This window comes from Streptomyces litmocidini (genome assembly GCF_014649755.1).
GTDB lineage: Bacteria > Actinomycetota > Actinomycetes > Streptomycetales > Streptomycetaceae > Streptomyces > Streptomyces litmocidini.
Window position 1 is genome coordinate 57672 of the sequence record NZ_BMTQ01000011.1, and the last position, 56449, is coordinate 114120.

Consider the following 56449-nt stretch of genomic DNA (forward strand, 5'->3'; position numbering starts at 1 on the left):
GAGAACCTGGCCCGCTGGAAGGGCATCAGCCGCCAGGAGATGGACGAGTTCGGCGTGCGGTCGCAGAACCTCGCCGAGCAGGCCATCAAGAACGGTTTCTGGGAGCGCGAGATCACCCCGGTGACGCTGCCGGACGGCACGGTCGTCTCCACGGACGACGGCCCGCGCGCGGGCGTCACGCTGGAGGGCGTGCAGGGCCTCAAGCCGGTCTTCCGCCCCGACGGCCTGGTCACCGCCGGCAACTGCTGCCCGCTGAACGACGGCGCCGCCGCGCTGGTGATCATGTCCGACACCAAGGCCCGCGAGCTCGGTCTGACCCCGCTGGCCCGGATCGTCTCCACCGGCGTCTCCGGCCTCTCCCCCGAGATCATGGGCCTCGGCCCGGTCGAGGCCTCGAAGCAGGCGCTCAAGCGCGCCGGCCTGACGATCGGCGACATCGACCTCGCCGAGATCAACGAGGCCTTCGCCGCCCAGGTCATCCCGTCCTACCAGGACCTGGGCCTGGATCTGGACAAGGTGAACGTCAACGGTGGCGCCATCGCCGTCGGCCACCCCTTCGGCATGACCGGCGCCCGGATCACCGGCACGCTGATCAACAGCCTCCAGTTCCACGACAAGCAGTTCGGCCTGGAGACCATGTGCGTCGGCGGCGGCCAGGGCATGGCCATGGTCATCGAGCGCCTGAGCTGACCCGGCGCCCGGATCGGCCCGGAGCCCGAACCGGCCCGGGCCGATCCGCGACCGCCCGGGCCGGAGCCCGGTCCGGTCCCCCGCTCTCCACGGCCCGAACCCGTCAACCGTGCCGCGTCCGAGCCGTGACCGAATCTCCCCCAGGATGTGACCTACATCCCGGGGGAGATTGTTTTCCCAGGTCAGAGCGGTTTCGGGACTAAACGCCTGGCAGAAATACCTGTCCAATTCGTGACGTAATGCACTGACAGCAGGCACCACCTCGGGACAAGCTGATGTAGAAGTCGGGGGATCGACTCGGAATCGGGAGTACGTCAGTGAGCGCCATGTCTCTTGCCCTGCTGCTGACCACGGCCGCCGCCACGGCCGTGGGCGCTGCTGCCCTGCACGCCGTCCACGGTCTCCGCAAGGAGGTCACCGCCCTCCGGGGCGAGCTGGCCGCCGGTCACGGCGGGACGGTCCCGGCCGCCCGCACCTCGCCCGCCGCCGAGATACGGGCCGCGGTCACCGAGGCGCTGGCCGAGGAGCGCGAGCGCGAGCTGGCGGAGGCGCGTGCCTTCTGGGCCGCGCAGGAGGCCCGTGACGCGGCCGACGCCCCGTCCCTGCTGGGCGGTCTGGGCGGCCCGGCCGACGACGGCACCTTCTTCGTGCCGCGCCAGTCCGACTTCGTGGGCCTGGAGGCGATGGCCCTGGAGGCCATGGAGGCGGAGGCCGCCGCGCTGGACGGCCCGGAGGCCCTGGACTCCTTCGACGAGTACCCCGAGGACTCGGCGGAGCTGGCCGCGGCCCGCCGCCGGCACCCCTCGCACCCGGACTTCGTGCCGGTGCAGACGCCCGTGGTGACCGACCACGAGCGGACGGTGGCCCGCCTGGAGGAGCTCGCGGACACCCGCACCGCGCTCACCGACGTCCGCCCGGGTCCGCTCGGCACCCTCGACGTGTACGTCTTCGCGGACGGCACCACGCTCTGCATGACCCCCGGCCACCGCGAGACCGCGGAGCGCCTCGCCGAGGCCCTGCGCGCGGGCCGCACCCCGGTCCTGCTCGGCGGGTCGGGCGTCTCGGGCGCCTTCGCCCTGACCTTCTCGTACGGCGACACGGACGAGGAGAACGTCTACATCCTCGCGGACCGCGTGATCGCCTCCCTGTAGGCCCGCGACCGCCCCGGGCCCTCGTACGTACGGGGCGGGCCCCTGGCCCGCGGCCGCCCCGCGGGCCCGCGACGGGGCCCTACAGCCCCGCGCGCTCCGCGGCCTCCCGCACCAGCCTCACGGCCTCGTCCAGCTCTCCCTCGTGGGAGCCGGCCGGGGCCGTTCGCAGGACCTCGGCCAGATCGTTCCCGGCGACGGCGAGTTGGTCGCCCACCGCGAACAGGCCCGCGTCCGGCATGGTCCTCGGCTCCCGGTCGGGGTTCTCGGCGCGCTGGGCGCGCACCGCCAGCTCCCGGGCGAGGGCCAGTCCTTCGGCCGCCGCGGACTGCCGGAGGCGGCTCTGCGGGGCGGCCCGCAGCCGGTCGGCGAACCGCTCGACGGCGGCGGTCAGTTCACTCGTATCGTGCACCCCGCGACCCTACGCGCCCGCCCGGGCCCCCTGCCAACGGGTCACTTCGCGTGCCGGCCGAGGAAGTCGCGGACGGGTCCGGCGATCTCCTCGCCGTGCGTCTCCAGGGCGAGGTGTCCGGCGTCCAGGAGGTGGATCTCGGCGTCGGGCAGGTCCCGGGCGAAGGCCTCCGCCCCGGCCGGCCCGAAGACCTCGTCGCCGCGTCCCCGGGCCGCGAGCAGCGGCGGCCGGTGGGTGCGGAAGCACTCGTGGGAGGCGCGACCACGAGGAGGCCCTGCGGACGTACTCCGCCGAGCGGACGGACGCCCTCGGCGCCCCGTCCGCCCTCGCCGACCAGCCGGTCCTGCTCGCCGACGGCGCCATGGCCGTCGCGGGCACCACCGGCTCCCCGGAGCCGGCCGTCCGGGCGGAGCGGCGGCCCGCGTCCTCCTCGACGCGGCCCGTTCCTGACCCCGGGGACGCGGAAGGGCCCGCCCGGCGCGAAGCCGGACGGGCCCTTCCCCCGAGTCGGGGGTGCGTCAGTCGTCGCCCTGGAGGATCGACAGCAGACGCAGCATCTCCAGGTAGATCCACACCAGGGTCATGGTGAGACCGAAGGCGGCCAGCCAGGCCTCCTCGCGCGGCGCGCCGTAGGCCACGCCGTCCTCGACCTGCTTGAAGTCGAGGGCGAGGAAGCAGGCGCCGAGGATGATGCCCACGATGCCGAAGACGATGCCGAGGCCACCGCTGCGGAAGCCGAGGCCGTCACCGCCGCCGAAGACCGAGAACAGCAGGTTGACCGCCATGAGCAGCACGAAGCCCATCGCGGCGGCCATCACGAAGCCGTAGAAGCGGCGGGTGACGCGGATCCAGCCCATCTTGTAGGCGAGGAGCACGCCGGCGAAGACCGACATCGTGCCCAGGACCGCCTGGACGACCACGCCGTCGGCGATGTACGTCGAGACGGCGGCGGAGATCACCCCGAGGAAGACGCCCTCGAAGGCGGCGTAGCCCAGGATCAGCGCGGGCGACGGCTTGCGCTTGAAGGACTGCACCAGCGACAGGACCAGCGCGACCAGGCCGGCGCCGATGGCGATGCCGTAGGACTTCCCGAGGTTCGCCGGGTCGACCGGCAGCAGCAGCCAGGACAGGACGGCGGTGACCACGACCGTGCCGAGCGTCATGGCCGTACGGCTCACGACGTCGTCGATCGTCATCACGTTGCCGCGGGCCTGCTGCGGGGCGCCGAGCTGGGTGTCCTGCGGGGCGTACGGGTTGGTCGCGTACGGGTTCGCGGCGCCCTGGGCGTAGGGGTTGCCCGTGGCGTACGGGCTGGTTCCCACGGCGGGGCCCCCGGCCTGCGGCTGCTGCGCGTTGAAGCCCGCGTAGCCCGCGTCGCGGCTGAACCCCCGTCGCGAGAAGACCGGGTTGCTGCTCCTCATCTCACTCCTCCATGGCAGGCCGCGCGGCGCGGCCTTGCGTCAAGGGTAATGCGTAGGCAAAAGAAAGACCCTAGTGCTCGGGGAGGATCTTTTCCCGTAAGTTTTCGATCTTCGTCGGCGGCGGACCTCCCCGTCCGGCCAGGCTCTTCCCGTCGAAGAAACCCCTACCCCGGGAGAGCCCCCTTGACCGCCGAGCCCCACGAGACCTGGACCCTGCGCCACGCGACCGCCTGGGTCTTCACCGCGAACGGCTCCCTCACCAGGCCCGTGGTCCTGGTCGGCGACGCCGGCGTCGAGCTCGCCGACCTCGCCGCGCGCGCGGACCACCCCGCGTACTCGCTCCTCTCGGAGCTGAAGGCGCGCGGCCACGACCTGGTCCTGCTCGGTCTCCCCGCCGACGGCTCCATGACCGGCGACGGCGGGACCGTGCAGAACGCCGTCGCGCGGGCGGTCGCGGAGCAACTGGGCTCCCACCCCCTGACCGTCGGCGGCACCGGACAGGGCGCCCTCGCCGCCCGCTACGCCCTCGCGGGCATGGAGTACCAGCGGATCGACCACCGGACGGGGGTCCTCTTCTCCCACAACGGCGCCGCCCCGGAACTGGAGGACGAGGCCGAGCTGAGCCGCATGGGCGAACGGCCCCGGGTCCCCCGCTTCCTGCGGCTCGTCGACGAGGGGGTGACCGACGGCCTGACCGGGGAGATCACCGAGGACGCGGTCACCGGCGCGGCAGCGCCCTCCACGGGCCCGCTCCTCCCGGAGGAGTACGGCTCCTGGCTGCTGGACCGGCTGCCGTAGGGGCGAACCGTGGTGCCCGGAACCGGACTCGAACCGGTACGGCCCGAAGGCCAGCGAGGTTTAAGCTCGCCGTGTCTGCGTTCCACCATCCGGGCGTCGCCGCGAAGCTCCGCGTCGGCACATGAGCCTATCGGGACGATTTCCCCCGATCAGCGGAACGGGAGCCCGATGTTGTCTTATTTTATTGACGTCTGAGGGTGCGTCAGCGCAGGTGAGGGCCCTTTCGTCAAACTGTGACAGGGGTCGCAGGCGCAAAGCCGCACCCCCTGGAATGACGAAAAGTCGTCGCACTTCTGTCACGTCGACGCGACGGCGTCCCTCAGGGGCGCCGTCATACCAAAGGAGGACGGGACACCCTCCCGGTCAGACTCCAGACTGCCCCCCGAACCGGCACAGGGACGGACGTCCGGCGCCGGAACGCCCGACACGATGGAGGGGTTCCCGAATCGCAGTCGCAGTGACAGGAGTCCTCCCGTGACCACCACCCCCACCGTGTCCCGCGCCACCGCGGTGGCCGCCCGCGCCGCGGAGCTCACGAAGGTCTACGGACACGGCGAGACCCAGGTGGTCGCGCTCGACCACGTCACCGTCGACTTCCGGCAGGGCGAGTTCACCGCGATCATGGGCCCCTCGGGCTCCGGCAAGTCGACGCTCATGCACTGCGTCGCCGGCCTGGACTCCTTCTCCTCCGGCTCGGTCCGGATCGGCGAGACGGAGCTCTCCACCCTGAAGGACAAGCAGCTCACCCAGCTGCGCCGGGACAAGATCGGCTTCATCTTCCAGGCCTTCAACCTGCTGCCGACGCTGACGGCCCTGGAGAACATCACGCTGCCGATGGACATCGCGGGCCGCAAGGCCGACCAGCAGTGGGTCCAGCAGGTCATCGACATGCTCGGCCTCTCCGGCCGCCTCAAGCACCGCCCCGCCGAGCTCTCCGGCGGCCAGCAGCAGCGCGTGGCCGTGGCCCGCGCCCTCGCCTCCCGCCCCGAGATCATCTTCGGCGACGAGCCCACCGGAAACCTGGACTCCCGCTCGGGCGCCGAGGTCCTCGGCTTCCTGCGCAACTCGGTGCGGGAGCTGGGCCAGACCGTCGTCATGGTCACCCACGACGCGGTGGCCGCCTCCTACGCGGACCGCGTGATCTTCCTCGCGGACGGCCGGATCGTCGACGAGATGCTGCGCCCGACGGCGGACGGCGTCCTCGACCGCATGAAGGCCTTCGACGCCAAGGGCCGTACGAGCTGACGCGGACCCGAACCGCCCCGCCCGTCGCCCCCTCGAACTCCAGGACCCGCCCATGTTCCGCACCGCCCTGCGCAACGTCCTCGCGCACAAGGCGAGACTGCTGATGACCGTCCTCGCCGTGATGCTCGGCGTGGCCTTCGTCTCCGGCACCCTCGTCTTCACCGACACCCTCTCCCAGGCCTTCCGCAACCAGTCGGCGAAGAGCTACGACGACGTGGCCGTCGCCGTCGAGATGTACCCGAACCCCGAGGAGGCCCGGAAGACCCCCGGCCTCTCCCAGAAGGTCGTCGACGAGCTCGCGAAGCTCGACGGGGTCACCTCCGTCGCCCCGCGCGTCGACGGCTTCGCCGGCGTGCCCGACAGGAACGGCAGGCTGATCGGCCTCGGCTGGGCCAACAAGGGCGCCAACTTCACCCCCGGCAAGGACGGCAAGGACCGCGCGTACGCCTTCACCGCCGGCTCCGGCCCGGTGGAGGACACGCAGATCGCGCTCGACAGGGACACCGCCGACAAGGGCGGCTACCGGGTCGGCGACACCGTCCGCGTCGCCACCAACGGCCCGGTGAAGGAGTACACCCTCTCCGGCGTCTTCACCACCGAGGACGGCGCCGTCAACGCCGGCGGCAGCCTGGTCGTCTTCGACACCGCCGTCGCGCAGAAGCTCTACCTGAAGCCCAGTTACTTCCAGAACCTGACCGTCAGCGCCACCCCCGGCACCGACGCCGACCGGCTCGTCGACGAGGTCCTGAAGGTCGTCCCGAAGACGGCCACCGCGCGGACCGGCACGGCCCTCGCCGACCAGCAGGCCAAGGACATCGAGGCCGGCATGGGCACGCTCAACCAGATCCTCCTGGGATTCGCGGGCATCGCGCTCTTCGTCGGGATCTTCCTGATCTCCAACACCTTCACCATGCTGGTCGCCCAGCGCACCAAGGAACTCGCCCTGATGCGCGCCGTCGGCGCCTCGCGCCGGCAGATCACCCGCTCCGTCCTCGCCGAGGCCGGTCTGGTCGGCCTGGTCGCCTCCGCCGTCGGCTACGTCCTCGGCATCGGCCTCGCGGTCGGACTCCGCTCGGCCATGAGCGCCTTCGAGATGAAGGTCCCGGACGGCGACCTGGTCCTCGGCACCACCCCGGCCGTCGCCGCCCTCGCCGTCGGCGTCCTCATCACCATGCTCGCCGCCTGGCTGCCCGGCCGCCGCGCCGCGAAGATCCCGCCGGTCGCCGCCATGAGCAGTGTCCACGCCACCGCGAGCACCAAGTCGCTCGTCGTGCGGAACTCCCTCGGCGCCGCGCTCACCGCGATCGGCGTCGTCCTGATCTTCCTCGGCGCCGGCCAGGGCGGCGACGAGGGCCGCATGTTCATCGCGGGCGGCGCCTTCCTCACCCTCATCGGCGTCATCGTCCTGATCCCGATGCTGTCCCGGCCCGTGATCGCCGTGATCCGCCCGTTCTTCGTGAAGGCCTTCGGGGTGTCCGGCAAGCTCGCCGGCCTGAACGCGGTCCGCAACCCGCGCCGCACCGGCGCCACCGCCTCCGCGCTCGCCATCGGCCTGACCCTCGTCACCGGCCTCTCGGTGCTCGGCGCGACCGTCGGCACGGCCCTGGACAAGGTGACGACCGACCAGATCAAGGCCGACTACATGGTCTCCATGGCCAGCGGCGGCAGCCTCAGCCCGGAGGCCCTGGCCGCCCTGGAGAAGGCGCCGGGCGTCACGGCCGTCTCCCCCCAGCAGGCGGCCGCCCTGGAGATCGGGGGCGACTACGTCTCGGCCTCCGGCGTCACCCCCGGCGCCGTCGAGAAGGTCCTCAAGCTCACCGTCGTGAACGGCTCCCTGTCCTCCCTCGGCGAGGGCCGGATCGCCGTCGAGGAGAAGGTCGCCGCGAAGCGCGGCCTGAAGGTCGGCGACACCGTCCCGGTCGAGTACCTCGACAAGCAGAAGGGGAAGCTGACCGTCGGCGCGGTCTACGAGGGCAGCGAGTTCGTCTCGCCGGTCCTGATCGACCGCAAGCTGATCGACGCGCACGAGGACCCCGCCGAGATCCGCGAGATCTTCGTCTCGACGGAGGGCGGCGCGAGCGCGGCGAACGAGCGGGCCCTGTCGAAGGCCATGGGCGACAACCCGGCGATCACCGTCATGGACCACAAGGACATCCGCGACTCCTTCGGCGGCCCGATCAACATGATGCTGAACATCATGTACGGCCTGCTCGGCATGGCCCTGATCATCGCGATCCTCGGCGTCGTCAACACCCTCGCGATGTCCGTCTTCGAACGCCAGCAGGAGATCGGCATGCTGCGGGCGATCGGTCTCGACCGGCGCCGCGTGAAGCGGATGGTCCGTCTGGAGGCCGTGGTCATCTCGGTGTTCGGCGCGGTCGTCGGCATCGGCCTCGGCTCGTTCCTCGGCTGGGCGATCGGCGAGACCTTCAAGAACAGCCTGCCGGGCTACGCCCTGGTCCTGCCCTGGGACCGGATCGGCCTCTTCCTGCTCCTGGCGGCCCTGGTCGGCGTCCTCGCCTCCCTGTGGCCGGCCCGCAGCGCGGCGAAGCTGAACATGCTCTCCGCGATCAAGGCCGAGTAGTCCCCGCACGCGGGGCCCCGCACGACGGCGAAGGGCCGGCCCCCCGAGGGGGGCCGGCCCTTCGCGCGCGTGCGTCAGGCCTTCTCGTTCCACACGCGCGGCCGCAGCGCCGTGCCGCTCGCGCCCGACACCGGGGTCTTCACGGCGAGGAACTGGTTCACGCCGATCCGGTTGCGCTCGAAGGAGACCGCCGAGGCCGCCATGTAGAGCCGCCAGATGCGGGCCCGGCCGGGCGAGGCGAGCCGGACCGCCCGGTCCCAGCCGGCCTCCAGGTTGGCCACCCAGCGGCGCAGGGTCAGCGCGTAGTGCTCGCGGATCGCCTCCACGTCCCGGACCTCGAAGCCGGCGTCCTCCAGGGTCGTCAGAGTGCTGCCCATGGGCGAGAGTTCGCCGTCGGGGAAGACGTACGCGTCGATGAAGGCGTCGATCTCGTAGGCCTCCTCGTCGGGCTCGGGGCGCCGGGAGATCTGGTGGTTCAGGAGCCGTCCGCCGGGCTTGAGGAGGCCGTACAGGGTGTCGGCGTACTCCCGGTACTTCACGGCGCCGACGTGCTCGGCCATGCCGATCGAGGAGATCGCGTCGTACGGCCCGTCGGTGACGTCCCGGTAGTCCTGGACGCGGATCTCGATCAGGTCGGTGAGGCCCTCGTCGGCGATCCGCTTGCGGGCGTAGGCGGCCTGTTCCCGGGAGAGGGTGACGCCGACGACCCGGGCGCCGTACTCGCGGGCGGCGTGGATGGCCATGGAGCCCCAGCCGCAGCCCACGTCGAGGAGCCGGTCGCCCTCCTGGAGGTTCAGCTTGCGGGCGATGAGGTCCAGCTTGTCGCGCTGGGCGTCCTCCAGGGTCCCGCCCTCGGTCCAGTAGGCGCACGAGTAGACCATCGAGGGGCCGAGGACCAGTTCGTAGAAGTCGTTGCCCACGTCGTAGTGGTGACTGATCGCCTGCTTGTCGCGGCGCTTGCTGTGCCGGCTGCCGCTGCGGCCGCGCATCTCCTCGGCCGGGGGCTTCGGCGGCGGGAAGGGGCCGGCGATCCGCAGCAGGGAGCGGGCGGCGGCGCGCAGCTTGGGGTCGCGTACGGAGTCCAGCAGGCTCCTGGTCTCCTCGCCGCGCTCCCACAGGAGGCCGGAGAGGCCGTCCAGGAGCGCGTAGAGGTCACCCTCGACGTCGAGCTCGCCGGCCACCCAGGCGCGGGCCAGGCCCAGTTCGCCCGGTTTCCAGATCATCCTCCGCAGGGCCCTGCGGTCGCGGACGATCAGGACGGGGCCGCCGGCCGGCCCGGCCTCGCTGCCGTCCCAGGCTCGCAGACGGACCGGGAGCGGCCCGCCGAGGAGTTCCTCGGCGAGAGTCGCCAGCCGCGGCGCGGCGTCGGCCATGGTGCACACCTCCGTGATCTTCGTGCCCCAGAAATGTTCGTCACCAAGGGAACACCGTCCGTAGGCGTCGCAGTCCCGACTCGGCGCAACGAGTCGGCAAAACACGCGAAGGGCCGTCCGCACCACGGATGGCGGACGGCCCTTTTACGGCCTTGCGTGTACTGCCTGTACTGCTTTGTACTGCTCGTCTGCTGCGGGGACTTACGAGGCCTTGGCCTTCTCCTGCGCCGGGGCGGCCGGCGCCGGGGCGGGCTTGGCCGCCTCGTAGAACTCCTCGCGCGGCGTCTCCATGGCGCCGAGCGACACGACCTCGCGCTTGAGGAACATGCCGAGCGTCCAGTCGGCGAAGACGCGGATCTTGCGGTTGAAGGTCGGCATCGCCATGCCGTGGTAGCCACGGTGCATGTACCAGGCGAGACGGCCCTTGAGCTTGATCTTCATCTTGCCCATGACGATCATGGCGACGCCCTTGTGCAGACCGAGTCCGGCCACCGCGCCCTTGTTGGCGTGGCTGTACTCCTTCTGCGGGAAGCCGCGCATGCCGGCCACCACGTTGTCGCCGAGGACCTTGGCCTGGCGCAGGGCGTGCTGGGCGTTCGGCGGGCACCAGGCGCGCTCGCGCGGGACGCCGGCCTTGATCGCGGCCATGTCCGGGACCTGGGCGTTGTCGCCCGCGGCCCAGACGTAGTCCATGCCGTTGACCTGGAGCTTCTCGTTGCAGTCCACGTGGCCGCGGGGGCCGAGCGGCAGACCGAAGCGGGCGAGCGCCGGGTTCGGCTTCACACCGGCGGTCCAGACGATGGTGCTGGAGTCGACCTCGAGGCCGTTCTTCAGCACGACGTGGCCGTCGACGCAGGAGTCCATGGAGGTCTCGAGGTAGATCTCGATCCCGCGGGACTCCAGGTGCTCCTTGCCGTACTGGCCGAGCTTGGGGCCGACCTCGGGAAGGATCTTGTCGGCCGCGTCGACCAGGATGAAGCGCATGTCCTCGCGCGACACGTTCTGGTAGTACTTCGCGGCGTCGCGGGCCATGTCCTCGACCTCGCCGATCGTCTCGGCGCCGGCGAAGCCGCCACCGACGAAGACGAAGGTCAGGGCCTTGCGGCGGACGTCCTCGTCGGTGGTCGAGTCGGCCTTGTCGAGCTGCTCGAGGACGTGGTTGCGCAGGCCGATGGCCTCCTCGATGCCCTTCATTCCGATGCCCTGCTCGGCGAGGCCGGGGATCGGGAAGGTGCGCGAGACCGCGCCCATCGAGATGACCAGGTAGTCGAACGGCAGCTCGTACGCCTCGCCGACGAGCGGCGCGATCGTGGCGACCTTGCGGTCCTGGTCGATGGTGGTGACCCGGCCGGTGAGCACCTCGGCTCCGCGGACGACGCGTCGCAGCGGGACGACGACGTGACGCGGGGAGATGCTGCCGGCGGCGGCTTCGGGGAGGAAGGGCTGGTAGGTCATGTACGACCGCGGGTCGACGACCGTGACGGTCGCCTCCGCGTAGCGCATCTTCTTGAGGATGCGCCGAGCTGCGTACAGGCCTACGTACCCGCCGCCTACTACGAGGATCCTGGGACGCTCCGTGGTGCTCATGGGATCGAGTATCCACCCCTCCGGAGGGGGGTGCTCGTGCGCCCCTTCACAAGGTTCGAGGGGACCTCTGCTACACTCCGCCGCCCACGTGATCCACGTCATGGTCCTGCAAAGGAACCGGGGTGCACTGGCGAACGTTGTTCACCCCCCGTGAACTGGTCTGGAGAGCCTCCGTTAACGCTGAACCGGAGCCCCGCTTCACACGATGGAAACATCGAGCGAATCGGCCCCCGAACCTGCGAAAGGGCCCCGGTGCACCCCTCGGAGGGCCTAAAGGCCTTCCTCGGGCGCACTCGGGGCCCTTTTCCTTGTGAAGAACTTCACGAACCTTTTCCGACAGGGTGTCGCCGGGGGGCTCGATAGGCGCCCGCTATGCCACGGATAGGGCGATCCCATCGAGAATGTCGTGCTCGCTGACGACGACCTCGCGGGCTCCGACGCGCTCCACGATCTCCCGCAGGACGAGCGCCCCGGCGATGATCACGTCGACCCGGCCGGGGTGGATGACGGGGATCGCGGCCCGTTCGTCGTGGGTGGAGGCGAGGAGCCGCTCGGTCACCTCGGCGACCTGGGCGGCGGAGATCCGGGAGTGGTGGACCTTCTCGGAGTCGTACTCGGGGAGCCCGAGGGCGATCGCGGCGACCGTGGTGACGGAGCCGGCGAGTCCGACGAGGGTCTCCGCCGTGTCGATCGGCACGGCCTCGGCGGCCAGGTCGAGCGCGGCGCGGACGTCGGCGCGGATCGCGGCGACCTCCCCGGCGGTCGGCGGGTCGTGGCGGACGTGCCGCTCGGTGAGCCGGACGCAGCCGATGTCGACGGAGCGGGCGGCCTCGACGTGCTGGTTGCCGACCACGAACTCGGTGGAGCCGCCGCCGATGTCGACGACGAGGCGCCGGTCGTCCCCGCGCAGTTCGCCGGTGGCGCCGGTGAAGGAGAACTCGGCCTCCTGGTCGCCGGTGATGACCTCGGGCTCGACGCCCAGGATCTCCACGACCCCGTTCACGAAGTCCGCGCGGTTCTCGGCGTCGCGGGAGGCGGAGGTGGCGACGAAGCGGACCCGCTCCGCGCCCAGTTCCCCGATGACCTCCGCGTACTCGCGGCAGGCCGCGAAGGTCCGCTCCAGGGCCTCGGGGGCGAGCCGGCCCGTCTTGTCGACGCCCTGGCCGAGCCGGACGATCGTCATCCGCCGGTCCAGCTCGATCAGCTCGCCCGTCTCGGGGTGGACGTCGGCGACGAGGAGGCGGATGGAGTTCGTACCGCAGTCGATTCCGGCGACCCGGGTCACGCGGTCCCCTCCTCGTCCACCGGCTTGAAGGCGAAGTGGCCGCCCTCGGACGCCTCGACCGTCCGGCCGTCCTCCTCCTTCGGCGTCGCGCACGGGGTGACGCAGGGGCCCTTCGCCCACCACTCCGGCAGCATCGCGAGCGCCTCGTCGCCGAACGGGTTCACGCCCGGCCCGGCGACCAGCGAGTGGCCGACGAGGACGTGCAGGCACTTGACCCGGTCCGGCATGCCGCCGGCGCTCGGGAAGCCCTCCAGGACCTCGATGGCGTCGCGGCGGGCGATGTAGTCCTCGTGCGCGGCCCGGTAGGCGGCGGCGAGTTCCGGGTCGGTGGCGAGCCGGGCCTGCATCTCCTTCATGACCCCGTTGGCCTCCAGGGTGCCGATGGCCGAGGCCGCCCGGGGGCAGGTCAGGTAGTACGTGGTGGGGAACGGCGTGCCGTCGGGGAGCCGGGGCGCGGTCTCGACGACGTCCGGGTTGCCGCACGGGCAGCGGTGCGCGATGGCGCGCAGGCCGCGGGGCGGGCGGCCGAGCTGGAGCTCGAAGGCGGCGACGTCCGTGTCGGTGGGCTCGGTGCGTTCGGTCTGCGGAGGGGGCGTTTCCATGTCTGCCTTGCTCGTCAGGTCGTTACGGGCGGTCGGCGCGGTCGACGCCGTCCCAGAGGTTGTCGTACCAGGGGCGGTCGGCCGCGCCCTGGTCGGCGCGGGGCCGTCGCTCCGCGTCGGGGTCGTTCACGGTGAAGCCGGTCTCGCCGGGCATCACGTAGTGCAGGTGCTCGCGGGCGAGGCGGCGGACGTAGGCCGGGTCCTGGAGGCGGGCCTTCTCGTCCCTCAGCTCCTCGACCCGCCGGGCGGCCTCGGCGGCCTTGCGCTCCTGCTCGGCGATCTCGCCCTGCTGGGAGACGTAGCTCCGCATCGGGTAGGCGAGCGCCACGACGAGGGAGCAGACCACGAGGGCGAGGAAGGCCGCGCGGCCGGTGAGCCGGGAGCGGCGGGCCTGACGACGGGTCTGGGAGCGGTAGACACGGGCGGCGGTCTGCTCGCCGAGCAGTCTGATCCGGGTCGCGGTCGAGAACCGGTCCCGGTCCTTCGCGGCCATGTCGTGTCGCCTCCCCTGTTCACGCGTACGTCCCCGCACACGGTACGGGACCGAGTACGGGGACGGACGTATCTACAGCGTCAGGCGAGGTCAGCCCTTGAAGCGCGGGAAGGCGCTGCGGCCGGCGTACACCGCGGCGTCGTCGAGGATCTCCTCGATGCGCAGCAGCTGGTTGTACTTGGCGACGCGGTCCGAGCGGGCCGGGGCGCCGGTCTTGATCTGACCGCAGTTCACGGCGACGGCGAGGTCGGCGATGGTGACGTCCTCGGTCTCGCCGGAGCGGTGGGACATCATGCACTTGAAGCCGTTGCGCTGGGCCAGCTCGACGGCGTCGAGGGTCTCGGTCAGCGAGCCGATCTGGTTGACCTTGACCAGGAGGGCGTTCGCGGTGCCCTCCTCGATGCCGCGGGCCAGGCGCTCCGGGTTGGTGACGAAGAGGTCGTCGCCGACGATCTGGACCTTGTCGCCCAGCTTCTCGGTGATGACCTTCCAGCCGGCCCAGTCGTCCTCGAACAGCGGGTCCTCGATGGAGACCAGCGGGTACGCGGCGACCAGCTCGGCGTAGTAGTCGGTCATCTCGGCGGCCGAGCGGGACTTGCCCTCGAACTCGTAGACGCCGTCCTTGTAGAACTCGGACGCGGCGACGTCGAGGGCGAGCGCGACGTCGCTGCCCGGGGTGTAGCCGGCCTCCTTGATGGCCTCGACGATGAGGTCGAGGGCGGCGCGGTTCGACTCCAGGTTGGGGGCGAAGCCGCCCTCGTCGCCGAGGCCGGTGGAGAGGCCCTTGCGCTTCAGGACGCCCTTGAGGGTGTGGTAGATCTCCGCACCCCAGCGGAGGGCCTCGGAGAAGGACTCCGCGCCGATCGGGGCGATCATGAACTCCTGGATGTCCACGTTGGAGTCCGCGTGCGAACCGCCGTTGAGGATGTTCATCATCGGAACGGGCAGCAGGTGCGCGTTCGGGCCGCCCAGGTAGCGGAAGAGCGGGAGGTCGCTGGCCTCGGAGGCGGCGTGCGCGACGGCGAGGGAGACGCCGAGGATGGCGTTGGCGCCGAGCGAGCCCTTGTTCTCGGTCGCGTCCAGGTCGAACATGGCCTGGTCGATCAGGCGCTGCTCGGTGGCGTCGTAGCCGACGAGCTCCGGGCCGATCTGCTCGATGACGGCGAGGACGGCCTTCTCGACACCCTTGCCCTGGTAGCGGTTGGGGTCACCGTCGCGGAGCTCGATGGCCTCGAAGGCACCGGTGGAGGCACCGGACGGAACGGCAGCACGGCCGGTGCTGCCGTCGTCGAGGCCGACCTCGACCTCGACCGTGGGGTTGCCTCGGGAGTCCAGGATTTCCCGGGCTACGACGACGTCGATGGACGGCACGAGCATCTCCTTCTGGGATGTGACGCTGGATGTGACGCAAGGTCGGTGCAGGGTCGCGTGGCCTTGCGACAAGAGCCTAACCGGCTCGGGGGCTCCGACCGGCCGGGCGCCCGCCCGCTGGGACGAAAAAGGACCCAAGGGCACGCATCCCGGGACGAAGGACCCCAGATCTACTGGACAGTAACCGCCGGGGCCCGGGCCTCGTCGAGGGCTCCCGGCCCTCCGCGGAGGCTCCTGGCCCCGTCGAGGACCCCCGGCCCTCCATGAACGGGGGAACCCCGGTCCGGCGCGCACGGGGGAGAGGCGCGCCGGACCGGGGTGGTCACCGCGGGAGGGTCGTCGGGGCCGCGTGAGCCGCCGGACTCACGCGAGCCGCCGGGCTCACTTCAGGTGGAGCTGCTGACCCGGGTAGATGAGGTCGGCGTTCTGGACGACGCCCTTGTTCAGCTCGAAGAGCTTGGCCCAGCCACCCTTGACGCCGTGCGCCTGGGCGATCTTGCTGAGGGTGTCGCCGGTGACGACCTTGTACTCGCCGTCGCCCTTCCGGACCTTCTCGCCGGTCGGGGTGGTGACGGTCTTGGGGGCCTTGCGCTGCTCGCTGCGGGTCGTCGGCTGCTCGGTGCGGCGCTCCTGCTGCTTCGGCGCGGCCTGCTCGGGAGCGGCCTGCTGGGGGGCGGCCTGCTGGGGGGCGGCCTGCTGGGGCTCGCTCTGCTGCGGGGCGCTCTCGGCGGAGCCGCCGTCGTAGGAGGCACCGGAGAGGCCGACGCCGCAGCTCGGCCACGCGCCCTTGCCCTGGCCCGCGAGGACCTTCTCGGCGACGGCGATCTGCTGGGACTTCGAGGCCAGGTCGGCGCGCGGGGCGTAGGCGGTGCCGCCGAAGGCGGCCCAGGTGGAGTTGGTGAACTGCAGGCCGCCGTAGAAGCCGTTGCCGGTGTTGATGGCCCAGTTGCCGCCGGACTCGCACTGGGCGACGGCGTCCCACTCGGCGGAGGTGGCGGCCGAGGCGGTGCCCGCGGTCATCAGCGGGGCGGCGACGGCGATGCCGGTGACGCCGACGAGCGCGGCGACCTGGGAGGCCTTGGAGGGACGGCGGTGTTTGCCCTTGACGGAAAACAGCATGGGAATTCTCCTCACCGACGCCTGTGAGGTGAGCTGTCGGGTTCGGGCCGGAAAGTTGCCCGGCCGCGTGTCCTTGCACGCGGCTTCACCCCAAGCCGGTCGTCGGCCGTCTGTCTCAACGGCCGGGACCGGCGCTTACCTTGGGTCCCCCACTCCTGCCTTCGGCGCTTGCGCGACGACTGTTCCCATCGACCGACGGCAGGATTCGGCGTTTCGGTCGACGGGGCCCGCGGTGGCGAGCGGTGACGACCGTAGACACAGACCCGCCGGAAGTTCAAAGAGGCACATCGAGGAAAAATCGCCCTTGTCCACCCTCCGGCGGGTGATGTTTGCCCAGGTGAGAGGTGACGGAAGCAAAGTTTGCGGACGCGATACGCCAGTTGGGGCGAAGAGACCCATGTCTCACTTGCCCAGAACCGGACATAAGCCCGCGAACTAACCGGCCGTCGTCGTCGAACCCGCCGTCAGGTCAAGGCTCTGACCAGGCAGGATGAGGTTCGGATCGGTGCCCACCGTCTGCCGGTTGGCGTCGTAGAGGGCGGTCCAGCCCCCGGGAAGTTCGTTCTCCTGCGCAATGCCGGACAGGCTGTCCCCCGGCCGTACGGTGTAATCTCCCGAAGTGTTCTGACTGTCCGTTGTGTCCGAATCCTTCGCCTCGTCGGTGACGGGCGTGACGCCGACCTTTTCCCCCGCCTTGTCCGCACTCGAAGCATGTCGGCCCGATTCGGGCGAGCTGTCCGCCTTGCCGGATTCCTCCGGAGCGGCTTCGCCCCGGTGCTTGCCGGTGCCGGGCGCGGCCGACGGCGCGTCAGCCCCCGGCGTGTCGGACGAATCCGGCGTACCGGGCGTAACGGACGCGTCGGGGGTGCCCGGGGCCGTCGGCGTGGCGGGCGCGGTGGACGTGGCCGGCGCGGTCGGCGTGGCGGAGGTCGCCGGAGCGCTCGGCGCGGAGGGGGCGGCGGACGCGGCGGACCGGTCCGCCGTCCCGGCGGACCCCGAGGGGGCCGCGGGCGTGCCGGCGGTGCGGTCGGACTCGGGCAGGGGGCCGGTGGGCGTCGCCGGGACCACGGCGGGGCCGGGGTTCACCCCGGTGGCCTTGCCGTCGTTGGTCAGGCCGGCGATCGGCGCGCAGGTGGCCCATTCGGTGCTGCCCTTGGCGAGCGCCTTCTCGGCCACCGCGATCTGCTGGGCGCGGCTGGCCAGGTCGGGGCTGGGCGCGTACGCGAGGCCGCCGTGGCGCTCCCAGCTGTCCTGGGTGAACTGGAGGCCGCCGTACATCCCGTTGCCGAAGTTGGCGCTCCACTGGCCGCCGGACTCGCACTCGGCGACCCGGTCCCAGGTGGTGGCGTCGGCGGCGGAGGCGGATCCGGTGGCGAGCAACGGCAGTGCCATGGCGGATCCGGTCACGCCCGCGGCGACGACGAGGGCGGGGGCCTGACGGGGGCGACGGTGTCGTCCGTTCCCGGAACGCATAGGAGCGCCTTTCGCGTGACGGCTGAGACTGCCGGGAAACGTAGCCGCATTCGAACGTCCGTCACAAGTCGATGGCGCCACGATCACACGAAGATCACATTTCTGATGCCGCATCAGCGGGCGGGACCGGCACGGAAGGGGAGAACTCCACCGGAAGCGTGCGCAAACCGCGCATGATGAGCCCACCGCGCCACCGCAGTTCGGCCGGATCGGCGGCGAGCCGCAGGTCCGGCAGCCGGGTCAGCAGGGTCGCGAGCGCCGTCTGTCCTTCGAGGCGGGCGAGCGGCGCGCCCAGGCAGTAGTGGATGCCGTGCCCGTAGCCGAGGTGCTGGTTGTCGCGCCGGGCGAGGTCGAGCACGTCCGGCCCGTCGAACCGCTCCGGGTCCCGGTCGGCGGCGGCGAGCACCACGAGCACCGGGTCGCCCGCCGGGATCTCCTGCCCGCCGATGGTCAGCGCCCGCGTCGCGTACCGCCAGGTCGCCATCTCCACGGGCCCGTCGTACCGCAACAGCTCCTCGACGCCGGTCTCCAGGAGGCCGGTCTCCCCGGCGGCGAGCGAGGCCTGGAGCCGCGCGCGCTGCCCGGGGTGGCGCAGCAGCTGGTACACGCCGTTGCCGATGAGGTTGACGGTCGTCTCGAAGCCGGCGAACAGCAGGATGAAGGCCATGGCGGCGGCCTCGTTCTCGGTGAGGTGCTCGCCGTGGTCGGAGGCCTTGATGAGCCCCGAGATCAGGTCGTCGCCCGGCTCCTCGCGCTTGCGGTGGATCAACTCGGCGAGATAGCCGCGCATCTTCTTCACCGACCGGGCGACCCCGCCGCGCGGGCCCCCGCCGTGCCGGATCATCATCCCGGCCCAGTCCCGGAAGTCGTCCTGGTCCTCCGGCGGCACGCCGAGCAGGTCGCAGATCGCGTAGATGGGGAGCGGGAAGGCGAACTCGTGGATGAGGTCGGCGCTCCCCCTCTCGGCGAAGGCGTCGATGAGCCGGTCCGTGAGCTCCTGCACGCGCGGGGCGAACTCGGCGACCCGGCGCGGGGTGAAGGCCTTCGAGACGAGCCGCCGCAGCCGGGTGTGGTCCGGCGGGTCGATGTTGAGCAGATGCGTCATCAGCTCGGCCTTGCGCTCGCCGGGGATGCCGGTCTTCCCCTTCGCGTGCGGGGACTCGTCGTGGTGCGCGGGGTTCTTGGAGAGCCGCTGGTCGGCGAGGGCCTGCCGGGCGTCCGCGTACCGGGTCACGAGCCAGGCCTCGACCCCGCTGGGCAGCGTCGTCCGGTGGACGGGGGCGTGCTCCCGCAGCCAGGCGTAGGCGGGGTACGGATCGCTCGCGAACTCCCAGGTGAAGAGCTCGGGCGCGGGGGCGGGACCGGGGGGCGTACTCACGCCACGACCGTACAGGGCCGCCCCGGAGGGCACGTTCCGTGGAGAACCCGTGATCGACCGGTGCGGGTCGTGCCCTAGATTCCTGTCGGTGGATCATCAACTGATCAGGAGCACGTTCGCGGTCGTCGAGAGACGGGCCGAGCACGCCGTCACGTTCTTCTACGCGCACCTCTTCCGGCACAACCCCGGGGTGCGCGAGCTCTTCCCCGAGGACATGCTCCCCCAGCGGGACCGGCTCCTCGCCGCGCTCGCGCACGTGGTCGCCCGCCTGGAGGACCCCGGGCTCGCGGCCCACCTCGGGCAGCTGGGCCGCGACCACCGCAAGTTCCTCGCCTCCCCCGCGCTGTACGCGGCCGTCGGGCAGAGCCTGCTCGCCGCGTTCGCGCACGCGGCCGGCACCGCCTGGACGATCGAGGCGGAGAAGGCCTGGACCGAGGCGTACGGGCACGTCGCCGGTCTGATGCTGGCGGGCGCGGACGCGGCGGCCGGGGCCGGGGAGCCCGCCTGGTGGGACGCGGACGTCGTGCGGCACGAGCGGTACGGCGACGACCTGGCCGTCCTCACCCTCCGCCCCCGGCAGCCCCTCCCCTACCTGCCCGGCCAGTACGTCAGCGTCAGCTCGCTGCGGGTGCCGCGCGTCTGGCGCACCTACTCCCTGGCCGACGCGCCCCGCCCCGACGGCACGGTGGAGCTGCACGTGAGCCGGATCGCGGGCGGCGCGATGAGCACGGCGCTGGTCGAGGAGACGGGCCCGGGCGAGGTGCTGCGGCTCAGCGCCCCGGGCGGCGGGCTCGTCGCGCGGACGCCGCCGGGCGGACTGCGCACCTACGTGTGCGGGGGCACGGGCTGGGCCCCGGTGCGGGCGCTCCTCGCGCAGGCCGTCGGGGCCGAGCCGGGGCTGGAGGGCAGGCTGTTCGTGGTGGCCCGCTCCAAGGAGTACCTGTATGCGCGCGAGGACGCCGAGTCCCTGAAGGAGCGCCTCCCCGGCCTGAACGTCACCTACATCACGGCCGCGCCCCGGCAGCGCAAGGACCGGGCGACCGAGCGGCTGCTCCAGGCGCTGCGGGCGTGCGTCCACTGGTCCGCGCACGACGTGTACCTCGCCGGGCCGCCGGCGTTCGTGGCGGAGGTCGCCGAGGTCCTGGAGGAGCTGGGCACGGACCCGGCGCGGATCCACCACGACGTCCTGCCGTCCGTGGGCCGCTTCACCACCCGCCCGAACACGGCGGCCGAACGCCTCCTGGACCCCCCGGTCCCCCTCTGGCACAACCCGGAGGCCCGGGCGCCGCGCGACGCCCCCTAGCCCTCCGGCCCTCCGCACGCCAGGCCCCGGACCTCCGGCCCTCCGCGCGCCCGGGTCCCGGTCCTTCAGGCCCTCCGCGCGCCCGGGTCCCGGTCCTTCAGGCCCTCCGCCGCGCGGATCGTGTCGCGGTACGTCCGGGCCGCCGCCCGCAGGGCCGCCTCCGGGTCGACGCCGGCCGCGTCGGCGCGGGCGGCGAGGGCGAGCAGTTCGTAGCCGACGCCCTCGCCCGCCGGGAGCCCGACGTCGAGGCCCGCCGCGCGGACCCGGCCCGCGAGCTTCGCCGCGAGCGCGAGCCCCGGCTGGCCGAGCGGCACCCCGTCGGTGACGGACTCCCGCTGCTTCTCGACGGCCTTGGTGCGCAGCCAGTGCGCGTGGACGTCCTCGGGGGTCTCGGCGGTGGCGTCCCCGAAGACGTGCGGGTGCCGGTGGATCAGCTTCTCGACGAGCGTCCCGGCGACGTCGTCCACGGAGAACGGTTCCTCCGCGTCCTCCTCGGCGATCCGGGCGTGGAAGACGACCTGGAGCAGCACGTCCCCGAGCTCCTCGCGCAGTTCCCTCCGGTCGCCCTCCTCGATCGCCTCGACGAGCTCGTACGCCTCCTCGATGGCGTACTTGGCGAGCCCCCGGTGGGTCTGGCGCGAGGTCCAGGGGCACTCGCGGCGGATGCGGTCCATGATCTGCACGAGGTCGAGGAGGCGGGCGCCGGGCAGGTCGTACGAGCCGGGCAGCAGCTCCAGGTCGGGCATGGACACGCGGCCGGAGCCGGCGAGCCGGGCGAGGCCGTCGGTCAGCGCCCTGTCCCCCTCGCCGGAGGGCAGCAGCAGGACCGTACGGCCTCCGGCGCAGGCCTCGACGAGCTCCTCGGCGGTGGGCCGGACGTGCTCGACGGCGACGCCGGCCTCCCGCAGGTACGGCAGCTGGGGGTGGTCCTCGTCGGGGCAGAGCACCCGGTCGGCCCCGTGCAGCGCCTGCCAGGCGGGCCAGGACAGCAGTCCGGGCGCCACGCGGTGGCTGGCGGTGAGCAGGACGATGCGGCCGGGGCTCTCAGAAGTCACCCCTCGAACCTACCCCGACCCGCCGGGCGCCCCCTACGCTCCGGACGCGGCGGCAGCGGGGTCCTGGCTGATCTGGCGGAGCCAGGGGACCGTGGTGTCGGAGAGCCTGACCTGGGCGTCGTCCCAGTGGCCGTAGCGCGGGTTCACGTCGATGCCGAGCTCCTCGGAGGCGGCGGAGAAGACGTCCGTCAGCTTCTTCTGGCCCTCGGGGCCCTCGGTGACGCCCAGCTTCTGGGCGATCTTGTTCATGAGGACGTTGCGGCGGACGAACGCGTCGATCTGGTCGGGCGCCACGCCCTGCTCCTGGAGGAGGACGGCCGCGAGCCGGTCCTCGCCGCCGGCCTGGCGGACGAAGGAGGTCCGGGCCTCCTGGAGTTCGGCGCGGGTGGCGGTGACGCCGTTGTCGCGGGCGACCTCGTCGACGACCCGGTCGAAGATCATGACGTTGAGTTTGCGGCGGCTGAGGTCACCGGTGGCCGCGACGAGCTGCGCCGACTGCGGCGAGGCCGCCTGCGCGTGCCGTACGTCCTCGACCTGCGCCTGCAGGCTGGCGACCTCGATCCGCCGGCCGCCGACGACGGCCGCCGCTCCTGGATGGGCGTCACTGCCGCAGGCGGTGAGCAGCGGGGCCGCGGTGAGGAGGGCGGCGGAGACGGCGAGTGCGGTGCGGCGGTGCAAAGGAGCCTCCCGGGCTGGTCGTGCGTCAGTTGAACGACCTTGCGGTGATCGATGGTAGGGAGTCGCCGGGGCCGGAGCCACTACTTCGGAGCGACTGTTTCCCACAACGACTCACCCGTCACCCGGGTGTCGGCCGCGCGTGGAGCGCCGCTCGTCTCCTTCAGCAGATAGTGCGGCCTCCGCTTCACCTCGTAGTAGATGCGTCCGACGTACTCGCCGATCAGCCCGGCCATCACCATCTGCACGCCGGCGAGGGCGGTGACGGCGACGAGGAGGGTGACGTAGCCGGGGGTGTCGACGCCGTTGACGAGGGCGTCGCCGACGATCCAGGCCGCGTAGCCGAGGGCGACGACGGTGAGGAGGAGGCCGAGGTGGACGGCGGCCCGCAGGGGCTTGTTGTTGAAGGAGAGGAGGCCGTCGAGGCCGTAGTTGAGGAGCTTGCCGAAGGTCCACTTGGAGCGGCCCTGCTCGCGGACGGCGTTCTCGTAGGAGAAGGTCGTGGTGCGGAAGCCGACCCAGGAGAAGAGGCCCTTGGAGAAGCGGTTGTACTCGCCGAGTTCGAGGACGGCGTCGACGGTGCGCCGCGACAGGAGCCGGAAGTCTCCGACGCCGTCGACGAGCTCGACGTCGACGAGCCGGTTGATCGCCCGGTAGTAGAGGCGTGCGGTGAGGGTACGGGTGACCCGGTCGCCCTCGCGGGTGCGGCGGGCGACGACCTGGTCGTACCCCTCGGCGTGCAGGGCGACCATGCGGTGCACGAGTTCCGGCGGGTGCTGGAGGTCGGCGTCCATGATCACGACGGCGTCTCCGGCGGCGTGCCGGAGGCCGGCGAGCATCGCGGCCTCCTTGCCGAAGTTGCGGCTGAAGGAGAGGTAGCGGACCCGGTCCGGGTCGCGACCGGCGAGCTCCTGGAGCAGGGGGAGGGTCCCGTCCCGGCTGCCGTCGTCCACGTAGACGACCTCGAAATCCCCGTCGAGACGGGAGAGTTCGGCGGTCACGTGGTCGTGGAAGCGGGCGAGGACGTCCTCCTCGTTGAAGCACGGGACGACGATCGAGAGCAGCACGCGGACCACGACAACGGAGCCCGGTGTCCCGGCCGGTCCGGATGGATGACCTTCAGGCGACCATCGTGTGAACTGGCCTGCCGGGCCCGCCCCTTCCCGCGGGGACGCTGACATATTCGAACGGTCATGCCGAACGTCACGCGCGCCCAGCCGCCCTCCGCCCGCCCCGCCGGCCCGCTCTCGCCGACGCCCTCCCCGGTGTCGGCTCCGGCGCTCGCCGCGCTGCTCTCCGTCGTCGCCGTCTGCGGCGGGGACGCCGTCGCCCGGGTGTTCCCGTTCGGGCCGCGCCACCGGGCCGTCAACGACCTCGCCAACCAGTTCGTGCCGTTCCACGCGCACCTGTGGGACCTGCTGCGCGGCCGGGCGGACGGCGGGCTGCTGCTGGACTGGCAGGGCGGCTGGGGCACGAGCTTCCTGCCCGACTACGGCACCTACCTGTCGAGCCCCTTCGCCCCGCTGGTCGCGCTCCTCCCGCGCGGCGACGTCGAGTACGCGGTGTACGGGATCACCGTCCTGAAGACGGCGGTCGCGGCGGCGGCGATGACGTTCCTGCTGCGGCGGACCGGCCCGTCCGGAACGTGGTGGTGGGCGGCGGTGCTCGGCGCCTCGTACGCGCTGTGCGGCTGGTCGCTCGCGGAGGGCGCGTACAACCCGATGTGGCTGGACGGCCTGATCGCCTTCCCGCTGCTCTGCCTGGTGGGCGAGTGGGTGCGGGAACGCCGGCGGCCGCTCCTGGGCCCCCTGGTGGTGGCGGTCTGCTGGTTCGCGAACTTCTACACGGCGTACATGGCGACCCTGGGCGCCGCCCTGGTGCTCCTGGTCCGGCTGGCGGTCACGGACTCCTTCCGCCGGCGGACGCTCCTGCGGGCGGCGGTGACGACGGCCCTCGGGGTGGGCCTCGCGGCTCCCGTCCTCGTCCCCGTCCTCCTCGGCTCCCGGCACGCCTACCCGGGCGTCGTCCGGGACTTCGCCCCGGCGGCCGGCACGGACGTGCTGGCCCGGCTGCTTCCGGTGACGTACAGCTTCGCGACCCCGGCGGCCTTCGTCTGCACGGCGGTGCCGTTGCTGGCGGGGTCGCTGCTCTTCCGCCGGGACGCGCCGGGCCGGGAGCGGTGGCTGTGGGGCGGTCTGTGCGCGGCGGTCGCGCTGTCGATGCAGTGGGGCCCGACGCACCTCGTCTGGCACGTCTTCGCCACCCCGAACGGCAGCCCGTACCGCCAGACCTTCGTCCTGTCCGGCGTCCTCGTGCTCGCCGCCTGGACGGGCCTGGCCCACGGCCTCCCGGACCGCAGGTCGCTGCTCGGCGGAACGGCGGTCGTCCTGGCCCTGACCGCCGGGGCCCTGCCCAGCCCGCTCCTGAACTCCTGGTCGCTGCTCCTCGCGGGCGCGGGCCTGGCGGCGGTGGCGGGCGCGCTGCTGCTGCCGGGGCGCGGGCGGTACGGGGTGCTCGCGGCGCTCCTCGTCACGGGCACCCTGCTCGGCCAGGCGGCGGCGACCACGGCGTACGCGGACCGGGAGCGGCCGGCCCGGCTCGACGACTACCCGCCGTGGGGCGCGGAGCACGAGCGGCGGGCGGCGGCGCTCGCGGCGGCCGACGGCTGGCCCGCGTACCGCACGGACTCCGGGCTGCCCCGGGTCGCGGGCAACGATCCGCTGCTCCTGGGCGGCCAGGGTGCCGCGTACTACAGCAGCCACACCCCGGCGGTCCTGACGGAGACCCTGGCCGCGCTGGGCGGCGGCTGGACCTCGCGCGGCCGGAACCTGCTGAGCCTGGACAACCCGGTGACGGACGCGCTGTTCGGGGTCGGGGCGCGGTGGCGGGACGGCGGGGTGGTCCGTACGGACGCGTACCTGCCCCTGGTGACGGTACGGCCCCCGGGCCCGCCCCCGGTCTACGGCCCGTCGCCGTTCCGCAACCAGGAACTCCTGCTCGGCGCCCGGGTGTACGGGGCTCCGCACGCGGGCGCGTGCTGGGTCGGTACGGAGGTCTTCCTCTGGGCCCCGGACGCGACGGGCACGGCCCGGCTCGGCGGGAACGCCCCGGTCCGCCTCCTCGGCGGCACCCCGAAGCGCCGCGCGGCCCTGACCTCGCTGGGCGTCCAGCGGGTCCCCGGCCTGAGGCCGGACCTCCCGGGGCGTGGCGAGCTGGGCTGCCTGGACCACGACCGCCTGCGGACGGCGGTGACGGCCCTGCGCACCCGCGCGGCGACCTCGGTACGCGTCACCCCGGACGGCATCCGGGCCACCCTCCCGCCGGGCTCCACGGGCACGGCGGTCGTGGCGGCCCCGCACATCGCGGGCTGGCACTGCGAGGACGCCGCCCCGGCCTCGTACGGCGGCCTGCTGGCCGTCCCGGCCGGAAGCGGCACCCTCTCCTGCACGTTCCGCCCCCCGGGCCTGCGGGCGGGCCTGGCGGCGGGGGCGCTGGCGGCGCTGGGGCTGGCGGGCGTGGTCGTGGCCGGACGCCGGACCCGTCAGGGCCGGGCGATCACCCCGCCGACGGCCGCGCCCGCCGGTCGGGCGACGAGCGCCGTCTCGCGGAGCGCCGGCGGCAGGTGACGGCGCCGGTCCTCGGGGAGGAGGACGTGGACGGCGTGGCTCACCCGCCCGCCCCGTCGAACACGGCCTCCCAGCGGACCTCGCCGTCCCGCGTCTCCTCCGTCGGTGCGAGGCCGGCCGCGCGGGCGACGGCGGCGGAGGCCGCGTGGGCGGGGTGGACGTGGGCGACGACGGTCCGGACGCCCCGCTCCACGAGCAGTCCGACGAGTCCCGCGGCGGCCTCTCGGGCGATCCCCCGCCCCTGCCACCCGGTCCCGATCACCCAGGCGACCTCGGCGGTCCGCCCGCCGTCGGTGACCGTCGCCTGCACGGTCCCGGTGAGCCGGCCCTCCGCACGGAGCCGCACCACCCAGTTGCACCAGGCGACCGCCGGGTCGGGCGATCCGGCGACCAGCCGTTCGTACCGGGCGCGCAGTTCGGGCGGGGCGAGCGGGGCGCCGCCGATGAAGGCGTGGAGGGCGGGGTCGGCGAGGACCCCGGCCATCTCGCCGGCGTGCGCGACGGCGAGCGGCACGAGGTCGAGCCGCCCCGTCCGTACCTCCGGAAGGCCGTCCTGTTCGGTGTTCACGCGTCGAAGTCCCAGATCCCCTGGTCGTTGCCGCTGCTCATGGTGGTCCCTCCCCCGTCCTCCCGAAACCTGTCGAACGGTTCCGAGCCTAGGCACGCGCGGCCCCTCCCGCTGTGCACCCGGCGCGGGTCTCCTTGACGCTCAGCGCGCGGAACTCGGTGGGGCTCAGTCCGTACGCCGTCCGGAAGGCGCGGCTGAAGACGGCGGGACCGCTGAACCCCCAGCGTACGGCGATGGCCTGCACGGGGTGCCCGAGGAGGTCGGGGCGGGCGAGGTCGTCGCGGCAGCGCTCCAGGCGGCGGCGCCGGATGCGGGCGTGGACGGTCTCCCCGTCACCGTGCGTCCGGAACAGCTGGTGGAGGGTCCGCACGGAGATGTGGTGGCCGGCGGCGACGGCGGCCGGGGTGAGGTCGGGGTCGCCGAGGTGGGTGTCCACGAAGGTGTGGATCCGCTGGACCAGGGCCCGTGCCCGGGCCTCGGCCGGGAGCTGCTCCTCCGCGTCGAGGTTCTGTGCGAGGCAGGCGGCGGCGAGGTCGACGACGACGGAGCCGAGGCGCGGCAGGTCCTCGGGCGCGCACTGGCCGGCGTGGCCCTCCAGGGAGCCGAGGAAGGAGGCGAGGACCGCCCCGAGCCCGTGTCCGCCGGGGATCCGGCTGGCGAGCAGCCGGTCGATCCGGCGGGTGCGCAACGGCAGGACGTCGCGCGGGACCTGGAGCATCGTCAGCTGCACGGGGCCCGAGTCGCGGGGCATGGCGGCGTCGGAGGGCCGCGAGGTGTCCCAGAAGACCAGGTCGCCCGCGCCGACGTTGCAGTCGTTCCGGTGCTGGGAGAGGAAGGTGGCGCCCCGCCGCATCAGTCCCAGCTGGTACTGCTCCGGGTCGCCGCGCCGGATCAGGGCGGGGGTGCGGCGGGACCGCAGGGGCGAGAAGGAGAACCGCGCGACGCGGACGGTCCTGAGGTCCAGGACGGCCGCCTCCGCCTCGAAGTCGGCGGGCCGCTCGACGCTGAGCGCGGTCGGCATCACCTCCCGCGTGATCAGGTCCGCGAACCAGTCGAACCGCTCCCGCGCGGGCAGCTCCCCTGCCGAGACCTTTGACCACATCGCGCTCTCCCCCGGTCGATCTTGCCGTCAGTGGCCAGGGTGCAGCGGCGCGAAGGCGTTTGTCGCAGGGTTTCCGCCCGGCGTGGCGCACCGGGAACGCCCCTGGACCGCGACCGCGTCCCGACGGCCCCTCCCGGGGGCGCCGGCCCGGCGCCGGGGGCCCGGGGCCCGGGGGCCCGGGGGCCGGTGTCCGGGGCCCGGGGCCCGGGGGCCCGGTGTCCGGTCCTACACGTCCTCGCCGAGGAAGCCGGGGTCGGTGCCGTCGAGCTGCAGGGCCGTGTCGCGCGCGAAGCCGAGCAGCTGCCCCAGGGGGACGACCGCGCGGCTGGTCGCGGCCAGGTCCCGGTGCGCCTCGGCGGACCACAGGGGCGGGTAGAGGCTGAGGCCCTCTCCGCCGGTGAGGCTCGGCACCTCGTCGCGCCAGCCGGGCCAGCGCAGGCCCTCGTAGAACTCCTCGGTCCCGCCGGCGAGCATCCACGACAGCCACGCCCCGTAGCCGGCGCCGGTCGCGTCCCAGCGCAGCGAGTCGGGCGCGAAGTAGACCATCTCGCCGGGGCTGCCCGGGAGTCCGGTCTCCTCCTCCGTGCCGCCCTGGATCGCGAAGGCCCCGCCGAGCACGTCGTGCGCGACGACGAGTCCGGCGGCGGGGCGCCAGGCGGGGTCGGGCTCGTCGGGGTAGCCGTTGACCCGGGCGAGGCCGGGCAGGCGCCGGTCGTTGTGGGCGGCCGGGCTGCCGTACACCCGCAGCCAGCCGTCGTCGACGAGGGCGCCGCCGGTGCGGAAGAGGAACGCGCCCAGGTACGAGCGGACGGTGACCTGCGTCTGGAGGAGCGTCGCCGCCGCCCGCTCCGGGTCGGCGGCCGTCACGTCGACGGGCACCTTCGCCGTCCGCAGCTCCTCTTCGAGCAGCGGCCACGCCGGGTCCTCGACCTCGGTCAGTTCGCTCAGTCCACGCAGTTCTCGCACTCCGGCATCGTCGCACGCGCCGTTCCGTTGATCAGCGGCGCTCCCGGGGGTATCTTGCATTGCATGGTTCCTGGCGAAGCAAGATCAGAGGCGTCCGGAAGGGTCGCCAGTCAGCTGCGCAAGGGCGTGCTGGAGTACTGCGTCCTGGCCCTGCTGCGCGACGGCCCGCGCTACGGCGTCGAGATCCTCGACGAGCTGGCCGCCGTCAGCGTCATGACCACCAGCCAGGGCACGATCTACCCCCTGCTGTCCCGGCTTCGCCGTGACGGACTCGTCGACACCGAGCTGCGCGAGTCGGCCACCGGCCCCGCCCGCCGCTACTACACGCTCACCGCGCCCGGCAGGACCGCGCTCGCCGAGTTCGCCGAGAGCTGGCCGCGCTTCCGCGACGGCGTCGACCACTTCCTGACCGCACCCCACGGAGGTTCCGCATGACCGGCACCGAACACCCCCTCGTGACCGACTACCTGGCCACGATCGAGCGGGAGGCGTCCTTCCTGCCCGCCGGGCGCCGCGAGGAACTCCTCGCCGACCTGCGCGAACACCTCGCGGTCGCCGTCGGGGAGGAGCAGGACCCGGAGGCCGTCCGCACGGCGCTCGAACGGCTCGGCAGCCCCTCCGCCATCGTCGCGGCCGCCCGCGAGGAGGAGCCGGAGACCGCCGCCGCTCCCGTCGCGCCTCCGGAGGCCCCCCAGTCCCGGTCACGGAGCGTCCTCACCGCCGTCCTGCTCGGCGTGAGCGGCATCGCCGCGCTCTCCTCCCCCTTCGCCGGCCTGGCCGCCCTCGTCCTGGGGCTCGGACTGCTGTGGACGTCCGCCGCGTGGCAGCGGCGGACGAAGGCGGTCGCGACCGCCCTGACCCTCGCGGCGCCGGTCACGGTCGGTCTCAGCATGCTCCTCCTGGCCGCCCGCCTCGGCATAGTGGAGCTGCTCGTCCTTCTCGCCGTGAGCATCGCCCTGCCCGCGACGGCGGCGGTCCGTCTGCTCCGGGCCCCGGCACGGGCCGCCTGACCAGGCCCGGAAGGGGCAGGGCCCACCCCCTGTCCGACCAAGATCATCACGGGTGCAGAATGACCCGCATGACCCTGGCGAACACACCGAAAACGGCCACGATCGACGACGCCCGCATGGTCGGCCGCACCCTGGCCTCCGCCTTCGGCGACGACCCGATGATGCAGTGGTTCTTCCCCGACGCCGCCACCCGCGAGCCGGGCCTCGACCGCTACTTCACGACCCTCTTCACCCGGCAGTACGGCCTCCACGGCGTCTGCGAACGGACCGGCTCGGCCGCCGCCTTCTGGGTGTCGCCCGAGGGCGCGGACAAGGCCGTCCCGGACGCGGAGACCGTCCAGGAGCTCGTCGAGATCCTCGGCGACCGCGCCCCGGCCTTCCAGGAGGCCGTCACGGCGGCCGCCGAGCACGGGCCGACCGAACCCCACTGGTACCTCGCCGTCATCGGTGCCGACCCCGCCGCCCGGGGCCTGGGCCACGGCTCCGCCCTGCTCCGCTCCGGCCTCGCCAAGGCCGACGCGGCGGGCCTGCCGGTCTACCTGGAGTCCTCCAAGCCGGACAACCTGCCGGTGTACGAGCACTTCGGCTTCGAGGTCGTCGACGAGTTCCCGCTGCCGGGCGGCGGCCCGGTCCTGTGGGCCATGAAGCGGGAGCCCCGGGCCTGACACTCCAGCCGCAGATCGTGGTCTTGCTGGTGGGGCCTGCACGGAAACGGGCACGGATCCCGCACGTTCACACGGTCGGCCGGCATGCCGCCGGGCACTGGCAAGCGGTCCGGGCCTGCCCTCGGACCGGACCGCTCACCGCGTGCTGCTCCTCGCCAGGGCCTGTCCGACCCTGATCCGCCGGACAGGCCTAGGCCGCTTGGCCCGCCGGGTGGAAGTTGATGCGTTCACGGATGACGGGGAAACCGGCCTTGGCGAAGTTCGCGGCCATGGGGAAGTTGCCCTGGTCCGTCGCTCCGCTGATGAACTCCGCGCCCTGCTCGGCGAGGAGGTGGGTGCACTCCGCGAGGAGGTCGTAGGCGTAGCCACGACCGCGGTGTTCCGGGACGACTCCGATGAAGCCGATGGTCGGGCCGGAGGGGTTGTGGGCCGGGATGTGGATGCCGGCCAGGTCGCCCTCCGGCGTGTGTGCGGTCTGCCACCATTCGCGCGGGGAGGGGCACCAGTGGAAGAAGTCGAGTTCCTCCTGGGCGGCCTGGTCGAGGCCGCCCTCCTCGATGGCCCTGAGGGCGTGGACGTCCAGGGTGGCGGAGTGGATGCGGCGCAACGCGTCGAAGAACACGGTGTCGTCGGGTTCGGCACTGAAGCGCAGGCGTCCGGGCCGCTCGGGCAGACCTCGCTCCGGGGTCCAGCGGTACAGGAAGCGTTCCACCAGGAGTTCGTACCCTGCGGCCCGTGCGGCGGCGAAGCGCGCCTCGGCACCGGCGCGCAGATCGGGCTTCTCCCGCCAGCCGCCGGGCAGGTTGATCTCGAGTTCGACCTGCCAGGGAGCGGAGCGCAGGAGTTCGGCCCCAGCCTCCTCCTCGCCCTCGGCCACGTCGAACCAGTTGATGTTGACGGGCTCCGAGTCGTCGGGGCCGCCCCACCACGCGCCGCGTGCGACGACCTCGCCGTCGCGCAGGGCGACGCGCTTCCAGTCGGGGCGGAACCGGGTACGCCGATGGCCTTCACGGGCGCCCAGGGGGTCGGGGAGTGCGTCGAAGAGATGGGCGTCGCTCGCGGAGAGCGCGCGGATGACCGGATCGGTCATGGATTCCTCCGGGATACAGGCTGCTCGGAGCGCTCCCGGTCAGAACTGACGAACCACGCCGGGACAGCGGAAGAGGGAGCGCTGGAAAGGTGTGAACTGCACGGCACTCGTCTCCTTCCGTCCGTCTCAGGGCGTGAAGCCACACCGTACGTGATCTCCTGTGGGCCCGTCCACGGATTTCCGCGCCCTGTGAAGGGGGGCGCGGGACGATGCAGAGCGCCCTCAAGGGCCACGGGGCGCCTCGCGGCTCGGTGTACCACCGCTTCGCCGGGCGCACGGCGCTGCTCGCGGAGGTGTGGCTGCGTACCGTGGAGCGTTTCCAGGCCGGCTACCTCGCCGTCCTGACCGGCGGGCCCGACGCGCACCGGGCGGCCCGCGCGGCGTCCCGGCACGTGGTGGCCTGGTGCCGCGAGAACCCGGCCGAGGCGGCCCTCCTCCTCTACGGCGCCGCCGACTTGGCCGCGCCGACTGGACGAAGGAGCACGCCGAACGCGCCGACTCCGGTAACCGCCGCGTGTTCGCCGCCCCGGGCCGCCTCGCCGAAGCCCTGGGCTCCCGGGACGAACAGGACCGGGACCGCGTCGCCCTGGCACTGGTCGACCTGCCGCTGACCGTGGTCCGCCGTCACCTGCGGAGCGGCACCCCGCTGCCACCGCACGCCGAGGACCTCACCGAACAGTGCACGTCGGCGCTCCTGGCCCGACCCTGACCTCAGACGTGGTCTTCTGGAGGCCGTCGGGCCGCAGCGAAGGAATCGCAGCGGTCACGCGAACGACGGCCACCGGTCGGCGGCCCGCTCCCGCCAGCCCACCCGGCCGGGCGGCAGGTCGACGACCCCGCGGCCCTCCAGTTCCGCCGCGTCGGACGACCACCGCTTTGTCTGCCCACCCGATCATGGGCTGAGCCACGGGCGGACGGAGGCCACGGTGACAGTGCCGTGGAAGACGCAGGCGCGCTTGCCGTAGCGCGTGGCCACGGCGCGGAAGCGCTGGAGCCCGTTGATCGTGCGCTCGACCTCGTTCCGGCGCTTGCGTTTCTCCTTGTCGAAGCCCGCGGGCCGGCCTCCCCCGTGGATCTTGCGGGTCAGGCCGCGTCGGCGGCCATCCAGGCCTCCGCCGCCTTCTTCGCCGCCGCAGCGTCCGCGTCCGCCTCGCAGTCGGGGCACCGGCCCGGTTCCCAGGCGCGGAAGGCGACCTCCTCGCAGGTGACGCAGGTCTGGATCGGCGGCGGGCCCTGGACCGGGATCACGGCGGGGAGCGGCGGCGGGAGGAGGACCTTCAGGCGGTGGGAGAGGAGGCCCGCCGGGTGCCTGAGGGGTTCCGGGAGGTCGGCGAGCAGGGTGCGGCGGACGGCGTCGGAGGTGGCACCCCGGGCGAACCAGGCGTCGACGGCCGGGGCCAGGTGCCGGATGTCCCGTACGGAGAGCAGGAAGCGGGCGTCGTGGCGGCGCAGGTCGAGCAGCAGCTCGGTGGCCGGGGTCGGGGGGAGGGCGGGGGTCTCGCCCCGTACCGACTCCGGACCTGGGGCCGGCTCCGAGCCCGGGGCCGACTCCGGGCCCGGGGCCGACTCCGGGCCCGAGCCCGACACCGGGCCCGGGGCCGACTCCGGGCCCGGCTTCGGGTCCGGGCCCGGGTCCGGATCGGGGTCCGAGTCCGGGTCCGGCTCCGGGGGCTCGACCGCGCCCGGATTGTTGTACGAGACCGTACGGGTCGCGATCCGGCCGCCGGGGAGGCGCTCGCGGGTGCGGGAGAGGTAACCGTGGGCCTCCAGTTCGCGCAGGGCGGCGGCGATGCGGATCTCGCCCTCGGGGAAGCGCCTGGCGAGGCGCTTGATGCCGATGCGGGTACCGGCGGGCAGCGACTGGATGTGGACGGCGAGGCCGATCGCGGTGAGCGAGAGGTGCTCGTGCTGCGTGAGGTGGTTGCCGACGACGATGTAGCGCGTCGTGTGGGTGACGTTGGCGTGGATGACGCCCGCGCCGGAGACGGACGCGTTAAGGTGCTTGCTATCCATGGGGGAAGTTGCGCTTCCTCGATGGCCAGGCCCCCGTCGTGGATTGCGAGTCCCGTCGGGGGCCGAGCATTTTCTGTTCGGGTCGCCGCGAGCACATGCCAGGCAACCACCCGGAAATCCACCCGAGTTGGCACAGTTCCCTCGTGTGGGTGACGTCCTCGCGCGGCACGCGTCCTCAGCCGTGACCACTCAGAACAGGTGGGGTGGGGTGGGTACTTGCCCCCGGTACTTAAAGGGACGTCGGCGCAGGCCGGGACGCGGGTCCGGACGACCCGGCCTGCGGATCGGTCAGGCCCGGCCCCCGTGGAGCTGACCCACGTCATGCGGCTCCCCCGGGAGATCCCGCCCGGCGACTTCCGGCCCGAGCCCTGAGAACCCGGGACCCGGCACGCCGAAGCGGCCTCCGCCCAGCAGGGGCGTAGGCCGCTTCGTACCGTCAGGCGTTCATGAGGGCCTGCTCGGTCGAGGCTCAGTCGAGGCAGAACTCGTTGCCCTCGATGTCCTGCATGGTGATGCAGGACTCGTTCTCCTCGTCCGCGTACAGCGTCTTCAGGTGCGTCGCGCCGAGCTCGACCAGGCGCGCGCACTCGGCCTCCAGGACCGCGAGGCGCTCCTCGCCCACCAGGCCGGTGCCGGCCCGGACGTCGAGGTGCACCCGGTTCTTGACGACCTTGCCCTCGGGGACGCGCTGGAAGAGCACGCGCGGGCCCTTGCCCGACGGGTCGGTGCACGCGAAGTAGCGGTCCTGCTCCTCGGGCGGCGTCGAACGGTCGTACTCCTCCCAGGTGGCGAACCCCTCCGGGGCCGGCGGCAGGACGTACCCCAGGACCTCGCACCAGAAGGCGGCGAGGCGCACGGGCCGCGCGCAGTCGATGGTGACCTGGAATTCCTTGATCGATGCCATCCGATCACCGTAGCAAAGGCCCCCTCCCCCGCTCATTTCCTTTTCGGGGGCCGCTTCGCACGGTCAGTCGCTCGTCAGGATCACCAGCTGCCGGGTCGCGCGGGTCATCGCCACGTAACGGTCGACCGCGCCCTCGACGCCCTCTCCGAAGGAGTCCGGGTCGACGAGGACGACCAGGTCGAACTCCAGGCCCTTCGAGAGCGACGGGGTGAGCGAGCGGACGCGGGGGCGCTCGCGGAAGGCGGGGGCGCCGATGACGCAGGCGACGCCTTCGGCGTTCTCCGCGAGCCAGGCGTCGAGGATCTCCTCCAGTTCGGCGACGGGGGCGTGGGTGACCGGGATGCCGTTGCTGCGGATGGACGTCGGCACGTTGGCGTCCGGGAGCACGGCGCGGATGACCGGCTCGGCCTGCGCCATGACCTCTTCCGGCGTGCGGTAGTTGATGCTCAGGGACGTCGTCCCGGCGCGGTCGAAGCCGACCCGCTCCAGGCGCTCCCGCCACGACTCGGCGAAGCCGTGCCGGGCCTGGGCGCGGTCGCCGACGATCGTGAAGCTCTTCGACGGGCAGCGCAGGAGCAGCATCTGCCATTCCGCGTCGGTCAGTTCCTGTGCCTCGTCCACCACGATGTGCGCGAACGGGCCGTCGAGCGGCTCCAGTTCGGCGGCCGGCAGGGCGTCCTCGTCGATCAGGCTGTTCTGGAGGTCCTTGCCCCGCAGCATCGTGACCGCGCCCTCGCCGTCGGCGTCGGCCGCGACGATGCTGTCGATGACGCCGGCCATGCGCTCGCGTTCGGCGGCGACGGTGGCCTTGCGCCGGAGGTTGAGCCGGGCGGTCGCCGGGTCGCCGAGCCGCTGCCGGGCCGCGTCCAGGAGCGGCAGGTCGGAGACCGTCCACGCCCGGGCGTCCGCGCGCCGCAGCCGCTTCACCTCGTCGGGGGTCAGCCAGGGCGCGCACATCCGCAGGTACGCGGGGACCGTCCACAGGTCGCCGACGACATCGGCCGCCTCCAGCATCGGCCAGGCACCGTGGAGGGCACCGGTCAGCTCCCGGTCCTGGCGCAGCGACTTCCGGAACTGCTCCTCCGGGATCTCCTCGCCGTCGTACTTGTCGTACAGGAGGGAGGCCAGGTGCTCCCAGATCTGCTCGCGGGCCTCGTTGTGAGGGGTCCCGGGCTCGACCGCGTCGAAGGCCTCCGCCCAGTCGGCGGCGGTCAGCGGGATGTCCGACCAGTGGGTGGAGACGGTCATGCCCTCGGTGGGCGGCTCCTCGTAGAACGCGACGGCCTTCTCGATGGCCGCGACCATGTCCCGGGAGGACTTCAGGCGGGCCGCCTCCGGGTCGGTCTCGGCCGTCGCCCCCGCGCCCTCGGCGACCAGGTCGCGCACGGTGCAGGTCCGTACGCCCTCCTCGCCGAGGCTGGGCAGGACGTCGGCGACGTAGTTCAGGTAGGGCTGGTGCGGGCCGACGAAGAGCACGCCGCCCCTCCGGTGCCCGAGGCGCGGGTCGGAGTAGAGGAGGTGGGCGGTGCGGTGCAGGGCGACGACCGTCTTTCCCGTACCCGGACCGCCGTCGACGACGAGGGCGCCGCGCGATCCGGCCCGGATGATGGCGTCCTGGTCGGACTGGATGGTCGCGAGCACGTCCCTCATGCGGGACGAGCGGTTGCCGCCCAGGCTGGCGATGAAGGCGGACTGGTCGTCCAGCGCGGCGTGCCCCTCGAGGCCCTCGGCGGTGAAGACCTCGTCCCAGTAGTCCGTGATCCGGCCGCCGGACCAGCGGTAGCGGCGACGGCTCGCCAGGCCCATGGGGGTGGCGTGCGTGGCCCCGAAGAACGGTTCCGCCGCGGGGGAACGCCAGTCGACGAGCAGCCGGCGGCCGGTGCTGTCGGTGAGGCCGAGGCGCCCGACGTAGAGGGGCTCGGGGTCGTCCGTGCCGACCACGCGGCCCAGGCAGAGGTCCAGGCCGAAGCGGCGCAGCGTCCGCAGGCGGCCGGAGAGCCGGTGGATCTCCGCGTCCCGGTCCATCGCCTCCCGGCCGATCCCGCCGGGCGCCCTGCGCTCGGCGTCGAGGCGCGCCGACAGTTCGGCGATCGTCTCGTCGAGGCACCGCGCGATGGCCGCGAAGTGCTGCTCGTCCGCGGCGATGAGCTCCGGGGCGGCCTTGGCGGAGAGGGTGCCGGAGAGGTCGAACACACCGGCAATGAGGGACGTCACGTCGTAGAGCTCCCGTTTTCACGTCGTCTGGGGTTGCGAGGAGCGATTCTGCGCCACGGAGGGGGCCTTGCCGCAAGCCCCCCTGTGCGCTATACGTTGAGAGTGCGAGAGGTGTGTGTTCCCTCTCGCTTCCTGCTTGTCGGGGAAATTTTCCGGATCCGGTTCGCAACCTCGGGCGGCGCCGCACGTCTGGTGGGTTGAAGGCGCCCTTCGACCGATGTTCCAGACCGTGTTTCCGACTTTCCTCGGGAGAACCCCATGTCCAGCCACGTCAAGCGGAGCCACCGCCCCCGTCCCCGGCTCCTGGGCGTCGTCGCCGGTGCCGCGCTGCTCCTCGGCGGCGGCTTCGCCGCGCAGGCCGTCGCCGACGCGGGACCGAAGCCGGCCCCGGCCCCCGCCGCCCCGGACGTCCCGGTCGTCGCACCCGCCGCGCCGAAGCCGGTCGCCGCGCCCGAGGGCGACGCGCCCCGGCCGGCCCCCGCGTCCGCCGCGCCCGAGGTCGTGACCGCGCCGAGGCCCGCGCCCGCGCCGCGCCGGGAGACGGCCCCCCGGCCCGCCCCCGCGCCGGCCACGCCGGAGCCCGCCGCGCCGGCTCCGGCGCCCGCCGCCCCGAAGCCCGTCGCCCCGAAGCCCGTCGCCGCGCCCGCGCCCGCTTCCGCGCCCGGTACCGCTCCCGCACCCCGCGTGGTCGCGCCCGGCAAGTAGCGGCGCCCGGTGGGCGGGGCCGGTCACCCGGCTCCGCCCGCCCGCGCCCCCTCCCGACCGCGACGGATCGAGGCCCATGCCGTACGCCCTCCCCCTGACCCCGGCGCCGCCCTGGTGGTCCCGGCTGCTCGCGCGCGTGTCCCGTGCCGCCCGGGACCGGTACGCGCCCGCACGGGAACGCCGTCTGCGCGTCGTCGGCACCCCGCACGGCGGCGACGGGCCCCCGCCCACCCTCACCGACCTGTACGCGGCCCGGCGGCTGGACATGGTGCGGCTCGCGGTCTTCCTGGTCGACGACCTGCCGACCGCCGAGGACGTCGTGCAGGACGCGTTCGCCGCCGTGTGCCGCGCCCACGGGACCTCCCTGGACGGGCTCCAGGACCCGGGGGCGTACCTGCACACCGCCGTCGTCAACGCGGCCCGCTCGGTGCTGCGCCGACGCCGCACCGCGCGCGCGTACGTCCCGCCCCACCCGGGCTCCGGGGCGCCCGTCGACGAGGGACTGCTGCTCGCCGAGGAGCACCGGCACGTGCTCGACGCGCTGGCGGAGCTGACGCGCCGACAGCGCGAGGTGCTCGTGCTGCGCTACTGGTCGGAGCTGACCGAGGACCAGATCGCGCGGACGCTCGGGCTGTCGCGCGGCACGGTGAAGTCCACAGCGAGCCGCGCCCTCGACGCCCTGGAGGGCAAGCTGCGGAAGAGGGCGGAGGCGGATCGATGAACTCTCCCGTGGAGGAACGGCTGCGCGCCGCCCTGGCCGCCCGCGCCGCTCTCGTCACCCCTCGCGACCTGCGCCGCGTCCCGCCTCCGCAGGGGCGCCGCCGGGGGACGCACCGGATCCGGGCGGTCGCGCTCGCCGTGCTCGGAACGGCCGCCGCCGTGGCCGCCGTGTGCGTCCTGGCGCTGCTCCCGGACGGGTCGGGGGATCCGGATCCGGTCCCGCCGGCCCGTACCCCCGCCCGTGTCGGCACGCCCCCGGTGTCCACCCCGGTTCCGGGTCCGCCGCCCGCCCCGTCGGTGTCGTCGCCCCGGCCGGTGGCGGGGTCCCCGTGAGGGGGTACGGGGAAGGGCCGGAACCCCCGTGGGTTCCGGCCCTTGCCCGTGCGCGAGGCGCGCGACTACTTCTTCGGGGCGACCTCGTCCAGGCAGAGGACGAACTTGTCCGCGTCCCACTGCTGCGCGAGCGCCGAGTACTTGTCGCCGCACGCGTTCAGGTCGAAGGTGTTGTCGACGACCTTGACGACCTTGAAGAGGTCGGGCTTGCCGGAGGAGCAGTCGGCGGTGTCGGCCTTGGGGTCGTTCTCGGGGCCGGTGACGGTGACGCACTCGCCGGCCTTGGCGTGCACCGGGGCGTCGCCCGTGAGGTACGGGATGCCGAGCTTGACGGCGAGGCCGACGACGAGGAGGACGACGAAGCCACCGACCTTCTTGAGGAACGCGCCGCCCTTCTTGGCGGGGGCGGCGGGCTGCTGCTCGGGGGCGAAGGGAGCGGACGGCGTCGTCATGTGGGATTCCTTGGGGACGCGGACATGATCAGACGCGAACGTTACATGCATCAAAACCGACAAAAAGGATCATGAAGATCCACTGTTCGATCAGTTGTCGAGTCGTGATCCTGGCGCCCCGCCAAGGCCACGACCGAGCCGCCTCCAGGCCCCCCGGAGCCGCCGCCCGGTCCCCTCAGGGCCGCCGCCCCAGCTGCCGCTGGTGGTCGAGCGCCCGCCGCAACTCCACCGGAAGCGGGTGGTACGGGCCGTAGGAGCGCTCCGCGTCGAACAGCAGCCGCTGGAGCTCCTCCTGACCGGCCGCGTGCTCGCCCGCCGCCAGGAGCAGCAGCCCGATCCGCTGCCGGATGTCGAAGGCCCGCGCCGGATCACGGTCGTAGTACGGCAGGACCGCGCGGAACTCCCCGATCGCGGCGGCCGTCTCCCCCAGCTGCTCCAGGCAGAGGGCCGCGTCGTAGCGGAACTGCAGGAACTGCGGGTCCGCCGGGCCCGCCTCCGCTCCCCGGTCCTCCGCAAGCCGGCGCAGCTCCGGCAGCGCGCGCCGGTACTGGCCGTCGTCCATGAGCGTCGACGCGTACTGCTTGCGCAGGATCCGGACGACCGGCGACCGTTCGCCGTGCTCGGCCGCCGCGGCGGGCAGGAGGGCGCCGAGCATGTCCACGGCCTGGGTCAGCGAGCCCTCCGCGAGCAGCCGCTTCACCTCGTCGACGGCCGCGGCCACGTCGGGACGCGCGGACTGCGGCCCGCTCCCGTACACCCGGGGGTCGGTGCGGGGATCGGCCTGCGGGCGCGGGGGCGCCACCAGGACCGGCGGGACCGGCACGGGCGGGACCGGCACGGCCCTCGCCGTCGCGCGGTCCGGCCAGGGCGCGTGCGGGCGCAGGAACGGCCGGGTCGGATCCATCGGCCCCGTCGGGGCGCCGCGCGCCGGGAGCAGCGGCAGCAGGTGCTCGTACGCCTCGTGCGCGCCGGACGGCCGGGCCTGCGGGTCCTTGGCGAGCAGCCGCAGGACCAGCGCTTCGAGCGCCTCGGGGACCTCGGGCCGCAGCTGCCGGAGCGGGGCGGGCGGCTCGTACAGGTGCCGGTGCAGCACGCCGAGAGCGGTGGAGCCCGCGAACGGCACGTTCCCGCTGAGGAGTTCGTGGAGCAGGATCCCCAGCGCGTACAGGTCGGTGGACGGGCCGACGGCGCCGCCCATGGCCTGCTCCGGCGCCATGTACGCCGGGCTGCCGATGGGCGAACCGGTCTGGGTGAGCCGGGTGGTGTCGGTGTCCAGGACGGAGGCGACGCCCAGGTCGAGGACGGTCACGGTGCCGTCCGGGCGGATCATCACGTTCCGCGGCTTGAGGTCGCGGTGCACGATCGGCACCGCGTGCACGGCGGCGAGCACCGCGCACAGCTGGGCGGCGACGCTGACCGCCCACTCCCAGGGGTACGGGGTCTGCTCGGCGAGGTGGTCGGCGAGGTCCGCGCCCTCCACGTACTGCATGACGAGGTAGAGGTCGTCGCCGTCGCTGCCCGCGTCGTGCACGGTCACCAGGCCGGGGTGGTCGACCTGCGCGGTCACCCGGCACTCGCGCACGAAGCGGCGCCGCAGCTCCTCCGCGGCGGTGGCGGGGCCCGTCATGGTGGCCGGCCGGAGCAGCTTCACCGCGACCCGACGGTCCAGGCGTCCGTCGTACGCCGTCCAGACCTGGCCCATCCCGCCCTGGCCGATGACGGTGGCGAGCTCGTAACGCCCGCCGATGACCCGGCCGTTCACGCGCGACCGTCGTCTTCCCTCTGGTGCCGCAGCAGGTCGCTCAGCTCGTCGAGCTCGGCGCGGACCTGGTCGATGCGCGGTCCGTGCGCGGCGGGCGGCTGGGGCGCCCGGACGGCCGGGGGCGCGGCGACCGGGCCGACGTACGGGTTCGGGTTCCCGATCGGGCTCGGGACCGTGACGGCGGCGCTCGGGTCGTACCCCGGCGGGCGGAGCGCGGGGGCCGCGGCGACGGAACGGTCCAGGCGGCGGATCTCGGTCACCAGGGAGTACGTGATCGAGCCCGCCACCAGGACCACCATGATGCCGACGGCGACGAGGGCCTCCGTGGTGGTGGACTCCTGGTCGCCGGTGGCGGCCGCGTACGCGAAGAGGCCCGCCGACAACAGGAACGTCGCGCCGAACAGCACCCAGTCCAGCGCCCTGCGGGTGACGATCGCGAGCCGCAGCATCGGCGCCCAGGCCAGGAAGCCGCAGCTGAGCAGCGCGAGGGCGGAGAAGAGGACGAGCAGCGCGATCCGGCCGCCGGAGGCGGGGCTCTTCGACGGCTGCGGAACCTGCGGGGCCTGCGGGGGGCCGTACATCCTGCTGCTCCTGCTCGGACGGATCGGGTGCGGAGACGAGCGTATACACCCCTGCGGACAACGGTTCCGCGATACCCGGAACCGTTGTCGAAGCGATCCGAAACGTGGCGCCCCCGGGGACGGCCTCAGGGGGTGACGGTGCCGTCCGCCAGGCCGTCGTACAGACCCTGGACCAGCTGGTCGCCGAGGCGCGCGGCCAGCCGCAGCGACTCCTCGAACTCGGCGAGCGCCCGGAACCGCTCCCCGAACCGGCGCTGTTCGGCCAGGGGCAGGCGCGGCAGCTGGAGGCGGCGCACGTCGAGCCGGGTCGCGGTGGAGGCGTAGCTGCTGGCCTGCCGGGTGTTGGCGGTGGCCCGGAGGAAACCGGCCAGGAACCAGGGGTCGAGGGCCGCCGGGTCGGGGCGGAGCAGCTGGAGGTTGCGGCCGAGCGCGGCTCCCTCGGCCGGGGCGTCGACGACCCGGACGGCCGCGCCGCCGCCGAGGACCGGGACGACGACGTCCCCGGCGGCGAGGAGCACCGGCTCCTCGGGCGGCCCGTCGGGCAGCGTCCCGGAGGGCGGCTGGGCGGCGAGCACGTCGTGGTCGGTGAGGACGGCGACCGGGGCGGAGGCGGGGGCCGTGCCGCCGCCGCCCGCGCGCAGGGACAGGGCGCCGGCGCGGGCGAGTTCGCCGACGGTGGTCATGGGCCGGCCGAGCCCGGCGGTGCCGGGGGCCGGGGCGGTCACGGGCGGCGGGGTCAGTTCGCGGGTGCGGTGCAGCGTCTCGTCCAGCCGCTCGCGGACCCCGGCCAGCTGGACGGCGCCCTCGGCGGCGGCGACCGGCGGGAGGTGCCGGGCGGGGGCGAGGTCGACGTCGTCGTCGAGGAGCTCGATGACCGGCACGGAACGGCTCGCGCCCGGGGTCCCGACGAGGGTGCCGTCCCGGTCGAAGGGCGTCCAGGCGTCCATGACGGCGGAGTGCACGGCCGGCCAGTCGAGCCGGTCGCGGCCCTCCCGGCCCGGCCCGTTCTGCTCGGCGGCGGCGTCGACGAGGAGGAGTTCGGCGGCGGACCGCTCGCCCTGGACGGGCCTGCGCAGCACCCAGAGGTGGAGGGGGACGCCGTACGGCGGCGCGGCGCCGGCCGGGAGGGCGACGACCGCGCGCAGGGCGCCCCGGCGCAGCAGGTCGGCCCGGATGCGGCGGCCGGAGCGGCGGGAGGCGGCGGCGGGGGGCATGAGGAGGACGGCGGTGCCGCCGGGGCGCAGGCGCGCCAGGGCGTGCTGGACCCAGGCGAGTTCGGACTCCGTACGGGCCGGGAAGCCGTACTCCCAGCGCGGGTCGTAGGCCAGTTCGTCGTGGCCCCAGTTCCGCTCGTTGAAGGGCGGGTGGCACAGGACGGCGTCCGCCGCCAGGGTCGGGAAGGCGTCGGCGCGCAGGCTGTCGCCGGACCGGACGCGGATGTCGGCGTCGGTGGCGAGCGCCAGGCGCAGGGCGGTCAGCGCGGCGAGGTCGTGGTCGGCGTCCTGGCCGCAGACGGCGCCGGGGCCCTCGACCGCGCTCAGCAGGCCGCCGGTCCCGGAGGCGGGGTCGAGGACGGTGAGCGGGACGCCGTCGTGCCCGGTCTTCGGGGGTGCCGCGAGCGCCGCCATGAGGGCGGCGGGGCCGGGCGGGGTGAGCGTGTACTGCCGGGGGTTGGCGTCGAGGTGCCGGCCGAGGAGGAACTCGAAGGCCTCGCGGACGCCGGTCTCGGCCGCGAGTTCGGCGGCCCCGCGCAGGAGCGGGAGGGAGGGGGCGAGCGCGGGGGCGGTGGGGGTGAGGACGGCCCGCTCCGGGCCGAGCCGCTCGGTGAGCGTCTCCTCCAGGGCGACGGGCAGCACCTCGGCGAGCCGCCCGTCGGGGAGTTCGGCCAGCGTGGGCCAGGCCGCGGACCGGTCCCGTACGAGGAGGAGGGCGCAGCCCGCGTGGACGAGGGCGGTGACGGCCCCGGCCGGGTGGCCCGCGACCTGCTGCCAGACGCGCTCCTTGAGCGGGACCTCGGCCAGCTTGCCCTGGGCGCGGAGCCATCGCTCGACCTCCGCGAGGGCGAAGGACGGGCTGGTCTCCGTCCCGCCGACGGGCTTGGGGAAGTCGGGGTGGCGGCGGCGCCAGTTGCTGACGGCGGCCCGGCCGACGCCGGCGAGCCGGGCGATCCCGGCGGCGGTCACCTCCGCCGCGGCCGTCCCGGTGGCACCGGGTTCCGTGCCACCCGTGTGCTCCGCACCCGCCTCTGCTGCGTTTTCCGGCACGTGACCCAACTCCCCTGGCTCGCCTTCTGGCTGTGTCACCCATCCTAGCGACGAACGAGTCCGACACCACTTCACAGCGTGAGCCGACTCGTCCTCCGTGAACCGTGTTGACTCGGTTCACAAGCTCTGCTGTGATTGACCCATCGAACGAGACATCTTCTTCGTCCGGGAGGACACACGCATGTCGTACGACACCCAGGTTCCGCCCGCCGCCCCGCGGGTCATGCGCAACGGCCTCGGCACCGCGGCCCTGATCCTCGGCATCATCGGCACGGTCTCCGGCTTCATCCCGCTCTTCTTCTGGCTGGCCGGCATCCTCGGCCTGATCGCGCTGATCCTGGGTCTCGTCGGCAGGGGCCGCGTGAAGCGCGGCGAGGCGAACAACAAGGGGGTGGCGCTCACCGGCACGCTCCTGGGCCTGGCGGCGCTGATCCTCTCGGTCGTCGGCATGGTCATCGTCTTCTCGGCCGCCAAGGACGCCGTCGACGAGATCGACAAGGCGATCAAGGACTCGGCCCCGAAGGACGCGGTGACGAAGAACCTCGCGGCCGGCGACAGCGCGGCCTACCCCGACGGCCTGAAGGTCACGGTCTCGGCCCCGAAGCCGTACTCCCCGAGCGAGTTCGCGCCCGGCCACACCGAGGGCAACAAGGCCCACCAGGTGACCGTGGTCATCGAGAACGGCGGCAAGAAGGCGTTCGACGCCGCCGGCGTCAGCCTGAGCGCGCGGGCCGGCAAGAACGGCGTCGAGGCCGATCAGATCCTGGACGAGAAGAACGGCCTGACCTTCAAGGGCAGCGTCCTGCCCGGCAAGAAGGCCACTCTCACCGTCGCCTTCGACGCCCCCGAGGACGCCAAGAACCTGTCCGTCGAGGTCAACCCCGGCTTCGACCACAACGCCTCGCAGTGGGAGCTGAAGGTCGGCTGACCCGACCGGACCCGCACCACGCCGGACCGGCACCACGCCGGACCCGCACCACGAAGAACGAGGAACCGGGGCCCTTCGGGGCCCCGCCCCCCGTACGACCCCACTCGGAGACACCACCATGCACGCCCCCCGTCGCACCGCCGTCACGGCCCTCCTGTGCGCCGCCCTCGCCCTCGGCACCACCGCCTGCGGCCCGTTCTCGGACGACGCGAAGCCCACCGGGCCCTTCGGGGACCTGAGCGGTTCGCAGATCGTCGACAAGGCCTTCGCCGCGACGAAGGGCGCGAAGGCTCTGACCGTGGACATCGACCAGCGGGCGGCCGCCGATCCGGTCAAGGCCTACCTGTCCCTCGACGACCGGGGACGGTGCACCGGCACGCTGACCACGGGCGCGACCAACACGATCGAACTGATCAAGCCGGACGGCAAGGACGTGTACCTGCGCTTCGACGAGGCCTCCCTGCGCGAGCAGGTCAAGGACGAGGACGCCGAGACGCAGAAGGCGACGATCAAGTCGCTCAAGGGCCGCTGGCTGAAGGGCCCCGTCTCCGACCCCGACAACAAGGACATGCTGGAGCTCTGCGACCTCAAGCGGCTCCTCAGCGGGTTCGAGCAGGGCGCGAGCGGGATCGTGAAGGGCGCGGAGACCACCGTCGGCGGCCGGAAGGCGCTGGCCCTGACCGAGCCGGGCGGCGGCGGCGAGAGCAGCACGGTCTACGTGGCCACGCAGGGCACGCCGTACGTCCTGCGGATCGTCACGAAGGGCGGCGAGGAGCCGGGGACGATCACCTTCTCGAACTACGGCAAGCCGGTCGGGGCCGAGGCCCCGGCGGCGAAGGACGTCGTCGAGACCGAGTGACCGACACGCGGTGACCGACACGCGCGAGAGGGCCGTCACCCCGGGGGGGAACGGCCCTCTCCGGCGTATGTCCGACGTGTCGGATCCGGCGCCGGACCCACCCGTCGGGGCCGGGCCACGGACCCGGCGGAACCGGCCGCCCAAACGTTTTTCCGCCTCGTGGTCCTACGGGAGCCTCTGCTGCGGGCAGGTGTCGAGGACCCGCCTCATCGCGTCCCGCTCCCCCGCCGTCACCCACACCCCGTACTTCTTCTTCACCGCGACCTGCCGGGCCACGTACGCGCAGCGGTACGCGCGGTTCGGCGGCAGCCAGGTGGCGGCGTCGCCGTCGGACTTGCGGCGGTTGGTCGCGGCGTCCACGGCGAGGAGGTTGAGCGGGTCGTTGGCGAAGCGGCGCCGGGTCTCGGCGTCCCACGTCCGCGCGCCCTTCTGCCAGGCGTCGGAGAGCGCGACGACGTGGTCGATGTCGACCTTGGACCGGCCGCGGACGTAGCGGACGGTGGTGCCGGTGTACGGGTCGTCGGCGAGGGTGCCGGAGGCGACCTTGCAGTGGCCGTCCGTGAAGCGGACGCCGGTCAGGTCCCGCTTGAGCACGTCGTCACGGGTGCCGCAGCCGTTGCCGTCGACGTCCGCCCAGGCCCGTCCGAACTTCTCCCGCTCGTAACCGGTCATCGGGGCGCGGCCCTTGACCGTGAGGGTGTTCACCGCGGCGAGCGCCGTCCCCGGCGCGGCGGTCCCGTGACCGGCGCCTCCCGGGAGGTCGGTCCCGGGCGAGCAGGCGGCGGTCAGGAGCACGGAGACGACGAGGGTCGGGGCGGCGAGGGTCCTTCGGTACGTCAGCACCCTGGAATCCTAGGCCGGGGACCGCGCCCGTCCCGTGTCGATGGTCCGGGCGGGACGGCCGGACGGCCCGAGGGCCCGCACCGGCACGGCGTCCCCCGGGGTGCCGTCACACCTTGCCGATGCCCAGGGTGTTCTCGGAGGGCAGCAGGCCGGAGCCGACGACTGCGAGCCAGGGGCCGCCGAGGAGGTCGGCGAGCCGGGTGGTGTCCTCGGGGCCGAGGGCGTCCCACGGTCCGGCGGCCAGTTCGTCCGTGCGCCGCTCCACCTCCGCGCGCAGGGCGCGGCCCTCCTCCGTGGCGGTGCCGTCGGCGTCCAGGAGCCCCCGTGCCGTCAGGCGCTCGCGGGCGGCCCGCCACGCGTCCGCGCTCCAGCCCCGGCTCTCGAAGACGGGCTCCGGCGCGGCTCCGACGGCCGCGAAGGAGACGAGGGACTCGGCCGGGTCGAGGCCGGCGGCGACCAGGGCGGCGATGTGGCCGTCGCCCCGGTGCTCGCGCAGGATCGTCGCCGCCTGCCACAGGACGAGGTGCGGGGCGTCGGGCCAGGGCAGTTCGGCGTGGGCGGCGGCGAGCGGGCGGCCTTCGTGGCCGGCCGCCCCGGCGGCGCGGCGGGCGAGGGCCGCGGCCTCGGCGAGTCCGGGGCTCGCGACGGCGTCCTCGCCGAGGACGGACCGGTAGGTCCGGTCGACGGCGCGGAGCCGGGCGGCGAGCACGTCGGCGGGGGCGGCGACCTCCCAGGCGGCGGGGACGTGCCGGGCGACCTTCTCGGGGCTGAAGCCGTAGAAGGCGGAGGCGACGCGGACCGGTCCGACGGGACCGAGGGCGGCGGCGCGCCAGGCGAAGTAGGAGGGCCAGCGCTCGGCCGTCCCGTAGCCGAGGGCGGCCGCCTCCTCGAAGGCCTCGGGGGCGTAGTAGAGCACGGCGTGCAGGGGTTCGAGCAGGTGCCACATCTGACGTACGCGAGCGGTTTCCACGGGGTCCTCCTGCACATCGCCCTGAACTTGACACTGACAAGATTGCTCCGGCCCGTCGAACTTGTCAATGCCTAGATTGCGGCTAGGCTGCTGCCATGACGAGCGACCGCGACGCGAAGAGCACGAGCAGGAGCAGCTACCACCACGGCGACCTGCGGCAGGCCGTCCTCGCCGCCGCACTCGACGTGATCGCCGCCGAGGGGCCCGGAGGGCTGAGCCTGCGCGACCTCGCCCGCCGCGCGGGCGTCTCGCACGCCGCCCCCGCCCACCACTTCAAGGACCGCCCCGGACTGCTCACGGCCATCGCCGCCGAGGGCTACGGACTCCTCGCCGACACCCTCGAGGACGCCTCCGCGCTGCGCGAACGCGGCGTGCGCTACGTCCGGTTCGCCGTCACCCACCCCGCGCACTTCCAGGTCATGTTCCGGCCCGAGCTGCTGCGCGCCGACGACCCGGACCTCCTCGCCGCCAAGGAACGCGCCTCCGCCGCGCTCCGCACGGGCGTCGCGGACCTGCCGGACGTCCCCGACGCCCGGCAGGCCGGCATCGCCGCCTGGTCGCTCGCCCACGGCTTCGCGACGCTGCTCCTCACCCACAACGTGACGGCGGCGGTCGGGGACCGGGACCCCGAGGAATACTTCCGCTCGCTGGCCGGGCTGCTCTTCGCCTCCCAACTCCCCTCACCAGAAGGGGAATAGCCCGCGCCAGCCCGTAATTGACGAATACATGCGAATTTCGAACGCCCTTCGCCGCGCCGCCCTCGCCCTCCTCACCACCGGCACCCTCGCCCTGGCCCCCGCCGCCCTCGCCGACACCGGCCACCACGGTTCCCACGGCCAGGCCTGGCGCGGCGCCTGGGCCGCGTCGCCCCAGTCGGCGGCCGCGCCGCTCGGCCCCAACTGGTCGCAGCAGGGCTTCGACAACCACACGGTCCGCCAGGTCGTCCGCGTCACCGCCGCCGGCACCCGGACCCGCATCGAGCTGACGAACCGTTACGGCACCGGTCCGCTGCGGATCGCCGGCGCGACCGTCGCCCGTACGGCCGGGGGAAGCGCGATCGAGCCCGGCTCCGTGCGCACGCTCCGCTTCGGCCACCGGCCGTCCGTGACGATCCCGGCCGGCGAGACCCTCCTCAGCGACGCCGCGAACCTCCCCGTCGAGGCCTTCGAGCAGCTGACCGTCACCCTCTACCTCGCGGACCCGACCGGTCCGGCGACCTTCCACTCCTTCTCCTCGGCCACCAGCTACCGCGCCGAGGGCGACCACCGCGCCGACCTCTCCGGCGCCGCCTTCCGGGAGACCAGCGGCTCCTGGTACTTCCTCTCCGGCGTCGAGGTCACCGGCGGCCGGGACACCGCCCGCCGCGACGGCATCGTCACCTTCGGCGACTCCATCACCGACGGCGTCGGCTCGACGACGGACGCCGACAACCGCTACCCCGACGAGCTCGCCGAGCGCCTCGCCGCCACCGGACGGTCCCGCGCCGTCCTCAACCACGGCATCGGCGGCAACGAGGTCGTCAACGACACCACCTGGGCGGGCGAGAAGGCCGTCGCCCGGTTCCGGAAGGACGTGCTCACCGAGAAGGGCGTGAGCACGGTGATCCTCCTGGAGGGCATCAACGACATCGGCGGCAGCGGCCCGGCCTTCCCCGGCGGCCCGACCCCCGAGGTCTCCGTCGAACGGCTCGTCGAGGGCCACCGCACCCTCATCCGGCAGGCCCACGCCAAGGGCCTCAAGGTCGTCGGGGCCACCCTCACCCCGATCAAGGGCTCCTTCTACGACACCCCGGTCAACGAGGCCAAGCGGGAGGCCTTCAACACCTGGGTCCGCGCCTCGGGCGCGTACGACGCCGTCGTCGACTTCGACCGCGCCGTCGCCGACCCCGCCGACCCGGACCGCATCCTCCCCGCGTACGACTCGGGCGACCACCTCCACCCGGGCGACGCCGGCTACACGGCGATGGCCCGGGCCCTGGACCTCGACGTGCTGTGACGGCCGAACGGCGGCACCCCGGGGGTGCCGCCGCAGGCCTCGACCCGCCGCAGGCCTCGGCCGCCGCAGGCCTCAGCCGCCGAGGATCGTCGTCAGGAACTCGCCCGTCCACGCGAGGAGTTCCCGGCCCACCACCGGCTTCCCGCCGATCTTGCCGGCCGTCGGGCGCGGCACCAGGATCTGGTGGACGGCCGGCTTGACGACCGACTTCGGGTGGAGGCGCTTGAGCCGCAGCTCCTGCGACTCGCGCAACTCCACCGGAGCGAAGCGGATGTTGGAACCCTGGAGGACGATCTCGCCCACCCCGCAGGCACGCGCCAGCATCCGCAGCCCCGCCACGAGGAGCAGGTTCTCCACCGGCTCGGGCAGCTTGCCGTACCGGTCGGTGAGCTCCTCGCGCACGGCCCTGATGTCCTCCTCCGAGTTCGCCGAGGCGATCGCGCGGTACGCCTGGAGCCGCAGCCGCTCCCCCGGCGCGTAGTCGTGCGGCACGTGGGCGTCGACCGGCAGCTCGATCTTCACCTCCAGCGGGACCTCCTCCTCCGCCCCGCCCTCCATCTGCGCCCGGTAGTCCGCGACCGCCTCGCCGACCATCCGCACGTACAGGTCGAAACCGACGCCCGCGATGTGACCGGACTGCTCGCCGCCGAGCAGGTTGCCGGCGCCGCGGATCTCCAGGTCCTTCATGGCGACGTACATGCCGGCGCCCATCTCGGTGTGCTGGGCGATCGTCGCGAGCCGCTCGTGCGCGGTCTCCGTGAGCGGCTTCTCCGGCGGGTACAGGAAGTACGCGTATCCCCGCTCGCGGCCACGGCCGACCCGGCCGCGCAGCTGGTGGAGCTGCGACAACCCGAAGTTGTCGCCGCGCTCGACGATCAGGGTGTTGGCGTTGGAGATGTCGATGCCGGACTCGACGATCGTCGTCGAGACGAGCACGTCGAACTTCTTCTCCCAGAAGTCGACCACGACCTGCTCCAGGGCCTGCTCCGACATCTGGCCGTGGGCCGTCGCGATCCTCGCCTCCGGGACGATCTCGCGCAGCCGCGCCGCCGCCCGGTCGATCGAGTCCACCCGGTTGTGGATGTAGAAGACCTGGCCCTCGCGCAGGAGTTCGCGCCGGATCGCGGCGCCGATCTGCTTCTCCTCGTACGGCCCGACGAAGGTGAGGACCGGGTGCCGCTCCTCCGGCGGGGTCGTGATCGTCGACATCTCGCGGATGCCCGTCACCGCCATCTCCAGCGTGCGCGGGATCGGGGTGGCCGACATCGTCAGCACGTCGACGTTGGCCCGGAGCTTCTTCAGCTGCTCCTTGTGCTCGACGCCGAACCGCTGCTCCTCGTCGACGATGACCAGACCCAGGTCCTTGAACTTCGTCTCGGAGGAGAAGAGGCGGTGGGTGCCGATGACGACGTCGACCGAACCCTCCCGCAGCCCCTCCATCGTCGCCTTCGACTCGCTCTCCGACTGGAACCGGGACAGCGCCCGCACCTTCACCGGGAACTGCGAGTACCGCTCGCTGAAGGTGCCGAAGTGCTGCTGCACCAGCAGCGTCGTCGGCACGAGCACCGCGACCTGCTTGCCGTCCTGGACCGCCTTGAAGGCCGCCCGCACCGCGATCTCCGTCTTGCCGTAACCGACGTCGCCGCAGATCAGACGGTCCATGGGGACGGTCTTCTCCATGTCCTCCTTCACCTCGGCGATGGTGGACAGCTGGTCGGGCGTCTCCACGTACGGGAAGGCGTCCTCCAGCTCCCGCTGCCACGGGGTGTCCGGGCCGAAGGCGTGGCCGGGCGCCGCCATGCGCGCCGAGTACAGCTTGATCAGATCGGCCGCGATCTCCTTGACGGCCTTCTTCGCCCGCTGCTTCGTCTTCGTCCAGTCCGCGCCGCCGAGCCGGTGCAGGGTCGGCGCCTCGCCGCCCACGTACTTGGTGACCTGCTCCAGCTGGTCGGTCGGGATGTACAGCCGGTCGCCGGGCTGGCCGCGCTTCGCGGGCGCGTACTCGACGAGGAGGTACTCGCGGGTCGCGCCCTGCACGGTCCGCTGCACCATCTCCAGGTAGCGGCCGACGCCGTGCTGCTCGTGCACGATGTAGTCGCCGACCTCCAGGGTCAGCGGATCGATCGTCTTGCGGCGCTTGGCGGGCATCCGCTGGCCGTCCTTGCCGGCCGCCTTCTGCCCCGACAGGTCGGTCTCCGTGAGCACCGCGAGCTTGAGCCCCGGGTCGACGAAGCCGTAGTCGATGGAGCCGCACGCCACGTGCACCACGGACGGCGAGATCTCCGCGAGGTCCGCGTCGAGGCGGGCGGCGATGCCCTCGCCGCCGAGGACCTCGACCGTACGGGACGCCGGACCGTGCGCCTCCGTCACGTACACCGTCCGCCAGCCGTCGGCCAGCCAGCCCTTCGTGTCGGCCAGCGCGCGGGCGGTGTCGCCCCGGTACGACTCGGGGGCGTGCATGCCGAGGGTGAGCGCGTCGGCGCCCTCGTCGACGTCCGCCGCGAACGGCGACACCGACCACCAGGCCATGCCCAGCTCGGCGGCCCGGTCCCGCACGTCCGCGATCCCCCACAGCGAGGCCGCGCCCACGTCGATCGGGGCCTCGCCGCCGCCGGCGGTGGCGGCCCAGGAGGCCTGGAGGAACTCCTGGCTGGTGGCGACCAGGTCCGCCGCCCGGGTCCGCACCCGCTCGGGATCGCAGACCACGGCCATCGACCCCTCGGGCAGCACGTCGAGCAGCAGCTCCATGTCGTCGACGAGGACCGGCGCGAGGGACTCCATGCCCTCCACCGCGATCCCCTCGGCGATCTTGCCCAGCAGCTCGCCCAGCTCGGGATGCTCGGCGGCCAGCGCCGCGGCCCTCTCCCGCACCTCCTCCGTCAGCAGCAGCTCACGGCAGGGCGGCGCCCACAGCCCGTGCTCGGCCACCTCCAGGGACCGCTGGTCGGCGACCTTGAAGTACCGGATCTCCTCGACGTCGTCGCCCCAGAACTCGATCCGGAGCGGGTGCTCCTCGGTCGGCGGGAAGACGTCCAGGATGCCGCCGCGCACCGCGAACTCTCCGCGCTTCTCGACGAGCTCGACGCGGGAGTACGCGGCGGCGGCGAGCCCCTCGACGACGGCGTTCAGGTCGGCGCTCTGCCCGCTGCGGAGCGCCACCGGCTCCAGATCCCCCAGCCCCTTGACCTGCGGCTGGAGCACGGACCGGATGGGCGCGACGACGACGGAGACGGGCCCGGCGGCCGGGTCGTCCTCGCGCGGGTGCGCGAGGCGCCGCAGCACGGCCAGGCGGCGCCCGACGGTGTCGGAACGGGGAGACAACCGCTCGTGCGGCAGGGTCTCCCAGGAGGGGTACTCGACGACCCTGTCCGGATCGAGCAGGGAGCGCAGCGCGGCGGCGAGGTCCTCGGCCTCCCGGCCGGTCGCGGTCACCGCGAGCACCGGCCGCCCCGAGTCCCGGGCGAGCGCCGCCACCGCGAACGGCCGCGCGGCCGCCGGACCGACCAGGTCCACGTGCGGGCGGTTCCCGTCGGCGGCGGCCTTCACCGCCTCGGCGAGGGCGGCGTCCTTGACGACGACATCGAGCAGACCGTGCAGGCTCATGAAGCTTCCATCCCGGGTTCGGACGACGGGGGCGGGCAACGCGAACAGCCCGACACGTCACACGGGCCGGGTGGTCCCGGGCGCGTACGGCCCGGTCGCCCCCAGCCTACGACGCCCCTCGGACACCCGCGCCCGCCACACCCCGGCGGGGGCGGCACCCCCGCCGCGCGGGCCGCGCCCCGCCGCACGCACGGGCCGCGCCCCGGCGGACGCGGCCCGCGCCGGAGCGCGGCCCGCAACGGGTCCCGGCGGAGCTACTCGCTCGCGATCGCCCCCAGTACGTTCATCCGCCCCGCCCGGAACGCCGGGACCAACGCCGCCAGGAGCCCCACGAACGCCGAGCCGACGAAGACCGTCACGATCGTCGGCCAGGGGATCTCCAGGACGCCGAGGCCTTCCAGGGCGAGGAGCTTCTGGGCCGCCGTGCCCCAGCCCATGCCCAGGCCGAGGCCGAGGAGCGCGCCGAAGAGGGCGATGACCACCGACTCCAGACGGATCATGCGGCGCAGCTGCCGGCGGGAGAGGCCGATGGCCCGCATGAGGCCGATCTCGCGGGTCCGCTCGACCACCGAGAGCGCCAGGGTGTTCACGACGCCGAGGACGGCGACGACGATCGCCAGGGCGAGGAGCCCGTACACGATGTTGAGCAGCTGCCCGACCTGGTTCTGCAGCTCCTCCTTGTAGTCGGCCTGGTTGCTGACCTTGTACTGCGGGTACGGCGCGAGCGCGTCCTTGAGGGCCTCGTACGCGGCGGTCTCCTGGCCGTCCTTCGCGCCGGCCAGGACGAGCAGGCTGTTCGGCACCCGATCGGCGGGCAGGTGGCGGGCGGCGGTGGAGACGTTCGTGTACATCGCGCCCTTGTCGACCTGGCCGGTGTCGGCCGTGATCGCCGCGACCCTCAGCTTCGCCGTGTCGCCGCCCGTGAAGGCGACGGTGAGGACGTCGCCGACCTTGACGCCGTGTTCGGCGGCGTAGTCGCTGCCGACGGACATGGCGTCCTCGCCGTACGCGTCGGCGAGGGTGCCGGCGGTGGTCTCGCGCCGCAGGTCCCTCACGTACGTCGGGTCGGTGGCGGCCAGGCCGGACTTCGTGGTCCTCCCGCGCGGGTCGGTGACCTTCGCGTCGACCCACTTGTACGCGGTGACGTGGTCCAGGCCGGGCGTCTTCTCCAGGGCGGCCTGGGCCTGCGGCACGATCGGCTGTCCCGTGGCGGACCGCACGATGAAGTCGGCGCCGACGGAGCGGTCCAGTTCCTCGGTGGCCGAGGCCACCATCGAGGAGCCGACCACCGACAGCCCGGCGACGAGCGCGAGTCCGATCATCAGGGCGGCGGCGGTGGCGCCGGTGCGGCGCGGGTTGCGCAGCGCGTTGCGCTCGGCCATGCGGCCGACGGGGCCGAAGGCCCGCAGGACGACGACGCCGAGGGCGCGGACGACCCCGCCGGCGAGGAGCGGGCCGACGACGACGAAGCCGAGGAGGGAGAGGACGACGCCGAGGCCGAGCCAGAGGGAGCCGGGGCCGGCCTCGGCGGCGCGGGCCGCCATGACCAGGGCGGCCGCTCCGGCGCCGGTGAGGACGGTCCCGGTCACGCCCCGCGCCCGTCCCGCCCTGCCGTCGGCGGGGGTGCCCGCGTCGCGGAGGGCGGCCATCGGGGAGACCTTCCCGGCGCGGCGGGCCGGAACGTACGCGGCGAGGACGGTGACGACGATGCCGAGGGCGAGGCCGACGGCCGGCGTCGTCCACGCCACGGTGAGGTCGCGGGTGGAGAGCTCCATGCCCATCCGGGACATGATCTTCATGAGTCCGACGGCGAGGCCGACGCCCGCGGCGACACCGGCGACGGAGCCGACGAGGCCGAGGAGGAGCGCCTCGACGAGGACGGAACGGTTCACCTGCTCGCGGCCGGCGCCGATGGCCCGCATGAGGCCGATCTCGCGGGTCCGCTGGGCGACCAGCATGGAGAAGGTGTTGACGATGAGGAAGATGCCGACGAGGAAGGCGATCCCGGCGAAGCCGAGCATGGCGTACTTCATGACGTCGAGGAAGCCGGCGATGTCCTCGCGGCCCGCGTCGGCGACCTCGGCCGAGGTCTGGAGCTTGTAGTGCCGGGCGTCGGCGCCGAGCGCGGCGGCCACGTCCTTCTTGAGGGCGTCGTCGCCGACACCGGGCTCGGCGTCGACCATGACCCGGGTGAACAGGCCTTCCTTGCCGAGGAGTTCGCGCTGTGCGGTGGCGGTGTCGAAGTAGACGACGGTGGCGCCGGGGTTGGTGACCTTGAACTCGACGGTGCCGGAGATCCTCGCGGCGTGGTCGCCGGTGACGGCGATCGTGCGCAGGGTGTCGCCGATCTTCAGGTGGTGCTTCTCGGCGGTGCCGGCGTCGACGACGACGTCGGTGGGCCCGCGCGGCTCGTGGCCGGAGGCCAGTTCCACCGAACGCAGCTCGTACGGGCTCCAGTTGACGGCGATGGTCGGCGCGCCGCCGGTCGGACCGACGTTCTGGTTCCTCGCGTCGACGACGGTCACGCTCAGGGAGGTGACCGAGCCCTGCGCGTCCTTGACGCCCTCGACCTTCCGCACCCGCTCGACGAGGGAGGCGGGGAGGGCCTCGGGGCGGCCGGTCTGCGGCGTCTCGTCGTTCCCCGCCGCGCCCTCGGGGCTGACGGTGACGTCGGAGGCGGTCGACGCGAAGAGCTTGTCGAACGTCGTGTTCATGGTGTCGGTGAAGACGAGCGTCCCACTGACGAAGGCGACGGAGAGCAGGACGGCGACGGCGGAGAGCGCCATGCGGCCCTTGTGCGCGAAGAAGTTGCGCAGCGAGGTCTTGAGGACGGTCACGAGGTCCGCCCGCGCGCGTCGAAGTCCTTCATCCGGTCGAGGACGGCGTCGGCGGTGGGCCGTTCCATCTCGTCCACGATCCGCCCGTCGGCGAGGTAGAGCACCCGGTCCGCGTAGGAGGCGGCGACGGGGTCGTGGGTCACCATGACGATCGTCTGCCCGAGTTCGTCCACGGACGCGCGGAGGAAGCCGAGGACCTCGGCACCGGCCCGCGAGTCGAGGTTTCCGGTCGGCTCGTCACCGAAGATGATCTCGGGCCGGGCGGCGAGCGCGCGGGCCACGGCGACGCGCTGCTGCTGACCGCCGGAGAGCTGGCTCGGCCGGTGCTTGAGGCGCTCGCCGAGCCCGACGGTGTCGACGACCCGCCGCAGCCACTCGGCGTCCGGCTTGCGGCCGGCGATGTCCGTCGGCAGCGTGATGTTCTCCAGGGCGTTCAGGGTGGGCAGCAGGTTGAACGCCTGGAAGATGAAGCCGATCCGGTCCCGGCGCAGCCGGGTGAGCTTCTTGTCCTTGAGGCCGGTGATCTCGGTCTCGTCGAGGAAGATCTGCCCGCTGGTGACGGTGTCGAGCCCGGCGAGGCAGTGCATCAGGGTCGACTTGCCGGAACCCGAGGGCCCCATGATCGCGGTGAACCGACCGCGGGCGATGTCCACGTCGACGGAGTCGAGGGCGACGACCCGGGTCTCCCCCGAGCCGTACGCCTTGACGACCTGCCGCGCCCGCGCCGCGACGGCCGTCCCCTCGCCAGTACCCCCGTGCCTGGGGATGGTCACAGCCGAAGTCACGGATTTCTCCTTGGAGCGATGGGTGGGTTTGTAAGTTCAAGTTAAGGAGCGGGCACGGCGCTTCTCCTCCTCCGCCGGGACGAACGGTCCCTGGGCCGCATGGGGGAGGAGCCCCTAGGGGTTCCCCGCCCCCGGGTGGAGTGAGACCCTGTCCGCGCCCATTTAGGTGTACGAAGAAAGGAAAGGTGCGCGGTGACGGAACCGTCGACGACCCGGGCGGGAGCCGATCCGGCGCCCGCACCCGCCTCCGCCACCGCCGCCGCCGCCGACCGTCGCGGGCCCGTCGTGGCCGCCCTCATGCTCGCCATGGGGCTCGCCGCCCTCGACGGGACGATCGTGTCCACCGCCGTCCCCCAGATCGTCGGCGACCTCGGCGGACTCTCCGTCTTCTCCTGGCTCTTCTCCGGCTACCTGCTCGCCGTCACGGTCACCCTGCCCGTGTACGGCAAGCTCAGCGACACCTTCGGCCGCAAGCCCGTCCTCGTCGCCGGGACCGTCCTCTTCCTCATCGGCTCCCTGCTCTGCGCCGCCGCCTGGAGCATGGCCTCCCTGATCGCCTTCCGCGTCGTCCAGGGCCTCGGCGGCGGCGCCCTCCAGGGCACCGTCCAGACCATCGCCGCCGACCTGTACCCCCTGAAGGAA

General features: G+C 73.3%; 48 protein-coding genes, 1 tRNA gene, 3 pseudogenes and 1 riboswitch (2 of these 53 only partly in view). Of the genes and pseudogenes, 19 read left to right on the forward strand and 33 right to left on the reverse strand.

What is annotated here, in order from left to right:
- Positions 1–690: the 3' portion of an acetyl-CoA C-acetyltransferase gene (locus tag IE180_RS22935; protein ID WP_190158824.1), read on the forward strand. 531 nt of this gene lie to the left of the window's left edge; only the last 690 of its 1221 coding nucleotides appear in the window; its start codon lies off the left edge, out of view; its stop codon occupies positions 688–690.
- Positions 691–1007: 317 nt separating this feature from the next.
- Positions 1008–1841 (forward strand): hypothetical protein, encoded by an 834-nt coding sequence (locus IE180_RS22940; RefSeq protein ID WP_190158825.1) that lies wholly within the window; start codon positions 1008–1010, stop codon positions 1839–1841.
- A gap of 79 nt (positions 1842–1920) precedes the next feature.
- On the opposite strand, the gene IE180_RS22945 is transcribed toward IE180_RS22940, so the two are convergent.
- From IE180_RS22945 to IE180_RS22950, 3 genes and pseudogenes are all read right to left on the reverse strand, one after another.
- Complete coding sequence (locus IE180_RS22945) at positions 1921–2250, reverse strand: hypothetical protein (RefSeq protein WP_190158826.1); 330 nt, start codon at positions 2248–2250, stop codon at positions 1921–1923.
- Between the two features lie 41 nt (positions 2251–2291).
- Positions 2292–2498, reverse strand: a pseudogene (locus tag IE180_RS36655) (alpha/beta fold hydrolase); the annotation flags it as partial.
- A 270-nt stretch (positions 2499–2768) separates the two neighbouring features.
- The gene (locus IE180_RS22950; protein WP_190158827.1) at positions 2769–3671 is read right to left on the reverse strand and encodes a Bax inhibitor-1/YccA family protein; all 903 of its coding nucleotides are present in this window, start codon (positions 3669–3671) and stop codon (positions 2769–2771) included.
- A 183-nt stretch (positions 3672–3854) separates the two neighbouring features.
- Here IE180_RS22950 and IE180_RS22955 point away from each other — a divergent pair, with 183 nt between their 5' ends.
- The gene (locus IE180_RS22955; RefSeq protein ID WP_190158828.1) at positions 3855–4469 is read left to right on the forward strand and encodes a hypothetical protein; all 615 of its coding nucleotides are present in this window, start codon (positions 3855–3857) and stop codon (positions 4467–4469) included.
- A gap of 10 nt (positions 4470–4479) precedes the next feature.
- Here the strand turns inward: IE180_RS22955 and IE180_RS22960 are convergent.
- Positions 4480–4564: transfer RNA gene (locus IE180_RS22960), tRNA-Leu, on the reverse strand.
- Positions 4565–4943: 379 nt separating this feature from the next.
- On the opposite strand from IE180_RS22960, the gene IE180_RS22965 reads away from it, so the two are divergent.
- A complete protein-coding gene (locus IE180_RS22965; RefSeq protein WP_190158829.1) occupies positions 4944–5714 on the forward strand; it encodes an ABC transporter ATP-binding protein in 771 nt (256 codons plus the stop codon).
- 52 nt (positions 5715–5766) lie between these two features.
- The gene (locus IE180_RS22970; protein WP_190158830.1) at positions 5767–8298 is read left to right on the forward strand and encodes an ABC transporter permease; all 2532 of its coding nucleotides are present in this window, start codon (positions 5767–5769) and stop codon (positions 8296–8298) included.
- 74 nt (positions 8299–8372) lie between these two features.
- On the opposite strand, the gene IE180_RS22975 is transcribed toward IE180_RS22970, so the two are convergent.
- The 9 genes from IE180_RS22975 to IE180_RS23015 all read right to left on the reverse strand — a co-directional run bounded on the left by IE180_RS22975 (position 8373) and on the right by IE180_RS23015 (position 18979).
- Positions 8373–9671 carry a class I SAM-dependent methyltransferase gene (locus IE180_RS22975; RefSeq protein ID WP_190158831.1) on the reverse strand — a complete coding sequence of 433 codons (1299 nt, stop codon included), beginning with the start codon at positions 9669–9671 and terminating at the stop codon, positions 8373–8375.
- Between the two features lie 201 nt (positions 9672–9872).
- Positions 9873–11258, reverse strand: coding sequence for an NAD(P)/FAD-dependent oxidoreductase (locus tag IE180_RS22980; protein ID WP_190158832.1), 1386 nt, complete (start codon positions 11256–11258; stop codon positions 9873–9875).
- 370 nt (positions 11259–11628) lie between these two features.
- Positions 11629–12543, reverse strand: a complete 915-nt coding sequence (locus IE180_RS22985; protein WP_190158833.1) for a Ppx/GppA phosphatase family protein — start codon at positions 12541–12543, stop codon at positions 11629–11631.
- Positions 12540–13145: a DUF501 domain-containing protein gene (locus IE180_RS22990; protein WP_190158834.1), complete on the reverse strand. Its 606-nt coding sequence runs from the start codon at positions 13143–13145 to the stop codon at positions 12540–12542. The genes IE180_RS22985 and IE180_RS22990 overlap by 4 nt, the downstream gene beginning before the upstream one ends.
- 22 nt (positions 13146–13167) lie before the next feature.
- The gene (locus IE180_RS22995; RefSeq protein WP_190158835.1) at positions 13168–13638 is read right to left on the reverse strand and encodes an FtsB family cell division protein; all 471 of its coding nucleotides are present in this window, start codon (positions 13636–13638) and stop codon (positions 13168–13170) included.
- Between the two features lie 90 nt (positions 13639–13728).
- Positions 13729–15015: a phosphopyruvate hydratase gene (gene eno, locus IE180_RS23000; protein ID WP_190158836.1), complete on the reverse strand. Its 1287-nt coding sequence runs from the start codon at positions 15013–15015 to the stop codon at positions 13729–13731.
- Positions 15016–15390: 375 nt separating this feature from the next.
- Entirely contained in the window at positions 15391–16128 is a 738-nt protein-coding gene (locus IE180_RS23005) for a LysM peptidoglycan-binding domain-containing protein (RefSeq protein WP_190158837.1), read from the reverse strand.
- A gap of 3 nt (positions 16129–16131) precedes the next feature.
- A riboswitch (cyclic di-AMP (ydaO/yuaA leader) is annotated at positions 16132–16305 on the reverse strand.
- A 258-nt stretch (positions 16306–16563) separates the two neighbouring features.
- Complete coding sequence (locus IE180_RS23010; RefSeq protein WP_190158838.1) at positions 16564–17601, reverse strand: transglycosylase family protein; 1038 nt, start codon at positions 17599–17601, stop codon at positions 16564–16566.
- Positions 17602–17695: 94 nt separating this feature from the next.
- Complete coding sequence (locus IE180_RS23015; protein WP_190158839.1) at positions 17696–18979, reverse strand: cytochrome P450 family protein; 1284 nt, start codon at positions 18977–18979, stop codon at positions 17696–17698.
- An 88-nt stretch (positions 18980–19067) separates the two neighbouring features.
- Here IE180_RS23015 and IE180_RS23020 point away from each other — a divergent pair, with 88 nt between their 5' ends.
- The gene (locus tag IE180_RS23020) at positions 19068–20282 is read left to right on the forward strand and encodes a globin domain-containing protein (RefSeq protein ID WP_190158840.1); all 1215 of its coding nucleotides are present in this window, start codon (positions 19068–19070) and stop codon (positions 20280–20282) included.
- Between the two features lie 65 nt (positions 20283–20347).
- Here the strand turns inward: IE180_RS23020 and IE180_RS23025 are convergent, their stop codons facing one another.
- The 3 genes from IE180_RS23025 to IE180_RS23035 form a co-directional block, all read right to left on the reverse strand.
- Positions 20348–21337 carry a nucleoside triphosphate pyrophosphohydrolase gene (locus IE180_RS23025; RefSeq protein ID WP_190158841.1) on the reverse strand — a complete coding sequence of 330 codons (990 nt, stop codon included), beginning with the start codon at positions 21335–21337 and terminating at the stop codon, positions 20348–20350.
- A 33-nt stretch (positions 21338–21370) separates the two neighbouring features.
- Positions 21371–22015: a SurA N-terminal domain-containing protein gene (locus IE180_RS23030; RefSeq protein WP_190158842.1), complete on the reverse strand. Its 645-nt coding sequence runs from the start codon at positions 22013–22015 to the stop codon at positions 21371–21373.
- A gap of 80 nt (positions 22016–22095) precedes the next feature.
- A complete protein-coding gene (locus IE180_RS23035; RefSeq protein WP_190158843.1) occupies positions 22096–23079 on the reverse strand; it encodes a glycosyltransferase family 2 protein in 984 nt (327 codons plus the stop codon).
- 126 nt (positions 23080–23205) lie between these two features.
- On the opposite strand from IE180_RS23035, the gene IE180_RS23040 reads away from it, so the two are divergent.
- Positions 23206–25638, forward strand: a complete 2433-nt coding sequence (locus tag IE180_RS23040; RefSeq protein WP_190158844.1) for a YfhO family protein — start codon at positions 23206–23208, stop codon at positions 25636–25638.
- Positions 25639–25678: 40 nt separating this feature from the next.
- Here the strand turns inward: IE180_RS23040 and IE180_RS23045 are convergent, their stop codons facing one another.
- From IE180_RS23045 to IE180_RS23055, 3 genes are all read right to left on the reverse strand, one after another.
- The gene (locus IE180_RS23045; protein WP_190158845.1) at positions 25679–26206 is read right to left on the reverse strand and encodes a GNAT family N-acetyltransferase; all 528 of its coding nucleotides are present in this window, start codon (positions 26204–26206) and stop codon (positions 25679–25681) included.
- Positions 26207–26294: 88 nt separating this feature from the next.
- A complete protein-coding gene (locus IE180_RS23050) occupies positions 26295–27308 on the reverse strand; it encodes an AraC-like ligand-binding domain-containing protein (protein WP_190158846.1) in 1014 nt (337 codons plus the stop codon).
- Positions 27309–27533: 225 nt separating this feature from the next.
- The gene (locus IE180_RS23055) at positions 27534–28274 is read right to left on the reverse strand and encodes a DUF2625 domain-containing protein (RefSeq protein WP_308434437.1); all 741 of its coding nucleotides are present in this window, start codon (positions 28272–28274) and stop codon (positions 27534–27536) included.
- Positions 28275–28337: 63 nt separating this feature from the next.
- Here IE180_RS23055 and IE180_RS23060 point away from each other — a divergent pair, with 63 nt between their 5' ends.
- Genes IE180_RS23060 through IE180_RS23070 form a run of 3 tightly spaced genes read left to right on the forward strand, consistent with a single transcriptional unit; the run spans position 28338 to position 29949 of the window.
- Positions 28338–28709, forward strand: a complete 372-nt coding sequence (locus IE180_RS23060; protein WP_190158847.1) for a PadR family transcriptional regulator — start codon at positions 28338–28340, stop codon at positions 28707–28709.
- Positions 28706–29284: an HAAS signaling domain-containing protein gene (locus IE180_RS23065; RefSeq protein ID WP_190158848.1), complete on the forward strand. Its 579-nt coding sequence runs from the start codon at positions 28706–28708 to the stop codon at positions 29282–29284. Before IE180_RS23060 ends, IE180_RS23065 begins: the two co-directional genes overlap by 4 nt.
- 59 nt (positions 29285–29343) lie before the next feature.
- On the forward strand, positions 29344–29949 hold the full coding sequence (locus tag IE180_RS23070) for a GNAT family N-acetyltransferase (RefSeq protein ID WP_190158849.1): 606 nt from the start codon (positions 29344–29346) through the stop codon (positions 29947–29949).
- Positions 29950–30139: 190 nt separating this feature from the next.
- On the opposite strand, the gene IE180_RS23075 is transcribed toward IE180_RS23070, so the two are convergent.
- Positions 30140–31039, reverse strand: a complete 900-nt coding sequence (locus IE180_RS23075) for a GNAT family N-acetyltransferase (RefSeq protein ID WP_190158850.1) — start codon at positions 31037–31039, stop codon at positions 30140–30142.
- 176 nt (positions 31040–31215) lie between these two features.
- Between IE180_RS23075 and IE180_RS23080 the strand changes: the two are divergent.
- Positions 31216–31748 (forward strand): annotated as a pseudogene (locus tag IE180_RS23080) (TetR/AcrR family transcriptional regulator).
- Between the two features lie 183 nt (positions 31749–31931).
- Here IE180_RS23080 and IE180_RS37680 read toward each other — a convergent pair.
- From IE180_RS37680 to helR, 4 genes and pseudogenes are all read right to left on the reverse strand, one after another.
- Positions 31932–32111: pseudogene (locus IE180_RS37680) on the reverse strand (IS5/IS1182 family transposase); the annotation flags it as partial.
- 11 nt (positions 32112–32122) lie between these two features.
- Positions 32123–33052 (reverse strand): helix-turn-helix domain-containing protein, encoded by a 930-nt coding sequence (locus tag IE180_RS23090; protein WP_190158851.1) that lies wholly within the window; start codon positions 33050–33052, stop codon positions 32123–32125.
- Between the two features lie 469 nt (positions 33053–33521).
- Positions 33522–33956, reverse strand: a complete 435-nt coding sequence (locus tag IE180_RS23095; protein ID WP_190158852.1) for a VOC family protein — start codon at positions 33954–33956, stop codon at positions 33522–33524.
- Between the two features lie 63 nt (positions 33957–34019).
- Positions 34020–36170, reverse strand: a complete 2151-nt coding sequence (gene helR, locus IE180_RS23100) for an RNA polymerase recycling motor ATPase HelR (protein ID WP_190158853.1) — start codon at positions 36168–36170, stop codon at positions 34020–34022.
- 258 nt (positions 36171–36428) lie between these two features.
- Here helR and IE180_RS23105 point away from each other — a divergent pair, with 258 nt between their 5' ends.
- From IE180_RS23105 to IE180_RS23115, 3 genes are all read left to right on the forward strand, one after another.
- On the forward strand, positions 36429–36875 hold the full coding sequence (locus IE180_RS23105) for a hypothetical protein (protein WP_190158854.1): 447 nt from the start codon (positions 36429–36431) through the stop codon (positions 36873–36875).
- A gap of 76 nt (positions 36876–36951) precedes the next feature.
- The gene (locus tag IE180_RS23110) at positions 36952–37596 is read left to right on the forward strand and encodes an RNA polymerase sigma factor (protein ID WP_190158855.1); all 645 of its coding nucleotides are present in this window, start codon (positions 36952–36954) and stop codon (positions 37594–37596) included.
- Positions 37593–37928, forward strand: coding sequence for a hypothetical protein (locus IE180_RS23115; protein ID WP_190158856.1), 336 nt, complete (start codon positions 37593–37595; stop codon positions 37926–37928). The genes IE180_RS23110 and IE180_RS23115 overlap by 4 nt, the downstream gene beginning before the upstream one ends.
- Positions 37929–37993: 65 nt before the next feature.
- On the opposite strand, the gene IE180_RS23120 is transcribed toward IE180_RS23115, so the two are convergent.
- The 4 genes from IE180_RS23120 to IE180_RS23135 all read right to left on the reverse strand — a co-directional run bounded on the left by IE180_RS23120 (position 37994) and on the right by IE180_RS23135 (position 42906).
- The gene (locus IE180_RS23120) at positions 37994–38380 is read right to left on the reverse strand and encodes an LppU/SCO3897 family protein (protein ID WP_190158857.1); all 387 of its coding nucleotides are present in this window, start codon (positions 38378–38380) and stop codon (positions 37994–37996) included.
- A gap of 175 nt (positions 38381–38555) precedes the next feature.
- Positions 38556–40142 (reverse strand): serine/threonine-protein kinase, encoded by a 1587-nt coding sequence (locus tag IE180_RS23125; protein WP_190158858.1) that lies wholly within the window; start codon positions 40140–40142, stop codon positions 38556–38558.
- Positions 40139–40723: a hypothetical protein gene (locus tag IE180_RS23130; RefSeq protein WP_190158859.1), complete on the reverse strand. Its 585-nt coding sequence runs from the start codon at positions 40721–40723 to the stop codon at positions 40139–40141. The genes IE180_RS23125 and IE180_RS23130 overlap by 4 nt, the downstream gene beginning before the upstream one ends.
- Positions 40724–40848: 125 nt before the next feature.
- A complete protein-coding gene (locus tag IE180_RS23135) occupies positions 40849–42906 on the reverse strand; it encodes an N-6 DNA methylase (protein WP_190158989.1) in 2058 nt (685 codons plus the stop codon).
- Positions 42907–43168: 262 nt separating this feature from the next.
- On the opposite strand from IE180_RS23135, the gene IE180_RS23140 reads away from it, so the two are divergent.
- Together IE180_RS23140 and IE180_RS23145 are read left to right on the forward strand one after the other, a co-directional pair.
- Positions 43169–43915: a DUF4190 domain-containing protein gene (locus IE180_RS23140; RefSeq protein ID WP_190158860.1), complete on the forward strand. Its 747-nt coding sequence runs from the start codon at positions 43169–43171 to the stop codon at positions 43913–43915.
- Between the two features lie 118 nt (positions 43916–44033).
- Positions 44034–44774, forward strand: a complete 741-nt coding sequence (locus IE180_RS23145; protein WP_190158861.1) for a hypothetical protein — start codon at positions 44034–44036, stop codon at positions 44772–44774.
- A 165-nt stretch (positions 44775–44939) separates the two neighbouring features.
- On the opposite strand, the gene IE180_RS23150 is transcribed toward IE180_RS23145, so the two are convergent.
- Positions 44940–45617: an HNH endonuclease family protein gene (locus tag IE180_RS23150; protein ID WP_190158862.1), complete on the reverse strand. Its 678-nt coding sequence runs from the start codon at positions 45615–45617 to the stop codon at positions 44940–44942.
- 106 nt (positions 45618–45723) lie between these two features.
- Positions 45724–46563 (reverse strand): SCO6745 family protein, encoded by an 840-nt coding sequence (locus IE180_RS23155; protein ID WP_190158990.1) that lies wholly within the window; start codon positions 46561–46563, stop codon positions 45724–45726.
- A 119-nt stretch (positions 46564–46682) separates the two neighbouring features.
- Here IE180_RS23155 and IE180_RS23160 point away from each other — a divergent pair, with 119 nt between their 5' ends.
- Both IE180_RS23160 and IE180_RS23165 read left to right on the forward strand, forming a co-directional pair.
- Positions 46683–47285 carry a TetR/AcrR family transcriptional regulator gene (locus IE180_RS23160; protein ID WP_190158863.1) on the forward strand — a complete coding sequence of 201 codons (603 nt, stop codon included), beginning with the start codon at positions 46683–46685 and terminating at the stop codon, positions 47283–47285.
- A 28-nt stretch (positions 47286–47313) separates the two neighbouring features.
- On the forward strand, positions 47314–48582 hold the full coding sequence (locus IE180_RS23165) for an SGNH/GDSL hydrolase family protein (protein ID WP_190158864.1): 1269 nt from the start codon (positions 47314–47316) through the stop codon (positions 48580–48582).
- 72 nt (positions 48583–48654) lie between these two features.
- On the opposite strand, the gene mfd is transcribed toward IE180_RS23165, so the two are convergent.
- The 3 genes from mfd to IE180_RS23180 form a co-directional block, all read right to left on the reverse strand.
- Positions 48655–52185: a transcription-repair coupling factor gene (gene mfd, locus IE180_RS23170; protein ID WP_190158865.1), complete on the reverse strand. Its 3531-nt coding sequence runs from the start codon at positions 52183–52185 to the stop codon at positions 48655–48657.
- A gap of 254 nt (positions 52186–52439) precedes the next feature.
- Positions 52440–55022, reverse strand: coding sequence for an ABC transporter permease (locus IE180_RS23175; protein ID WP_190158866.1), 2583 nt, complete (start codon positions 55020–55022; stop codon positions 52440–52442).
- The gene (locus IE180_RS23180) at positions 55019–55807 is read right to left on the reverse strand and encodes an ABC transporter ATP-binding protein (RefSeq protein ID WP_190158867.1); all 789 of its coding nucleotides are present in this window, start codon (positions 55805–55807) and stop codon (positions 55019–55021) included. Before IE180_RS23180 ends, IE180_RS23175 begins: the two co-directional genes overlap by 4 nt.
- A gap of 192 nt (positions 55808–55999) precedes the next feature.
- Between IE180_RS23180 and IE180_RS23185 the strand changes: the two genes are divergently transcribed.
- Positions 56000–56449: the 5' end (the start) of an MFS transporter gene (locus IE180_RS23185; RefSeq protein WP_190158868.1), read on the forward strand. Its footprint extends 1098 nt past the window's final position; the window shows 450 of its 1548 coding nt (coding positions 1–450); the start codon lies at positions 56000–56002; its stop codon lies off the right edge, out of view.

What these genes read in the sequence shown, in the direction of transcription:
- IE180_RS23090 (WP_190158851.1), bottom strand. Translation starts at nt 33,052, where the DNA reads ATGGATAGCAAGCACCTTAACGCGTCCGTCTCCGGCGCGGGCGTCATC.
- IE180_RS23065 (WP_190158848.1), top strand. Translation starts at nt 28,706, where the DNA reads ATGACCGGCACCGAACACCCCCTCGTGACCGACTACCTGGCCACGATC.
- IE180_RS23050 (WP_190158846.1), bottom strand. Translation starts at nt 27,308, where the DNA reads ATGTGGTCAAAGGTCTCGGCAGGGGAGCTGCCCGCGCGGGAGCGGTTC.
- IE180_RS22995 (WP_190158835.1), bottom strand. Translation starts at nt 13,638, where the DNA reads ATGGCCGCGAAGGACCGGGACCGGTTCTCGACCGCGACCCGGATCAGA.
- IE180_RS22990 (WP_190158834.1), bottom strand. Translation starts at nt 13,145, where the DNA reads ATGGAAACGCCCCCTCCGCAGACCGAACGCACCGAGCCCACCGACACG.
- IE180_RS22970 (WP_190158830.1), top strand. Translation starts at nt 5,767, where the DNA reads ATGTTCCGCACCGCCCTGCGCAACGTCCTCGCGCACAAGGCGAGACTG.
- IE180_RS23120 (WP_190158857.1), bottom strand. Translation starts at nt 38,380, where the DNA reads ATGACGACGCCGTCCGCTCCCTTCGCCCCCGAGCAGCAGCCCGCCGCC.
- IE180_RS23070 (WP_190158849.1), top strand. Translation starts at nt 29,344, where the DNA reads ATGACCCGCATGACCCTGGCGAACACACCGAAAACGGCCACGATCGAC.
- IE180_RS23040 (WP_190158844.1), top strand. Translation starts at nt 23,206, where the DNA reads ATGCCGAACGTCACGCGCGCCCAGCCGCCCTCCGCCCGCCCCGCCGGC.
- IE180_RS23140 (WP_190158860.1), top strand. Translation starts at nt 43,169, where the DNA reads ATGTCGTACGACACCCAGGTTCCGCCCGCCGCCCCGCGGGTCATGCGC.
- IE180_RS23155 (WP_190158990.1), bottom strand. Translation starts at nt 46,563, where the DNA reads ATGTGGCACCTGCTCGAACCCCTGCACGCCGTGCTCTACTACGCCCCC.
- IE180_RS23060 (WP_190158847.1), top strand. Translation starts at nt 28,338, where the DNA reads ATGGTTCCTGGCGAAGCAAGATCAGAGGCGTCCGGAAGGGTCGCCAGT.
- IE180_RS23110 (WP_190158855.1), top strand. Translation starts at nt 36,952, where the DNA reads ATGCCGTACGCCCTCCCCCTGACCCCGGCGCCGCCCTGGTGGTCCCGG.
- eno (WP_190158836.1), bottom strand. Translation starts at nt 15,015, where the DNA reads ATGCTCGTGCCGTCCATCGACGTCGTCGTAGCCCGGGAAATCCTGGAC.
- IE180_RS23095 (WP_190158852.1), bottom strand. Translation starts at nt 33,956, where the DNA reads ATGGCATCGATCAAGGAATTCCAGGTCACCATCGACTGCGCGCGGCCC.
- IE180_RS22980 (WP_190158832.1), bottom strand. Translation starts at nt 11,258, where the DNA reads ATGAGCACCACGGAGCGTCCCAGGATCCTCGTAGTAGGCGGCGGGTAC.
- IE180_RS23115 (WP_190158856.1), top strand. Translation starts at nt 37,593, where the DNA reads ATGAACTCTCCCGTGGAGGAACGGCTGCGCGCCGCCCTGGCCGCCCGC.
- IE180_RS22950 (WP_190158827.1), bottom strand. Translation starts at nt 3,671, where the DNA reads ATGAGGAGCAGCAACCCGGTCTTCTCGCGACGGGGGTTCAGCCGCGAC.
- IE180_RS22975 (WP_190158831.1), bottom strand. Translation starts at nt 9,671, where the DNA reads ATGGCCGACGCCGCGCCGCGGCTGGCGACTCTCGCCGAGGAACTCCTC.
- IE180_RS23165 (WP_190158864.1), top strand. Translation starts at nt 47,314, where the DNA reads ATGCGAATTTCGAACGCCCTTCGCCGCGCCGCCCTCGCCCTCCTCACC.
- IE180_RS23160 (WP_190158863.1), top strand. Translation starts at nt 46,683, where the DNA reads ATGACGAGCGACCGCGACGCGAAGAGCACGAGCAGGAGCAGCTACCAC.
- IE180_RS23105 (WP_190158854.1), top strand. Translation starts at nt 36,429, where the DNA reads ATGTCCAGCCACGTCAAGCGGAGCCACCGCCCCCGTCCCCGGCTCCTG.
- IE180_RS23075 (WP_190158850.1), bottom strand. Translation starts at nt 31,039, where the DNA reads ATGACCGATCCGGTCATCCGCGCGCTCTCCGCGAGCGACGCCCATCTC.
- IE180_RS23145 (WP_190158861.1), top strand. Translation starts at nt 44,034, where the DNA reads ATGCACGCCCCCCGTCGCACCGCCGTCACGGCCCTCCTGTGCGCCGCC.
- mfd (WP_190158865.1), bottom strand. Translation starts at nt 52,185, where the DNA reads ATGAGCCTGCACGGTCTGCTCGATGTCGTCGTCAAGGACGCCGCCCTC.
- IE180_RS23130 (WP_190158859.1), bottom strand. Translation starts at nt 40,723, where the DNA reads ATGTACGGCCCCCCGCAGGCCCCGCAGGTTCCGCAGCCGTCGAAGAGC.
- IE180_RS23010 (WP_190158838.1), bottom strand. Translation starts at nt 17,601, where the DNA reads ATGCGTTCCGGGAACGGACGACACCGTCGCCCCCGTCAGGCCCCCGCC.
- IE180_RS23005 (WP_190158837.1), bottom strand. Translation starts at nt 16,128, where the DNA reads ATGCTGTTTTCCGTCAAGGGCAAACACCGCCGTCCCTCCAAGGCCTCC.